At 60.4% G+C, this 56,360-nt stretch carries 55 protein-coding genes, 2 tRNA genes and 1 pseudogene (2 of these 58 cut by a window edge); 22 read left to right on the top strand and 36 right to left on the bottom strand.

Features of this window, described 5'->3' with window-relative positions; all coding sequences use genetic code 11:
• Positions 1-637: the 3' portion of a PqiB family protein gene (locus HV782_RS24620; protein WP_186748010.1), read on the top strand. 1,667 nt of this gene lie to the left of the window's left edge; the window shows 637 of its 2,304 coding nt (coding positions 1,668-2,304); its start codon lies off the left edge, out of view; it ends in the stop codon at positions 635-637.
• A gap of 216 nt (positions 638-853) precedes the next feature.
• Here HV782_RS24620 and mksF read toward each other — a convergent pair whose 3' ends face one another.
• The 3 genes from mksF to mksB are packed head-to-tail and all read right to left on the bottom strand — an operon-like array spanning position 854 to position 5,662.
• On the bottom strand, positions 854-3,694 hold the full coding sequence (gene mksF / locus HV782_RS24615; RefSeq protein ID WP_128615891.1) for an Mks condensin complex protein MksF: 2,841 nt from the start codon (positions 3,692-3,694) through the stop codon (positions 854-856).
• Complete coding sequence (gene mksE / locus HV782_RS24610; RefSeq protein ID WP_095136783.1) at positions 3,691-4,392, bottom strand: Mks condensin complex protein MksE; 702 nt, start codon at positions 4,390-4,392, stop codon at positions 3,691-3,693. Before mksE ends, mksF begins: the two co-directional genes overlap by 4 nt.
• Positions 4,382-5,662: an Mks condensin complex protein MksB gene (mksB, locus tag HV782_RS24605; protein WP_185015768.1), complete on the bottom strand. Its 1,281-nt coding sequence runs from the start codon at positions 5,660-5,662 to the stop codon at positions 4,382-4,384. The genes mksE and mksB overlap by 11 nt, the downstream gene beginning before the upstream one ends.
• Before the next feature lie 232 nt (positions 5,663-5,894).
• On the opposite strand from mksB, the gene HV782_RS24600 reads away from it, so the two are divergent.
• Entirely contained in the window at positions 5,895-6,641 is a 747-nt protein-coding gene (locus HV782_RS24600) for an energy transducer TonB (protein ID WP_186748013.1), read from the top strand.
• Positions 6,634-7,086 (top strand): ribosomal protein S18-alanine N-acetyltransferase, encoded by a 453-nt coding sequence (gene rimI / locus HV782_RS24595; RefSeq protein ID WP_128614071.1) that lies wholly within the window; start codon positions 6,634-6,636, stop codon positions 7,084-7,086. The genes HV782_RS24600 and rimI overlap by 8 nt, the downstream gene beginning before the upstream one ends.
• 135 nt (positions 7,087-7,221) lie before the next feature.
• Here rimI and HV782_RS24590 read toward each other — a convergent pair whose 3' ends face one another.
• Positions 7,222-7,626, bottom strand: a complete 405-nt coding sequence (locus HV782_RS24590; protein WP_128614070.1) for a serine kinase/phosphatase — start codon at positions 7,624-7,626, stop codon at positions 7,222-7,224.
• Positions 7,627-7,766: 140 nt separating this feature from the next.
• Between HV782_RS24590 and can the strand changes: the two genes are divergently transcribed.
• Positions 7,767-8,411 carry a carbonate dehydratase gene (gene can / locus HV782_RS24585; RefSeq protein ID WP_123376595.1) on the top strand — a complete coding sequence of 215 codons (645 nt, stop codon included), beginning with the start codon at positions 7,767-7,769 and terminating at the stop codon, positions 8,409-8,411.
• A gap of 7 nt (positions 8,412-8,418) precedes the next feature.
• On the opposite strand, the gene HV782_RS24580 is transcribed toward can, so the two are convergent.
• From HV782_RS24580 to HV782_RS24565, 4 genes are all read right to left on the bottom strand, one after another.
• Entirely contained in the window at positions 8,419-8,943 is a 525-nt protein-coding gene (locus HV782_RS24580; RefSeq protein WP_128614069.1) for an SET domain-containing protein-lysine N-methyltransferase, read from the bottom strand.
• A gap of 182 nt (positions 8,944-9,125) precedes the next feature.
• A complete protein-coding gene (locus HV782_RS24575) occupies positions 9,126-10,313 on the bottom strand; it encodes a hypothetical protein (RefSeq protein WP_186748009.1) in 1,188 nt (395 codons plus the stop codon).
• A 120-nt stretch (positions 10,314-10,433) separates the two neighbouring features.
• Positions 10,434-12,128, bottom strand: a complete 1,695-nt coding sequence (locus tag HV782_RS24570) for an acid phosphatase (RefSeq protein WP_186748008.1) — start codon at positions 12,126-12,128, stop codon at positions 10,434-10,436.
• A gap of 149 nt (positions 12,129-12,277) precedes the next feature.
• Positions 12,278-13,696 carry a short-chain fatty acid transporter gene (locus tag HV782_RS24565; protein ID WP_123463002.1) on the bottom strand — a complete coding sequence of 473 codons (1,419 nt, stop codon included), beginning with the start codon at positions 13,694-13,696 and terminating at the stop codon, positions 12,278-12,280.
• A gap of 259 nt (positions 13,697-13,955) precedes the next feature.
• On the opposite strand from HV782_RS24565, the gene HV782_RS24560 reads away from it, so the two are divergent.
• From HV782_RS24560 to HV782_RS24550, 4 genes and pseudogenes are all read left to right on the top strand, one after another.
• Positions 13,956-15,269 carry an MFS transporter gene (locus tag HV782_RS24560; RefSeq protein ID WP_123463004.1) on the top strand — a complete coding sequence of 438 codons (1,314 nt, stop codon included), beginning with the start codon at positions 13,956-13,958 and terminating at the stop codon, positions 15,267-15,269.
• A 115-nt stretch (positions 15,270-15,384) separates the two neighbouring features.
• Positions 15,385-16,113, top strand: a pseudogene (locus HV782_RS29095) (PAS domain-containing protein); the annotation flags it as partial.
• Positions 16,093-16,701, top strand: coding sequence for a methyl-accepting chemotaxis protein (locus HV782_RS29090; protein WP_437180225.1), 609 nt, complete (start codon positions 16,093-16,095; stop codon positions 16,699-16,701). The pseudogene HV782_RS29095 and the gene HV782_RS29090, both read left to right, overlap by 21 nt.
• A 174-nt stretch (positions 16,702-16,875) precedes the next feature.
• Positions 16,876-17,475: a flavin reductase family protein gene (locus HV782_RS24550; protein WP_186748007.1), complete on the top strand. Its 600-nt coding sequence runs from the start codon at positions 16,876-16,878 to the stop codon at positions 17,473-17,475.
• Between the two features lie 92 nt (positions 17,476-17,567).
• On the opposite strand, the gene HV782_RS24545 is transcribed toward HV782_RS24550, so the two are convergent.
• Positions 17,568-17,936 (bottom strand): DUF6124 family protein, encoded by a 369-nt coding sequence (locus tag HV782_RS24545; RefSeq protein ID WP_186748006.1) that lies wholly within the window; start codon positions 17,934-17,936, stop codon positions 17,568-17,570.
• A gap of 394 nt (positions 17,937-18,330) precedes the next feature.
• On the bottom strand, positions 18,331-20,163 hold the full coding sequence (gene ggt, locus HV782_RS24540; RefSeq protein WP_186748012.1) for a gamma-glutamyltransferase: 1,833 nt from the start codon (positions 20,161-20,163) through the stop codon (positions 18,331-18,333).
• Between the two features lie 263 nt (positions 20,164-20,426).
• Between ggt and HV782_RS24535 the strand changes: the two genes are divergently transcribed.
• A complete protein-coding gene (locus HV782_RS24535) occupies positions 20,427-21,539 on the top strand; it encodes a DUF2817 domain-containing protein (RefSeq protein WP_186748005.1) in 1,113 nt (370 codons plus the stop codon).
• A 77-nt stretch (positions 21,540-21,616) separates the two neighbouring features.
• On the opposite strand, the gene HV782_RS24530 is transcribed toward HV782_RS24535, so the two are convergent.
• On the bottom strand, positions 21,617-21,889 hold the full coding sequence (locus HV782_RS24530) for a bacteriocin immunity protein (protein ID WP_128616316.1): 273 nt from the start codon (positions 21,887-21,889) through the stop codon (positions 21,617-21,619).
• 7 nt (positions 21,890-21,896) lie between these two features.
• Positions 21,897-23,144, bottom strand: coding sequence for an S-type pyocin domain-containing protein (locus tag HV782_RS24525; RefSeq protein WP_186748004.1), 1,248 nt, complete (start codon positions 23,142-23,144; stop codon positions 21,897-21,899).
• A 373-nt stretch (positions 23,145-23,517) separates the two neighbouring features.
• Here HV782_RS24525 and HV782_RS24520 point away from each other — a divergent pair, with 373 nt between their 5' ends.
• A complete protein-coding gene (locus HV782_RS24520; RefSeq protein WP_225931035.1) occupies positions 23,518-23,916 on the top strand; it encodes a helix-turn-helix domain-containing protein in 399 nt (132 codons plus the stop codon).
• Between the two features lie 68 nt (positions 23,917-23,984).
• Here the strand turns inward: HV782_RS24520 and HV782_RS24515 are convergent.
• Together HV782_RS24515 and HV782_RS24510 are read right to left on the bottom strand one after the other, a co-directional pair.
• Positions 23,985-24,061 (bottom strand) — tRNA-Met (locus tag HV782_RS24515).
• Between the two features lie 115 nt (positions 24,062-24,176).
• Positions 24,177-26,234 carry a methyl-accepting chemotaxis protein gene (locus HV782_RS24510; RefSeq protein WP_186748003.1) on the bottom strand — a complete coding sequence of 686 codons (2,058 nt, stop codon included), beginning with the start codon at positions 26,232-26,234 and terminating at the stop codon, positions 24,177-24,179.
• A gap of 332 nt (positions 26,235-26,566) precedes the next feature.
• On the opposite strand from HV782_RS24510, the gene HV782_RS24505 reads away from it, so the two are divergent.
• Positions 26,567-27,784: an MFS transporter gene (locus tag HV782_RS24505; protein ID WP_186748002.1), complete on the top strand. Its 1,218-nt coding sequence runs from the start codon at positions 26,567-26,569 to the stop codon at positions 27,782-27,784.
• Between the two features lie 187 nt (positions 27,785-27,971).
• On the opposite strand, the gene ychF is transcribed toward HV782_RS24505, so the two are convergent.
• From ychF to HV782_RS24465, 8 genes are all read right to left on the bottom strand, one after another.
• Positions 27,972-29,072 carry a redox-regulated ATPase YchF gene (gene ychF / locus HV782_RS24500; protein WP_103306068.1) on the bottom strand — a complete coding sequence of 367 codons (1,101 nt, stop codon included), beginning with the start codon at positions 29,070-29,072 and terminating at the stop codon, positions 27,972-27,974.
• A 22-nt stretch (positions 29,073-29,094) separates the two neighbouring features.
• Complete coding sequence (pth, locus tag HV782_RS24495) at positions 29,095-29,679, bottom strand: aminoacyl-tRNA hydrolase (protein ID WP_003228164.1); 585 nt, start codon at positions 29,677-29,679, stop codon at positions 29,095-29,097.
• A 171-nt stretch (positions 29,680-29,850) separates the two neighbouring features.
• Positions 29,851-30,453 (bottom strand): 50S ribosomal protein L25/general stress protein Ctc, encoded by a 603-nt coding sequence (locus tag HV782_RS24490; protein ID WP_123463023.1) that lies wholly within the window; start codon positions 30,451-30,453, stop codon positions 29,851-29,853.
• 141 nt (positions 30,454-30,594) lie between these two features.
• On the bottom strand, positions 30,595-31,536 hold the full coding sequence (locus HV782_RS24485) for a ribose-phosphate pyrophosphokinase (RefSeq protein WP_003171603.1): 942 nt from the start codon (positions 31,534-31,536) through the stop codon (positions 30,595-30,597).
• Positions 31,537-31,581: 45 nt separating this feature from the next.
• Positions 31,582-31,656: transfer RNA gene (locus HV782_RS24480), tRNA-Gln, on the bottom strand.
• 36 nt (positions 31,657-31,692) lie between these two features.
• A complete protein-coding gene (gene ispE, locus HV782_RS24475; protein ID WP_123463025.1) occupies positions 31,693-32,544 on the bottom strand; it encodes a 4-(cytidine 5'-diphospho)-2-C-methyl-D-erythritol kinase in 852 nt (283 codons plus the stop codon).
• Between the two features lie 2 nt (positions 32,545-32,546).
• Complete coding sequence (gene lolB, locus HV782_RS24470) at positions 32,547-33,164, bottom strand: lipoprotein insertase outer membrane protein LolB (protein WP_128614697.1); 618 nt, start codon at positions 33,162-33,164, stop codon at positions 32,547-32,549.
• A 3-nt stretch (positions 33,165-33,167) separates the two neighbouring features.
• The gene (locus tag HV782_RS24465; protein WP_123463029.1) at positions 33,168-34,892 is read right to left on the bottom strand and encodes a tetratricopeptide repeat protein; all 1,725 of its coding nucleotides are present in this window, start codon (positions 34,890-34,892) and stop codon (positions 33,168-33,170) included.
• 260 nt (positions 34,893-35,152) lie between these two features.
• On the opposite strand from HV782_RS24465, the gene hemA reads away from it, so the two are divergent.
• The 6 genes from hemA (at position 35,153) to HV782_RS24435 (ending at position 40,513) form a co-directional block, all read left to right on the top strand.
• Positions 35,153-36,439, top strand: a complete 1,287-nt coding sequence (gene hemA / locus HV782_RS24460) for a glutamyl-tRNA reductase (protein WP_102356846.1) — start codon at positions 35,153-35,155, stop codon at positions 36,437-36,439.
• Positions 36,436-37,518 (top strand): peptide chain release factor 1, encoded by a 1,083-nt coding sequence (gene prfA / locus HV782_RS24455; RefSeq protein WP_123463031.1) that lies wholly within the window; start codon positions 36,436-36,438, stop codon positions 37,516-37,518. Before hemA ends, prfA begins: the two co-directional genes overlap by 4 nt.
• Positions 37,519-38,349, top strand: a complete 831-nt coding sequence (gene prmC, locus HV782_RS24450) for a peptide chain release factor N(5)-glutamine methyltransferase (RefSeq protein ID WP_186748001.1) — start codon at positions 37,519-37,521, stop codon at positions 38,347-38,349.
• Positions 38,343-39,098 (top strand): molybdopterin-synthase adenylyltransferase MoeB, encoded by a 756-nt coding sequence (locus HV782_RS24445; RefSeq protein ID WP_123463035.1) that lies wholly within the window; start codon positions 38,343-38,345, stop codon positions 39,096-39,098. Before prmC ends, HV782_RS24445 begins: the two co-directional genes overlap by 7 nt.
• The gene (gene murI / locus HV782_RS24440; protein ID WP_123463037.1) at positions 39,091-39,882 is read left to right on the top strand and encodes a glutamate racemase; all 792 of its coding nucleotides are present in this window, start codon (positions 39,091-39,093) and stop codon (positions 39,880-39,882) included. The genes HV782_RS24445 and murI overlap by 8 nt, the downstream gene beginning before the upstream one ends.
• Before the next feature lie 112 nt (positions 39,883-39,994).
• A complete protein-coding gene (locus HV782_RS24435; protein WP_128613851.1) occupies positions 39,995-40,513 on the top strand; it encodes an acyloxyacyl hydrolase in 519 nt (172 codons plus the stop codon).
• A gap of 88 nt (positions 40,514-40,601) precedes the next feature.
• Here HV782_RS24435 and HV782_RS24430 read toward each other — a convergent pair whose 3' ends face one another.
• The 12 genes from HV782_RS24430 to HV782_RS24375 form a co-directional block, all read right to left on the bottom strand.
• Positions 40,602-40,907 carry a YkgJ family cysteine cluster protein gene (locus tag HV782_RS24430; protein WP_123463041.1) on the bottom strand — a complete coding sequence of 102 codons (306 nt, stop codon included), beginning with the start codon at positions 40,905-40,907 and terminating at the stop codon, positions 40,602-40,604.
• Between the two features lie 52 nt (positions 40,908-40,959).
• A complete protein-coding gene (locus HV782_RS24425; RefSeq protein WP_123463043.1) occupies positions 40,960-41,451 on the bottom strand; it encodes a DUF2878 domain-containing protein in 492 nt (163 codons plus the stop codon).
• Positions 41,444-42,709, bottom strand: a complete 1,266-nt coding sequence (locus HV782_RS24420; protein ID WP_123463045.1) for an SAM-dependent methyltransferase — start codon at positions 42,707-42,709, stop codon at positions 41,444-41,446. Before HV782_RS24420 ends, HV782_RS24425 begins: the two co-directional genes overlap by 8 nt.
• Entirely contained in the window at positions 42,696-43,511 is an 816-nt protein-coding gene (locus HV782_RS24415; protein WP_128613852.1) for a DUF1365 domain-containing protein, read from the bottom strand. The genes HV782_RS24420 and HV782_RS24415 overlap by 14 nt, the downstream gene beginning before the upstream one ends.
• Positions 43,508-44,755, bottom strand: a complete 1,248-nt coding sequence (locus tag HV782_RS24410; RefSeq protein ID WP_128613853.1) for an NAD(P)/FAD-dependent oxidoreductase — start codon at positions 44,753-44,755, stop codon at positions 43,508-43,510. The genes HV782_RS24415 and HV782_RS24410 overlap by 4 nt, the downstream gene beginning before the upstream one ends.
• On the bottom strand, positions 44,752-45,534 hold the full coding sequence (locus tag HV782_RS24405; protein WP_123463051.1) for an SDR family NAD(P)-dependent oxidoreductase: 783 nt from the start codon (positions 45,532-45,534) through the stop codon (positions 44,752-44,754). Before HV782_RS24405 ends, HV782_RS24410 begins: the two co-directional genes overlap by 4 nt.
• Complete coding sequence (locus HV782_RS24400) at positions 45,531-45,953, bottom strand: nuclear transport factor 2 family protein (protein WP_123463053.1); 423 nt, start codon at positions 45,951-45,953, stop codon at positions 45,531-45,533. Before HV782_RS24400 ends, HV782_RS24405 begins: the two co-directional genes overlap by 4 nt.
• A complete protein-coding gene (gene phrB / locus HV782_RS24395; RefSeq protein WP_186748000.1) occupies positions 45,946-47,388 on the bottom strand; it encodes a deoxyribodipyrimidine photo-lyase in 1,443 nt (480 codons plus the stop codon). Before phrB ends, HV782_RS24400 begins: the two co-directional genes overlap by 8 nt.
• A gap of 19 nt (positions 47,389-47,407) precedes the next feature.
• The gene (locus tag HV782_RS24390; protein ID WP_186747999.1) at positions 47,408-48,349 is read right to left on the bottom strand and encodes a MerR family transcriptional regulator; all 942 of its coding nucleotides are present in this window, start codon (positions 48,347-48,349) and stop codon (positions 47,408-47,410) included.
• Positions 48,349-49,311 (bottom strand): YbgA family protein, encoded by a 963-nt coding sequence (locus tag HV782_RS24385; protein WP_186747998.1) that lies wholly within the window; start codon positions 49,309-49,311, stop codon positions 48,349-48,351. The genes HV782_RS24390 and HV782_RS24385 overlap by 1 nt, the downstream gene beginning before the upstream one ends.
• A gap of 178 nt (positions 49,312-49,489) precedes the next feature.
• A complete protein-coding gene (locus HV782_RS24380; protein ID WP_123463061.1) occupies positions 49,490-49,708 on the bottom strand; it encodes a TIGR02450 family Trp-rich protein in 219 nt (72 codons plus the stop codon).
• Positions 49,705-50,691 (bottom strand): NAD(P)/FAD-dependent oxidoreductase, encoded by a 987-nt coding sequence (locus tag HV782_RS24375; protein WP_123463063.1) that lies wholly within the window; start codon positions 50,689-50,691, stop codon positions 49,705-49,707. The genes HV782_RS24380 and HV782_RS24375 overlap by 4 nt, the downstream gene beginning before the upstream one ends.
• 197 nt (positions 50,692-50,888) lie before the next feature.
• On the opposite strand from HV782_RS24375, the gene HV782_RS24370 reads away from it, so the two are divergent.
• Positions 50,889-51,791, top strand: coding sequence for a TIGR01777 family oxidoreductase (locus HV782_RS24370; RefSeq protein ID WP_186747997.1), 903 nt, complete (start codon positions 50,889-50,891; stop codon positions 51,789-51,791).
• A gap of 13 nt (positions 51,792-51,804) precedes the next feature.
• Positions 51,805-52,830: a ferrochelatase gene (gene hemH, locus HV782_RS24365; RefSeq protein ID WP_186747996.1), complete on the top strand. Its 1,026-nt coding sequence runs from the start codon at positions 51,805-51,807 to the stop codon at positions 52,828-52,830.
• A gap of 101 nt (positions 52,831-52,931) precedes the next feature.
• Here hemH and HV782_RS24360 read toward each other — a convergent pair whose 3' ends face one another.
• Positions 52,932-54,206 (bottom strand): uracil-xanthine permease family protein, encoded by a 1,275-nt coding sequence (locus HV782_RS24360; RefSeq protein WP_186747995.1) that lies wholly within the window; start codon positions 54,204-54,206, stop codon positions 52,932-52,934.
• A gap of 2 nt (positions 54,207-54,208) precedes the next feature.
• Positions 54,209-54,847 carry a uracil phosphoribosyltransferase gene (gene upp / locus HV782_RS24355; protein WP_122599134.1) on the bottom strand — a complete coding sequence of 213 codons (639 nt, stop codon included), beginning with the start codon at positions 54,845-54,847 and terminating at the stop codon, positions 54,209-54,211.
• 175 nt (positions 54,848-55,022) lie between these two features.
• Here upp and HV782_RS24350 point away from each other — a divergent pair, with 175 nt between their 5' ends.
• The 3 genes from HV782_RS24350 to HV782_RS24340 form a co-directional block, all read left to right on the top strand.
• Positions 55,023-55,580, top strand: coding sequence for a hypoxanthine-guanine phosphoribosyltransferase (locus tag HV782_RS24350; protein WP_123463072.1), 558 nt, complete (start codon positions 55,023-55,025; stop codon positions 55,578-55,580).
• A 179-nt stretch (positions 55,581-55,759) separates the two neighbouring features.
• Positions 55,760-56,239, top strand: coding sequence for a hypothetical protein (locus HV782_RS24345; protein WP_128614482.1), 480 nt, complete (start codon positions 55,760-55,762; stop codon positions 56,237-56,239).
• A 63-nt stretch (positions 56,240-56,302) separates the two neighbouring features.
• Positions 56,303-56,360, top strand: the beginning of a protein-coding gene (locus tag HV782_RS24340; RefSeq protein WP_123463076.1) for a PA4642 family protein. Its footprint extends 230 nt past the window's final position; only the first 58 of its 288 coding nucleotides appear in the window; its start codon is at positions 56,303-56,305; the stop codon falls past the right edge of the window.

Below are 56,360 nucleotides of genomic sequence, written 5' to 3'. Positions count from 1 at the left end.
CCTGCAGTCGGTCATCCTCACCGCGCGCATCACTGAAGTGCCGGAGAAGATTGCCCGGGTGGGCAGTCAGTTCTGGGTGGTCAAACCGGAGTTGGGTCTGATCAAGACCCAGAATCTGGAAACCCTGGTCACTGGGCAATACATCGAAGTGCAGCCGGCGGCGAAGAACCTCGGCCCGCAGAAGAACTTTGTTGCCTTGGCCAATGCGCCGGAAGTGACCAAGCAAGAGGCGGGTCTGAGTCTGGTCTTGAGTGCGGCCCGTCGTGGTTCGCTGAAACCGGGGGTGCCGGTGACTTACCGTGAAATTACCGTGGGTAAAGTCACCGGTTATGAACTGGGGCAGACCGCTGATCGAGTGTTGGTGCATATTCTGATCGAGCCAAAATACGCGCCGTTGGTACGTAGCGGTAGCCGGTTCTGGAACTCCAGTGGTGTCGGTTTTGATATCGGCTTGTTCAACGGGCTGACGGTGCGAACGGAATCGCTGGAGACGGCGATTCAGGGTGGGATTGCTTTCGCTACGCCGGACGGTGAACGCATGGGCAATCCGGCGCGGGCTGAGCAGACGTTCCCGCTGTTCGACAAGTTCGAGGATGAGTGGCTGACGTGGGCGCCAAAGATTTCGCTCGGTAAGTAACCTCAAGCTCATCAGGCGTCTGGAAGTACGCCATCGCTGGCAAGCCAGCTTCCACAGTGGTCGGCGGTGTACTCACAATTTGTACATGACAAAAAACCTGTGGGAGCTGGCTTGCCAGCGATGAGGCCCTGAAAATCAGCACAAACCCCAGGCCATAAAAAAGGGCCGCGATCCGATGGGATCGCGGCCCTTTTTATTGCCGTCAGTTAACGCCGATCAAACCGCATCCAGCTCCGGTTCATCTGCTTCAACGTTCAGCGGCGCCTTCACCACATCATGACGACGGATATACTTCCAGTCCGCCTCGTCGATGTAGATGCCCGCCGGACCGCTGCCGCCTTCCAGGTCGATGGCGACACTGGCGCAAACCTGCGGTTTCACACTCGCCAGAATCGGCACGAAGCCCAGCTGCAGGCTGGTTTCCAGCAGGGCAGCCTGGTTCTTCTCGTCGATGTCCGCCGCCTCGTCGAGGTAGTACGGCAGACGCACGCGACCGGCGAGGTCACGGTCCATCAAGTGCAGCAACAAGTACATGTTGGTCAACGCCTTGATGGTCATGGTCGTACCGTTGGACGCCGCGCCGTCGATGTCGGTGTGGATCACCGGCTGACCGTTGACCTTGGTGATCTCGAACGCCAGTTCGAACAAGTCCTTGAGACCGAGCTGGTTGTGGTTCGCCGCCACCAGCCGCGCCAGGTATTCCTTGGCTTCTTCGTTCTTGTTGTCCTGCTCGGCGCTCTGGCTCAGGTCGAACACCGACAGGGTTTCGCCTTCTTCGTACTGGCCGGCGCTGTGGATGATCTGGTCGATGTGCTTGAGCGCTTCCTTGTTCGGCGCGAGGACGATGCGGAAGCTCTGCAGGTTGGACACCTGACGCTTGTTGATCTCGCGGTTGAACAGCGCCAGTTGATGCTCGAGGCTGTCGTAGTCGCTGCGGATGTTGCGCAGGGTCCGGGCGATGTCGGTGACCGCCGCGCGACGGGCCTTGCCCAGCGTCAGGGCTTCATCGGTACGGTGCGCGTAAGCGTTGATCAGCAGCGACAGACGGCGCTCCATGTCGTCTTCGCTGTCGAACTTGGCCACGCCTTTCAGGCGTACCTGCGCGTACAGCGCTTCGATCTGACCGTCGGCGCGCAGCAGGCCCTGCCAACTGTCCTGATAATCGTTGAGCAGCGGCAGCAGGTTGTCCATCGAGTCGTCGACCGGATCCATGAACGGCGTGCCGAACGGCAGATCTGCCGGCAGCAACTGACGACGGCGCAGCGCGTCGTCGAGGGTGCGCTGCTTGGCTTCCATGTCGGCGATCTGCCGGCCGACCAGTTGCAGCTTGGCCGACAGTTGCTGGACGCGCTCGGTGAACGCATCGCTGGAGCGCTTGAGTTCGTCCTGCGCGGCTTCCATCTGCGCCAGTTGCTCGAGTTTGTCGCCTTCTTCGGCGCTCAGGGTCTGGGTGCGACGGAAGTCTTCCAGGGCCTTCTGCGCGTCGAGCACTTGCTGGTACAGCGCTTCGGTCTGGGTCTTGCTCGCGGCGCGGTCGGAGGCTACAGCTTGTTGAGTCTTGAGTTGCTTGAGCTCTTTTTCCAGACGCTCTTTCTGGTCGCGCAGCGCGGCACGGTCGGCCAGTGCTTGCAGGGCCGGCGGCTCGATGTGCGAGATGTCGATCGACAGGCCCGGTACTTCGAAACGCTCGCCCTTGAAACCATCAAGAATCAGCTCAACCGATTTCACCCACTCGCCATCCTCGTCGAGAGTGATGCCGTGTTCGCCCAGCGGCAGGCTGAACAGCGCGCTGTTGAACAGGCGCATCAAGCGCTCGACGTCCTGCTGCGAGAACTCTTCGCGCAGGCGGGCGTAACTGTTGTTGTCGGCGTGATCGAGTTGCTGCTTCACCGACTTCAGGCGTTTTTCCAGATCGCGCAGACGCTCTTCCAGATCCTCGGCGCTGAACTGACGGGACTGCGCCAGCGCACCGGCCAGTTCGTCGTGAGCGTCCTTGGCCGCGAGCAATTGTTGCTCCAGGACTTTGACGTCATCGACCAGCGCGAAGCGGTTCTTCAGCACCGACAACTCGCCGAGCCAGCGCTGGATGCCGGAGATTTCCCGTTCCAGGCGCATCAGCTCCTGCGTGCCGCCACGTTGGTCGTTTTGCAGATCGTCCTGCTCGCGACGGTAGTGTTCGGCCTGAATCGTCAGCTCTTCCTTGCGCGCATTGGCGTAGTCCGACCAAGTGCCGAGCAACGAGTCGAGCAGCGGCGACAGGCGATGCAGTTTGCCGCGCAGCACGTCACGTTGTTTCACGCCGTTGGCCAAGGCTTCGACCAATGGGCCGGCGGCGACCAGCGAGTTGTAGTCCTGCTCCATGCGGCGCACATCGCGGAAGGCTTCTTCACACGCGGCAATGTAGTCGACGCTGCCGGAGCGCAGGCTGTGCTCGAAGGCATCGAGGAACAGCTGCTTCAACTTGGCTGCGGTGATTTCGCGCATGTGCAGCAGGTTGATGAACAGCGCTCGGAAGGTCTTCAGGCTCTGCTCGCTGGTGGAGCGCAGCGGGATCAGGGTCAGGTCCAGCGGGATCGAAGTATGCCCGCCAACCAGCAAGCGACGCAGTTCATCAGGCTTGAGTTCGTAGGCTTTCAGGCCTTCTTTCTCAAGGTTGCTGAACAGTTCTTTCTGGCGCAGGCAGGTGTCGTTCTTCTGGTAATGCGCCAGGTCGAGCTTGCCGGCGTAGGCAAAGAACTGGTGACCGAAGCCACCGCCCGGGCCGCGACCGACCACGCCGATCACGTGTGGGCCGTGCGGCAGGTTCACTTCGACGAGGATGTAGCTGGTGTCGGAGGCGAAGTAGAAACGCCGCGATTGTTCCAGGCTGTACTTGCCGAAACTCATGTCCGACATGCGCGCCAGAATCGGGAATTGCAGGGCGTTGATCGACGCCGATTTACCGAGGTTGTTCGCACCGTAGACCGACAGCGGTTCTTCCAGCGGGAACAGGCCGAGGCTGTAACCGGCGGTGTTCAAAAGGGCAAAGCGGCGGATGCCGTAGCGTTCCTGGCTCATGCGTCGGACTCCTGTTCTTCGGCAATGGCTCTAGCCAGTGCGTCTTCTTCGCTTTCTTCGTCAAATTCGGACAGATCCAGTGGATCGTCAGTCTCGAGGAATTTCGCTTCGGCGGCTTCGTCGATCAGCACCGGTGCCGGCAGCGGCAGAACGCTGTGCACGCTGGCCGCCAGATCGCGGTCTTGTTGCACCGACAGGCACACATCGAGGAAACGGTGCATCGGCGGCAGGAAACGGTACACGCCGTTTTCTTCGCCGGCGAAACCGAGCTGGGTCATGCGGCGCATGATTTTTTCTTCGAGCTCTTCGACGGTCTGCACTTCGGCCTGAATGAACAGGTCGCGGTATTTATCCAGCAGCGATGGCAGTTCTTCACGCCCGAGGCTGCCGCCGTCGAGCACGGCGATCGGGTCGCGGCCCTGATCGGCCAGGTGCTCGACGAGGATGAAGGTGAACAGCGCCAGACGCTGAGCCGTCTTGTTCACCGCCGCTGCCGCCATGTCCGGCACAAAGTAGTAGAAACCACGGGTGTCGCAGACCAGTTCAAAGCCCAGCGCTTTGAACAGCGTGCGGTACTGGTCCTGGAAGTTCGACAGTTGCGCGTACAGCTCCGGGTCGCGGCGGCTGACGTGGTAACCCTTGAACAGCTCGCGGAAGATCGGCGCGAGTTGCGACAGTTCGGAAAGATCAAGATGCATTGGATGTGCTCGCGGAATTCTCGGCGGCGGTGTCGCTGGCCGAGAGCAGGGCGAAGGAGCGCAGGCTGACCTGGTGCTCGTGAGTGTGATATTCGCGGCGTTCCAGACGCTCGCGCTTGAAGCGTTTTTCCCGCGACAGGCGCGAGAACCAGTAGAGCAATTCGTCGGTGGCACCGTCCGGTTCCTGCTCCAGCAGCCAGGTCATCAGATCCGGCATCGGCAGGGACTCTTCGCAACGCTCGACCATCTCGCGCACGGTGCGCGGTGCACGTGGGGCATCGCCGGCTTTCTGCGTCTTGTGTGCCTTGGGGAAGCGCGCCGGTTTCGGCTCGAAACGCGCCAGGGCGTAGACGTAGGCTTCGACCTGACTGGCACTGCCGAGGAAGGTGCTTTGCGGGCGGGTGAACAGCGGCATCGCCGCTTGCGGCACGGCGTCGATGCCTTTACGGCGGATCGCCGCCAGTGCCAGTGCCGCGCCACGGGTCACGGCGTTGTGCCGGCGCGCTTCTTCGCGCAGTGGCAGCAGCAGTTCACGGGCGTGGCGCAGGGTCAGCTGGGCGCTGGTCTGCATTTCGAGGATGCGCGCGTGGGTGCGCAGCAGCATGTCGTCATCGACCAGATGGCCGAGGCGCTGCTGTTCGCTGAGCATCTTCAGCAGCACGGTTTCGACTTTGCGCACACCTTGCTCGAAAGCGCCGTCGGCGTTCACCAGATCAATCATCGGCTCGACGTATTCGTCCCAGGTCGCCAGTACTTCGGCGTAACGCTGACGCAGCGGGATCTGCCGATCGCTGGTCTTGGCGCGTTCGGCCACGGCCACCAGCGCCTGCTCGTCGTTATCGAGCTTTTTCAGCACGTCACGCACGCGCATGTCGAGCAGGCGCAGCTGGCGGGCGAGGTCGTTGCCGTCGCGGACGTCGAACGCATCCTGAATGTAGCCGGCCAGACGTTCGAGGTGACGCAGGTAGGCTTCGATCTCCAGGCACAGGCCCAGCCGGTGTTCACGGCGCAGGTAGGCGAGGAAGTCGTGGATCTGCGCGTTAAGTTCGAAACGGTTCGGGCTTTTCGCCACGGGCACCAGAATGTCGAGGCGAATCCACACGTCGAGCAGGCTGGTGATGTCCTGCGGCGTGCTGTCCAGTTGTTGGGCGGCCAGTTGCGTGCGCAGTTCGTTGAGGCTCAGGGTGCCCTGGTCGAAGTGCTCGCACAGTGGCTCCAGAAGTGCCCAGTGTTCAGCGAGGGCGCGCAAGACGCGCTTGGGTTCGATCATCGGAATGGCCGGCTGGTTGGCGATTAAAAGCCGCGATTGTACTGCATCAGCGACGATGCGATTCACTCTCGGGACGGGCTGTCGAATTTTCAGGGTAGAGAGCTTTGCTCAAGGCTATCGATCAACAGCAAGCGATCTTGAGCGAAGGGCGGTAGAATCAGCGCACTTTCAGTTATCCACAAGTGGCCGACCTTTGCTTATCGAGTCCCGCCGCCGCGCCTATTTGAACGCCATGCAGGTGGTCAACTGGCTGCCGCGCACCGAATTGCCTTTCGCCGCCCCGTCGCGGCCCGAGCTGCTGGACATGCCCGAGCCTGAGCCGGAGGTCGTGGTGATGCCGGTTGTGCAGGCCGAAGCAGCGGTGCAACCGGCCGCCCGTCCGGTCGAGCGGCCGAAAATCGAAGTGCCGCGCCCCTCGCTCGCCAGTACGCGCAATGGCGCCAAACCGGTGGAAGAGGTCGACGACACGCCGGTGGTCGCCAAACAGGCACCCGTGCCCCCACCGCGCTTCGCCCTGCAATTACTGCGCGCCGGGCGCTGCCTGCTGCTGGTGGAGTTACCCACAGGCGAAGCCTTCCAAAGCCGCGATCCGGCCTATCTGCTGCTCAAAGACATGCTGCGCGCCGCCGGTCTGCCGGACGCGCCGCAGATCGTTGGCGAGCCGGTGCGTTGGCCGTGGTTGAACCGGGGCACGCTGGATCAGGGCCCGGAAGCGGCGCGCGACTTCGTTCAGGGCTTTCTGTCGGTGCAAATGGAAGCGGCGCCGTGCGCCTGCCTGTGGCTGATCGGCTTGCCGGCGGTAAGGTTTGCCGGTGAAGCGGATGCTGAAGCGTTCAATCGTGAATTGCAGATCGAAGGCCTGGGCTCGGCCTGGGCGATTCCCGGTCTGGAATTGTTAATGGAAGAGCCACAGCGCAAGGCCGCTGTGTGGCAAGCGATGCGTCGGCTGATGGCGCGCTGGAAAGAATCGAATGAGTGACGCTGTAACGTTCCGCCCGATGACCGAAGCGGATCTGGACGCCGTACTGAAGATTGAGTTCGCTGCCTACAGCCACCCGTGGACGCGGGGGATTTTTCTCGACGGGCTGGGCAAGTACCAGATCTGGCTGATGTTCGAAGGTCAGCAGCAGGTCGGTCATGGCGTGGTGCAGATCATTCTGGATGAGGCGCATCTGCTTAACATCACGGTCAAACCGGAGAATCAGGGGCGTGGGCTGGGGCTGACGCTGCTCGAGCATCTGATGTCGCGGGCATATGCTGCAGAGGCACGCGAGTGCTTCCTGGAAGTGCGCGACAGCAACACCGCAGCTTTCAAGCTGTATGAGCGGTATGGCTTCAACGAGATTGGCCGGCGGCGCGATTATTATCCGGCGGTGGGGGGGCGTGAAGACGCGGTGGTCATGGCCTGCACCCTGGTTGACTGATTCAGCTTAAAAGCATCGCCAGCAGGCTGGCTCCCACACTGGATCGGTTCGTGCACACACACACACACAGTGTGACCAACCCAAAAAGCTGTGGGAACCGGTTTGCGGGCGTAGCGGTGTGACGGGCAACAAAAATCAGCGATTGCCATCCAATGGATCGCGCCGCGCCAGTTCCGCCTCATCCAGCCCATTACCACCGCCGATGTCATCTTCATCGACCAGGCTCAAATCCCAATCCGCCGGATTGCCTTCGCCAGCCTCTTCGGCATCTCGTGCACCGTCTTCACGAATCAGCTTTTCCGGGCTCAAATCATCGTCGGTTGGTTCATGGTCAGCGGTCGATGCGCCGGTGAGCCCGGCTTCACGCACCCGCTCGTCGGGCATCAGGTGCTCGCGTTCACGCTCAGGAATCTCGTCACCGATCTTCGCACTGGGTTCGTCCTCATCGAAATCCAGCTCGTGCACCGAGCCCATGCGGTCTTCGTTATCATCGATGGGCTCCGGTTGCACCGCATCGTAGGGGCGTCGTGAATCAGTCATGGCAAATCCTCATACTGTGGGCCTTACTAGGTGGACTCACCGCATCCACGAGAATTCCAACGAAAACACTTGCGATCTTCTCGTGACCCCGACGGGTGGGCGTCTGTCATACCTGCGCATCTTTCTTGAGGCCTTACAGCATGCACGACTTACAAGACCTGATTGATAACAACGAGCGTTGGGCTGACGCGATCACCAAGGAAGACCCGGATTTCTTCGCCAAGCTGGCGCGCCAGCAAACGCCGGAATACCTGTGGATCGGCTGTTCCGATGCGCGAGTGCCGGCCAACGAAATCGTCGGCATGCTGCCGGGCGATCTGTTCGTGCACCGTAACGTCGCCAACGTCGTGCTGCACACCGACCTCAACTGCCTGTCGGTGATCCAGTACGCGGTCGACGTACTTAAAGTCAAACACATCCTCGTCACCGGCCACTACGGTTGCGGCGGCGTGCGCGCCTCGATGCAGGACCGGCAGTTCGGCCTGATCGACGGCTGGCTGCGTTCGATCCGCGATCTGTACTACGAAAAACGCGAAGAGCTGGCCAAACTGCCGACCGAAGAAGAGCAGGTTGATCGCCTGTGCGAGCTTAACGTCATCCAGCAAGTCGCCAACGTTGCCCACACCAGCATCATCCAGAACGCCTGGCATCGCGGGCAAAGCCTGTCGATCCACGGTTGCATCTACGGCATCAAGGACGGTCGCTGGAAGAGCCTGAACACCACCATCAGCGGTTTCGAGCAGTTGCCGCCGCAGTATCGCCTGCGTCCGGTCGGCGCGTTGTAAGCGCTGGTCAGCGCGCGCACTGGCGCCGCCAGCACTGCAAAAAGTGCTGGCCCTCCAGGCTCGGTGGCTCGTTGTGTCCGGTGATCCAGCCACGGCAACGTGGCGAACCGCAACCGCAGGCAAACTGGCGCAGCAGTTTGTCTTCGGTGGCGGCGTAGTCGATGGTCAGCCGCTCGCCGCTGTGGATATCTTTCAGCGCCCATAGCCATAACTCGCTCATGTCGAGAAACACGTTGGGATCGCAGGCGTGTTCGAGCAATCCGCAGAAGCGTGGATCGTAGAGGTGGATACCGTTCAGCAACTGTCGGGTCTGTCGGCAGCGATAAGGCAACAGCTGTCCCGAAACCCGACACATCCGCCGGGTGTGCAGAAATTCGCGGCGCACCGCCACCGCCAAGGGTGCGCCGTACTCGTCGTGAATGATTTCGAAGTCGGCGCGAGAGGGAAATCCGAGGCGCACGGGCAGGCCGGCAAACGGATAAATGCCTTCGGTATCGCGTGGCGCGATGTGCGCCAGGGTACGGGTGTTCATAACGATCCTTGTCGCAAGGTGCTTGCGACTTCCTTGGGTTGACGTCCTGTCAGTGCTGCTGTGTTTCAATTTGGATCCAATCTTCGCGTAACAGGTATAACCGGTCTACTGTCAGATCTGACAGGCGATATAGACGCTTTCCCGCGTCAGCCAGGGCTGACACGGGAATCAAGCCTCTACGATTACAGGTGCGGTGCAGGTACCACGGCGTCGGGCAACGGCGCCTTCAGTTGCTGCAATTGCGCTTTGATTGGCGTGGAGGCGCACTTGGCGGCAGCGTCTTGCTGACTCAAGTTGCGAATCGAGGTGTAAAACAGTTCGCAGGTTTTGACTTTCTGCGTGACTTGCCAGGTTTGCGTGCAGCTGTTGAGCAGCGTCGAAGGATCCGTGCCCGGTTTGCTGCCCATGCCAGCCTGCCAGCAGGCCGCGCTCAAATCCTGGCCCATGACTTTCAGGCCTGCGGCGTCAGCCTTGGCTTGTGCATCGTCGCCGGTGTAGCTTTTCGGGTCGGCGGCGTACCAGATGTAACTCGGGTGGTTCGACCCCAGCACCGGGACTTTCACGCCAGCGCTCGGGCTGATGGTCGCCAGGCCCAGCACATTCACCGTCGGCCCATATTGCTGCTTGATCCAGTTACGCACCGGCGCGCCGAACGCGACCATCGGCAGCGTCGTGCCGTTGCCGGTCTGGCTGAACTGCTTGACCAGGGTGGTCTGGTAATCCTTGAAGTAGTCGTACACACCTTCCAGATCACTGCCCGCGTTCGATGGCGCGGCGATCGGGGCGATGTCGATGATGGTCTGATAGGCCGGCGTCTGCTCAGCCGGGATGCCGTTGACGGTCAGCAGCGTGGCCCAGCGATCGGTGGTGTTCGAGCGCAGATAATCCTGGGCCTGGGTCAGCGAGTAATCCGGCGGGAAGTGCAGCAGTTCGACGCTCTTGCGGTTTTCCAGGGCCATGCCCAGTGGCAGGAACAGATACCAGCTATACGCCCATTTGCCATCGGCATTGAGCTTGCTGGCGCCGGTATACGCCAGGTCGCCGGCATCGAGCAGCGCTGACAGCGGCTTGTCGTAGCCTTTGGGCACGCCGCTGATCTCGGCGTAAATCTGCCCGTTATCATTCTTCACCAGCACCTTGGCATTGGTGTAGCCGTCGCGTTGCACGCTTTGGCTCAGGTAATGCGCGACGGTCTGTTCCAGCGTCCAGTTGCGGAAGCAGATCACGTTGCAGTTGTTGGGAAAGGCAAAGAGGCGGGTGACGCGTTCGGTGCTGCCCAGCTTCAGATCGACATCGGCGTGGGCGGCTGCGCTCAGTGTGAACGCAGCCAGAGCCAGTGCGGCGGGGGTAAGTCCTGCGAGTTTGAACATGCTCAGATCCTTTTCAGCGTGGGTTCCCCCGCGAGTCGGGGGCGCTTCATATTGGATCAGCCGTGTTGCACAGAGAAGCCGTCATTCACGGATTTTTGCGTCAGCCCGCAGGACCGGGTTTCAGGCCGGAAAGTGCAGGGCGTTGGTCAAGTCGCCCATGGGTTGCTGGCCACGTGCGATCATTGCCTCGTCACGCTGCTTGAGACCGTCGAGGGTTTCGAGCTGGAACACCCGGGTAATCAGGCGCAGGATCGACGCCGTGTCGTAGACCGTATGATCCACCGTGCCCTTGCGGGCGAACGGCGACACCACCAGCGCCGGCACCCGCGACCCCGGCCCCCAACGATCGCCCTTGGGCGGCGCGACGTGATCCCACCAGCCGCCGTTTTCATCGACGGTGACGATCACCACCATGTTTTTCCACTGCGGGCTTTCGCGCAGCACCTTCAGGGCGCGAACGATGTGCCGATCCCCGGACGCCACGTCGGCGTAACCGGCGTGCATGTTCAGGTTGCCTTGAGGCTTATAGAACGTGACCGCCGGCAGCTTGCCGGCCTCGGCATCGGCGAAGAACTTGTTGGTACTCGACTCCTCCCCCAGACCGGCATCGCGCAGGCGTTTGTTGCGCTCCTGCGGGTTTTCCGGACCTTGTTGCTTGAAGTAGTTGAACGGCTGGTGGTGATACTGGAAGTTCGGGATTTTCGGAATGCCGCCGGAATCCTTGTACTGCTCCAGCGTCGCCTGCCAGGCCCCGGCATACCACGCCCAGTCGACGTTTTTCTTCGACAGCTTGTCGCCGATGTGCTCGTGGGTCTGTGGCACCAGCACGTTGGGCAGATCCGGTTTGGAATACGCCGGGCGCTCCGGGTCGCGAATCCACGTCGGCCAGTAGGGCGGAGCAAGGGTGTTGACGCCGAAGCCATCCGGGGTCAGCGCGCTCGGGCCGAATTGTGGCGGCCCGCTCATGGCGCTCGCCGGCGATTGCTCCAGCGGCTTGAGGCGCGGGTCGGCGGGATCGGCGCTTTGCAGCGTGGCAATCTGCGACTTGGCCACCGAATTGGCCGCGTCCGGATAGAACGGCGCGGTGGCGCTGATCAGGTACTGGTGATTGAGGAACGAGCCACCGAAGGCACCCTGGAAGAAGTTGTCGCACAGCACGAACTCCTGCGCGACATCCCACAGGCGCAGCGAGTAACGGCTCTGTGCATAGTGGCCCATGGTCAGGCCACCGGAATCGGCCCAGGCGACGAAACCGTCGTTCTTGCCACCGTTGATCTGCATCTGGTTCTGATAGAACACGTGCCACAGGTCGCGGGTGACCAGGCCGAATGGCAGGTCTTCGCCATTCGGGCCTTTGAGGGCAAACGGCGCGTTGGGCAGGTTTTCCTGGAACTGGGTAGCGCTGGGGTAGGTCACGCCATCGAGGGTTTGCGGGCCGATCTGCAGCACGCCGCCCCAGACGGGCGGCAAGGTTTGCAGCAGCGAGCCATCGCGATCACGTTGTTGATAGTCGGCAGGTTTGAGCGCCGACAGCGGCTTTTCAACACCGGGGAAGTCGCCGAACAGGTTATTGAAGCTACGGTTCTCGGCGTAAATCACCACCACGGTTTTCACCTGGTCGCGCAGGGCCTTGTCCAGCTCGGCCGGGGTCAGCGGGTGCTCCGCCGGTTTGCCGGGCTGATCGCTGGCGTTGCCGCATCCGGCGAGCGTCGCGCCCACCCCGAGTACCGCGACCCCGCCGAGGAAGCGGCGGCGGCTGGTGTCGGAGGGTTGGTCGGATTCAGGTGCGTCAGTGGCGTCTGTTTCGTCTTTCATCTGTCAGCCCGTTTTTACTTAATTGTTTCAGTATGTTTCGGGCGGACGCTAACAATTGAATGTGACGGTTGGGTGACGACTTGATGCCGCCACGGAACAAATGTGGGAGCCAACTGGCTGGCTCCCACCGGGTATGTGTTGCTTCTGACTTACGGCATCACCGGCGGCGTATACGCCAATGTCGTTCCCAGCGCCCACAGCAACAGCAACACCAGTGGCGTGTGCACCAGCAATTGCACAAACGAGAAGCCGATCAGATCCCGGGCCTTCAGCCCGAGTACACCCAGTAACGGCAGCATGTAGAACGGGTTGATCAGGTTCGGCAGCGCTTCGGCAGCGTTGTAGATCTGCACCGCCCAGCCGAGGTGGTATTGCAGATCATTGGCGACCTGCATCACGTACGGCGCCTCGATGATCCATTTGCCGCCGCCGGACGGAATGAAGAACCCGAGAATCGCCGAGTACACACCCATCAACAGCGCATAGGTGTCGTGGGAGGCGATGCTGACGAAGAATGTCGAAATGTGATGCGCCAGGGTTTGCGCGTCGGTGCCTTTGACCGTGGTCATCAATGCGGCAATCGAGCCGTACAGCGGGAACTGGATCAGCACGCCGGTGGTGGTCGGCACGGCGCGGGCCACGGCGTCGAGGAAACTGCGCGGACGCCAGTGCAGCAACGCACCGAGCATGATGAACAGGAAGTTGTAGGTGTTGAGGCCGGAAATCGCGGTAATCGCCGGTTTGGTCGAGAATTCGTGGAACAGCCACCCCGCCGCCAGCAGCACCAGCACGATGATCAGCAGCGGACTGTGCTCCAGCCATTCGCCAGGGCGCGTGCGCGGTTGCAGCGGTGGCAGGTTGAAGGCCGGGTCGATGCCGCAGGCCTTGGCGTCTCGTGCCGAATGGGGGCCGGGTGCGGTGGCGTAGGCGATGATGATCGAGACCACGATCAGGGCCAGCAGCATCACGCCGGACTGCCAGAGGAAAATGGTTTCGGTGAACGGGATCACCCCGGTGATCGACAGGATCGACGGCGGCAGGCTGGCCGGGTTGGCCTGTAACTGTGCGGCCGACGATGACAGACCCAAGGCCCACACGGCGCCAAGGCCCAGATAGGCAGCGGCGCCAGCGGCACGGTAATCCATGTTCAGATCGGTACGGCGGGCGAGGGCGCGTACCAGCAAGCCGCCGAACACCAGCGACAGACCCCAGTTGAGCAGGGACGCGACCATCGAGATCAACGCGACCCAGGCCACCGCGGAGCGCCCGTTTTTCGGGATCCGCGCCAGACGATCAATCAGTTTCACTGCGGGCGGGGAACTGGCGACCACATAGCCGCCGATCACCACGAAGGCCATTTGCATGGTGAACGGAATCAGGCTCCAGAACCCGTCACCGAACGCCATCGCGGCATCGGTGGGTTTGGCGCCCATGGCCAGGGTGGCGAGCGCAACGATGATCACCGCCAATGCGGCGAATACCCAGGAGTCGGGAAACCAGCGTTCGGCAAAGCTTGAACAGCGCAAGGCAAAGCGCGCAGAGCGGCTATCTTCGATATCAACGGCCACAGGAAGTACCTCGGATTTTTATGGTTATTGTGGTCTTGCGGACGAAACACATATCCCCTGTAGGCGTGAGCCTGCAAGGATCTCGGCATGACTTGCCGATGGTGGTTCACCTGGCAGGACAGGCGATAACAGTAATTCAACTGCCAAGGCTTTGTGAGCAGGTTTTGCAAAACCGGGACTATGGTCTAACGGGTTGTCCATCCGTGCTTTTGCGTAGACCATGAGCGCCTTGGTTTTTTGCCTGCCAGAGTGCTTTGCCATGACTGTCCAATCCACAGCCCGACCGGCACCGTTCAGCCGTTCCGACTACAAGACCCTCGGCCTTGCGGCCCTTGGCGGGGCGCTGGAGATCTACGATTTCATCATTTTCGTGTTCTTCGCCCTGACCCTCAGCCAGTTGTTCTTCCCGCCCGAAATGCCCGAGTGGCTGCGGTTGCTGCAAAGCTTCGGGATTTTCGTCACCGGTTATCTGGCGCGGCCGCTGGGCGGGATTCTGATGGCGCATTTCGCCGACAAACTCGGGCGCAAGAAAGTCTTCAGCCTGAGCATCCTGATGATGGCGCTGCCGTGTCTGCTGATCGGCATCATGCCGACCTATGCGCAGATCGGTTATTTCGCGCCGTTGCTGTTGCTGGCGCTGCGCATTCTGCAAGGCGCGGCGGTGGGCGGAGAGGTGCCGAGTGCCTGGGTGTTTGTCGCCGAACACGCGCCTGCCGGCCATCGCGGTTATGCCTTGGGCTTTTTGCAGGCCGGGCTGACGTTCGGTTACTTGATTGGCGCGTTGACCGCGACCTTCCTTGCCCAAGTGTTCACCCCGGCGGAAATCCTCGATTACGCCTGGCGTTATCCGTTCCTGCTCGGTGGCGTGTTCGGCGTGATTGGCGTGTACCTGCGCCGCTGGTTGAGCGAAACCCCGGTGTTCATGGCCATGGAAGCGCAGCGCGAAGCGCGGGTCGAACTGCCGTTGCGCACCGTGCTGCGCGAGCATCGTCTGGCGATGTTGCCGGCCATGTTGCTGACCTGCGTGTTGACCTCGGCAGTGGTGGTGTTCGTGGTCATTACGCCGACCATGATGCAGAAAACCTTCGGCATGACCGCCAGCCATACGTTTGCCCTCAGCGCGTTGGGCATCGTGTTCCTCAATATCGGCTGTGTAATCGCCGGGCTGCTGGTCGACCGTCTGGGCGCCTGGCGCACGGTGATGCTCTATAGCCTGCTGCTGCCGCTGGGCATTGGCGTGCTTTACGGCTGCCTGATCATGGGCGGCAATTGGGTCGGTCTGGCTTACGCCGTGGCCGGTCTTGCCTGCGGCGTAGTCGGTGCGGTGCCTTCGGTGATGGTGGGGCTGTTCCCGGCGCGTATTCGCGTGTCGGGCATTTCCTTCACCTACAACATTGCCTACGCCGCGTGGGCGAGCATCACCCCGCTATTGCTGATCGGGCTGATGCCGTGGAGTCCGTGGATCTGTGTGATGTTCTGTGCGGTGATGGGCGTGGTTGGCGTTGTCAGCGCGGCTTATTTCGGTTCGCGGATGCCGCGCACGGGCCCGTGTCAGGTGGCGGGAACTGCCTGACTGTAAACGCCATGACTTTTTTCGACTGACGGGTCGCAATCGCTCTTCAGAAAACTTTTCCAAGGCCGATGGTTAGGCTGCATCCCGCTTTCTACCCAGCCATCGGTACTTTCCCATGTTCAACAAACGCCTGAAGCAAGAGCTGGCCGCTCTTCGTGAAGAACTGTCCAGCCTCCTTCAAGTCAAGGACAGCCTGGAAAGCGAGATGCTGGTGCTGACTCTGGAGCCCGACGGACGCGTGCAGTCGGTCAACCAGAACTTCCTCAACGAGATGCTCTACAAAAGCCACGACCTGATTGGCCGTGCGATTGAGGACATTGTCCCGGCGCATGTGAAGGCCGATGAGTTCCATCATCGTTTCAAGGCTGCGCTGACCCGTGGTGAACATTTCGCCGGGGCCGTGCGCCTGATGCGCGGTAATGGCGAGGAGGCGTGGCTGCGTTCGATTGTGCAGCCGGTGCGTTCCTCGGACGGGCGGATCAGGCATTTCTCGATCTTCTCCAGCGACCTGACCCGCACCATCGAAGCTTCCCGCGAACATGAAAACCTGATCGGTGCGCTGGTGCGCTCCACGGCGGTGATCGAGTTCGACCTCAACGGCAACGTGCTCAACGCCAACGAACGCTTCCTCAGCGGCATGGGTTACAGCCTGGCGCAGATCAAGGGCAAGCATCACCGGATGTTCTGTCTGCCTGAGGAGTACAACAGCGCCGAGTACCAGAACTTCTGGCGTCGTCTGAACAACGGTGAGTTCGTCGCCGAGCGCTTCAAGCGGGTCGACAGCCATGGTCGTACGGTGTGGCTGGAGGCGTCCTACAACCCGGTGCTCGATGCCAACAACAAACTGTACAAAGTGGTGAAGTTCGCCACGGTGATCACCGATCAGGTCAATCGCGAACAAGCGGTTGCCGACGCGGCGAGCATTGCCTACAGCACCTCGCAGCAAACCGACAGCACCGCGCAACGTGGTACCACCGTGGTCACTGAAGCGGTGAACGTGATGCGTGATCTGTCGCGACACATGCAAGCTGCCGGTGAGGGCATCGAAGCGTTGAACGAGCAGTCGCAGGTGATCGGCACCATCGTCAAGACCATCAGCGGTATTGCCGAGCAAACCAACCTGCTGGCGCTCAACGCCGCCATCGAAGCGGCCCGCGCCGGTGAACAGGGTCGCGGCTTTGCGGTGGTGGCCGACGAAGTGCGGCAACTGGCGTCGCGCACCAGTCAGGCGACTGAAGAGATCGTCGGTGTGGTGCGGCAGAACCAGGAAATGGCGCGCAACGCCGTGGCCCTGATGACCGATGGCAAGCTGCAGGCCGAACAAGGCCTGGCGCTGGCGGCAGAGGCGGGGGCGGTGATTGTCGAGATTCAGGACGGCGCGCAGAAAGTGGTGGATGCCGTCGGCCAGTTCGCCAATCAACTGACTCACTGACCTGTACTGATCCCTTGTGGGAGCGAGCTTGCTCGCGAAAGCGGTGTGTCATTCAACATTGATGTGACTGACCTTTCGCCTTCGCGAGCAAGCTCGCTCCCACAGGTTTTTCGCCCGCCTTCTTTCTGTGGTCTGGCGCTACAATCGGCTCCTTTTCCCCCGGAGCTGATCCCCATGAGCGATTCCCACCGCCGCCCGGTGCCCCTGAACAAAGCCTACCGTTTGCTCAACCACGGGCCGACCGTGCTGGTCAGCGCCGCCCATGATGGCAAGCGCAACATCATGGCCGCCGCCTGGGCGATGCCGCTGGATTTCGAACCGCCGAAAGTCGCGGTCGTTCTCGATAAGTCCACCTGGACCCGCCAGTTGCTCGAAGCGTCCGGCACCTTTGTGCTCAACGTCCCGTGCGCCAATCAGGCCGACATCGTGCAAACCGTCGGCAATACGTCGGGCCTGGAAATCAGCCAGACCCAAGGGCAAGACAAGTTTCAGGCTTACGGCTTGCAGACCTTTGCCGGTGAACAAGTCGAAGCGCCGCTGCTTGAGGGCTGCGTCGCCTGGCTCGAATGCCGTTTGCTGCCAGAACCGCGCAACCACGAGCAATACGACCTGTTCCTCGCCGAAGTCATCGCCGCCCACGCCGACGAGCGAGTGTTCAGTGAGGGGCGTTGGCATTTCGAGGGGCATGATGGTTTGCGTACTTTGCACCACGTGGCGGGCGGGCATTTCCTGAAGATTGGTGATGCGGTGGATGGCAAGACGCTAGCGGTTTGAATAATAACTTTGTGTTCATGTTTGACCTTTGGCCCAATCAAAAAGAATCCGATGCCTGTACGGGCATCGGATTTTTTTATGCGCGGCAGTTATTACGCCCCCGGCTGAACATTATCCAGCGCCTGATTCACCGCCAGCTCACTCAGCATGACGATTTGCGCAATACCCAGCGCGGTCTTGCGGTGCGAGGTGTCCAGCACGGCGGCGAAATTGTTGAGCATCTCGGTGACCGAACCCAGGGTTTCACTAGCATTGGCCAGCAGGGATTCGGTGTCGTACACCGGGTTGGCGAGGTACATGGGTTCAGCTACGCGGGTGGACGCCATGATGTGAATGGTCGGTTTGAGGTAGTGGTCGAGGGCGCGGTCGGCCGCTTCGTTGAGTTTTTTGCTGTCGATGGTTGCGTACGGGGATGTTGGGTCGGTGTCTGTTTCGGGGGGATTGGGTGTTGGTTTTTTCATGGTGTTCTCCGATCAGGATTGGAGCTGGCCGATTCGGTTTCCGAACGAATAGGTGGCAGCTGTGCGCAGGTTGGAAACCCGGGGAACGGAGAACCCGGTTGACCCGAAGGTCTCCCACGCACAGCCGCCATAACGGAGTGCACACCATGAAGGTGCGCAAGGATACGTTATGAAAGGAGCTTGTGCGCTCGGTTCTACTCAGGGTTTCCAATCCCGGTCACTGAATTGGCAGCGACGAGTACAGGCTAGAGAGCTGACGTCCGACGGACAACCTGAAAACCTTGTGGGACGGTTCTCTGTTTGCCTCGCAGCTTTTAAACATCCTGATTTGAAATACGCAGTGTGCTAAGCAAAAGGCCTACCTCGCGGTAAGCCTTCTGCTTGGTGTCTAAGCTCAATCCCCCAACGCTTCGCCTTCCCGCCGCGGATCCGCGCCACCTTCCAGCGACGCTTTCCCCTGCGCATCCTTGACCCGCACGATGGCCTGGGTGCCGCTGGTCATGTCGATTTCATTCACCGCATGCCCTTTGTCTTTCAGCGCCTGGATCAGTACCGGGCTGAACTGGCCTTGTTCCAGTTCGGTCGGGCCGTTGCGGCTGCCGAAGTTGGGTAGGCTGATGGCGCTTTGCGGGTCGAGGTTCCAGTCGAGCAGGCCGACAGCAGTTTTCGCCACGTATTCGATGATTTGCGAACCGCCCGGCGAGCCGACCGTGGCGACGAATTCACCGCTGTTGCGATCGAAGATCAGAGTTGGCGCCATCGACGAGCGCGGGCGTTTTAAGGGCTCGACGCGGTTGGCGACTTTCTGCCCGTTCTCTTCGGGGATGAACGAGAAGTCGGTCATCTGGTTGTTCAGCAGAAAACCCTGAACCATCAGGTGCGAGCCGAACGCGGCTTCGATGGTGGTGGTCATCGACACCGCGCCGCCGAGGTCATCTACCGCGACGACTTGTGAGGTGGAGATGCGCAGCGGCGAGCGGTCCGGGGCGTAGGCCACTTGCACGCCCGGTGGGGTGCCCGGTTTGGCGCTGCCCATGCTGCGTTCACCGATCAGGCTGGCGCGGCTGGCGAGATAGCCCGGGTCGACCAGGCCTTTGACCGGCACCGGGACGAAGTCGGTATCGGCAACGTATTGCGCACGGTCGGCATAGGCCAGACGCTCGGCTTCAGCGATCAGGTGCACGGCTTGCGGATCCGGTTCAATGCCGGCCGGTTTATTGGTTTTCAGCGGTTTGAGCGGTGCCAGGGACAAGCGCGGATCGCGGGTTTCCAGCGCCTGCAACGTACCGAGAATCTGCGCCACCGCGATCCCGCCCGACGACGGTGGCGGCATGCCGCACACCTGCCAGCGTTTGTAGTCGGTGCACAGTGGTGCGCGCTCTTTGGCCTGGTAGCCTTGCAAATCATTCAGCGACAGGCTGCCGGGGTTGGCGTGGCCTTGCACCTTGGCGACGATCTCTTCGGCGATCGGGCCTTTGTACAACGCGTCCGGGCCTTCGTTGGCGATGCGTTTGAGCACGGCGGCCAGCGCCGGGTTTTGCAGGCGCGTGCCTACGGCTTTGACACTGCCGTCGCGGTTGAGGAAATACGCGGCCATGTCCGGCGAATGGCGGATCATCGGGTCGGACGCCAGCAGCGAATGCAGGCGCGGTGAAATCGCAAAACCTTGCTCGGCGAGTTTGATCGCCGGCTCGAACAGCGTGGCCCAAGGCAGGCGACCATGTTGTTTGTGCGCCATTTCCAGCGCACGCAGCACACCCGGTGTCCCGACCGAGCGCCCGCCGATCTGCGCCTGCTGGAACGCCATCGGTTTGCCGTCGGCCTGCAGGAACAGCTTCTCGGTGGCGCCGGCCGGTGCGGTTTCGCGACCGTCGTAGGTGCGCACCTGTTTGCCGTCCCACAGCACGATCATCGCACCGCCGCCGATCCCTGAGGATTGCGGTTCGACCAGCGTCAGCACCGCTTGCATGGCAATCGCCGCGTCGATGGCCGAACCACCCTTGCGCAATATCTCGCGCCCGGCCTCGGCGGCCAGCGGATTGGCGGCAGCGGCCATGTGTTTGCTGGCGTGACGGGTTTGCAGATCGGTGCGGTAACCGGAAGCGGCTTCCGGGGCCAGCGGCAGGGTCGAAGAGGGCGGGGCGTTGCACGCCGTGAGGGTCAGGGCGCTGACGAGCAGCGTCAGGGCTGGCAGGCGAAAGCGGCGCAGGGGCAGGGCTGGAAACACGTGGTGCTCTCCGTCCGTGGGGTGAAAGGTCTGACGGACTTTATCGACCGGTCGGTCGCGACGCAAACCGGTGGGCATTTTTGTCTTTCTTTTCGGGGTGGATGTTCGCTAGGGTCAACCGCAAATCCGTTGAGCTGCACTGAGCACCTGTGGGAGCGAGCTTGCCCGCGAATGCGCAGTGTCAGTCGGCAGAAATGTTGAATGTACAACCGCTTTCGCGAGCAAGCTCGCTCCCACAATTACAAGATCAACAAGAGACCGATATGCACAGCGAGTTCCCCACCGAATCCAGTTACCGCAATCAACGCGAACAGTTTATGGCTGCTGCCACCTCCGCAGGGGCTGCGCTCACTACCTATGCGCATCCGCGTTGTGGCCCCTTTGGCGAGCCCCTGAGCACCGACGTCGCCGTGCTCGGCGATCCGCAGGCCAAACGTCGGCTGGTAGCGCTCAGCGGCACGCACGGGGTCGAGGGCTATTACGGCTCGGATTGTCAGATCGAATGGTTGAAGGCCTTCGTGTCGGGCTCGCTGCCCAAGGATGTCGCGGTGGTCATGGTGCACTTGATCAACCCGTGGGGCACCGCGTGGCTGCGGCGGGTCAACGAAGACAACATCGACCTCAACCGTAATCACCTCGATTTCACCGGGCCTCTTCCAGATAACCGCGCTTACGCCGCTCTGCATGAAATCTACGCCTGTACCGATTTGAATGGCCCCGAGCGCCAACGCGCCGATGCCATGCTCGATGCGCAGATCAAAGAACACGGCTGGCCGGCGGTGATGTCGATTGTCGAGGGCGGTCAGCACAGCCATCCCGATGGCCTGTTCTACGGCGGCCGCGCGCCGAGCTGGTCGAATCGCACGTTGCACCAAATCATCGAAACGCATCTGGCGGGTGCGGAAACCGTGATGTGTTTCGACCTGCACACCGGCGCCGGTGAGTACGGTCATCCGATGTTGCTGACCATCACCCAGGCGCCGTACCCGGCACTCGCGCAAGCCCAGTCGATCTACGGTCCATGGCTTTACACCCTGCACACCGGCGCCGACACCTTGAGCGAAACCGGCGTCGCAGCGACGGCTACCGGGTACACCTCGCAGGCGTTGCTTAATGCTTTACCGGACGTGCAGTTGATGCCGTTCGTGATCGAGTGCGGGACGTATCCGGGGCCGGATGTGCATCGGCATCTGCGCGATGACCATTGGCTGCATTTGCATGGTGATCCGCTGGATGCGACGGGGAGGGGGATCAAGTTGAATCTGCTCGAGCAGTTTTATCCGGCGGATCCGGATTGGCGCGCAATGGTCGGTTTGCGCACTCGGCAGATCTGGGTGAAGGGTTTGGCAGCCCTTTCGGCAGAGAAGCCTGAGTAGATCAGGCATAGCCTTGTGGTGGGGAGGTTTATCCCCTTGCCACAAGTTCGGTGTGGTCTCGAGATATTTAAAAGCACTTACTGCTTGAAGCCCGGCAAACCCTGCGCTGCTCGCCATTCTTTTACAATTTTCGTTACGCCCTGAGGGGAGCTATCCGCACCAGGCTTCGGGTAATAGATCAGATCCGACCCAGCTGGGTGTTCGCTGATTTTCTCGAAGTGCAACAGCAGCAAGTCAGCGCGATCATCGCTTTCGGCTTCTTCATCTTCTTTAGCGAGTTCTTCCAGCAGCGCGATGAACTCGGCCTCGGTGTACTCCGAAATGCTGTTTTTCAATAACTTGTCTGTCATGGCTAACCTATTCGTTCCGGTGGATATCGATGTGGTTTCGCGGCGTGTTCACTCGCAGATTATCTACGTCGTAAACGCCGCCGCCCTCTGATATTTTTTCGAGGTGATGAAGTTCGTAAGATCTTCTACCTCCGACGCTATCGGCTTTGCGCACACGTGGTGCTTTGCCTTTACGCATACGGCCAGCGTTCTGTTTGATGAACTGATCCACCACGGCTGACTCCGAAACGGCTTTCCAAAGGGCTGCTCTGAACGAGTCGAAGCTTTTGAAGTCTCGTCCACGCAGTGAGTCTGCCACGTCCGTCGGAATTGAAACTCCTACCCCAGAGCTTGCTTCGATGAGCCATATCCCCGAAACATCCTCGCCAACCCCCGTCACTGTACCCGGCGTCAGTCTGGCCGGCCTCGAAAACACCACATACAGTGACTTCAAACCAGTGTCCGCCGGGAACACCAGAATACAATCCTCGGCAGTAATGTCCTCGCCGGGCAGGCCTTCTATCTGGGTATCAGTGTTCTCGGGAATCGGATGAACAAGGATCGTGTTCAGTTGCTCGCCGTGTTCTGGATAAACCAGCGGCGGCATTGAACCGAGTGGCCCGCGTTGCGGCGTCCACAAAATCGTGATGCCGTTGAGCTTGGCCTCCATCGCAGTCTTGTCGCTGTTCCACTCGACTTTTACGGTACGCACCGAGTCATCGCCCGAAGCGCCGGAGTGGATGCCGTAAACCTGCATGACCCCTTCGGCATCACGCCGAAACTGGAAGCGCACACGAGTGGCGGCGCGGCTCATGCGGCGCAGTTGTTCATCGGTATGCAGCGTGCCGTCACCCATGCGGGTCGGCAGCATCCCGAGGACGAACACGCTGGCCGGCCCACCGGCGCCGCGAATTGCCCAGTTGAGGCGCTGTTGCAGAATCCCGCCGCCCGCCAAACGCCCCAAGGCCAGATCGGCGCCTATCGCTGTCGCGACAGCGGTGCTGGCAGAGGGCAATAGCATGGCGCCGGCGACCATGACCTTGCCGAAGTTGCTGGCGGGTTCGGGTGCCGTACCGGCGTCCGTTCGGCACCAGTTATCCACAGTGCAGGACTTGGCGAATACCTGATCTTCGCGGGGCTTGGGCGTTGGCCATTCATCCTTTTCGACGTACACCGGCTCCGGAGGGGGAGGCGGATTCCAAGCGGCCCACGAGCCGTTCCATCTCGGACGTTCCCAAGGCCAATCTTCATCGAAGAGAGATTTGAATAGAGCCATGCCAACTCCCTGTATGGCTTTGAATCGAGCCAGGGAAGCTTGTCGGTCAATGGGGAATTCGGGCAAACCGATGGGGTAAGTTTCAGGCGCTTGGTTTTACGAAAAATCCAATTCGTACCTGAATCGGACCTGTTTCCTACAGCGCTCTCTCGGCCTGTTGATTGGCGATTGATTCAGATGAACCAGCGGTGTTTCGCGCTTGTAGTCTTTCGCTTTGGATGGAGGGCGCGTCTGAATTTTTCCTACAGATTTTTCAGGTCGACAACTTACGCGCCTTTACCTGAGGATATTTTCTGTTGTTTTTCCAGGATGGATTTCAGATGAAAAGGATGAGTCCGTTGCCATTCAACTCTATTTTCAGTCGGCCATTGTCATGAGTATTTCCAACGAGGATCGCGATTTTCTGGTGGCGATGGGCAGTCGCATTGCTCACTTACGCAGAGTGCACGAGATAACACAGACGCGGTTTGCAAGGGCTTTAGGTCTTTCCCGGCAGACCTTTCAGGGTTACGAGGAGGGCACGCGCAGCATGCCGGTCACGACACTGGTGAAGGTGGCGTTTGCGCTTCGCGTGCCTGTTGATGACTTGCTCGCGGTTCCCTCGTACACGGAGACGCCCAGGCGCAGCTTGACCTCGACGTGGTATCGACGGTTGCAGTCCATCAATGAGCTTTCGAAGGTCCAGCAGAAGGTCATTGCGCAGATGCTCGACGCCTTGATCGCACAGGCAGGGACCAAAATGAGCGACGAACAGAAGGGTATTTTGACGTAACCGATTACCGAGACTTTTCTCGAGGCATAAAAAAACGGCCTACCTTTCGGTAAGCCGTTTTTAGTACTTGGTGGCTACACAGGGACTTGAACCCCGGACCCCAGCATTATGAATGCTATGCTCTAACCAACTGAGCTATGTAGCCAAGTGGCGCGCATTATTCCCCTGAAATGGAAAAGCGTCAAGCGTAAATTTAAAATATTTCTTCTTATTTTCAACCGCTTATCCTCCGGCCCGCGAAATCCGGGCCGGGCGGGGCATCAACGCAGCTGAAATCTTGCGGTATTCGCGCTCAAGGCATCGCTGCCCTGACTCAAGGTGTCTGCTGCCAGATTCACCGCCCGCGCACCTTCGAGCAATCGCACAGCGGCTTGATCGACCTGCTGGATATTGGCGCTGACCTCGTCGGCGGTGCTCGCCTGTTCCTCAACCGCCGTAGCGATCTGCGCCAGGGTATCGGTGACGCTCTGCACAGCGCTGGCAATTTCGCCCAAACGTTCACCCAGACCGGTGACCGATTCGGCATCGGTTTGCGCTTGCCCGCACGCGGCTTCCATCAGACTCACCGCTTCATTGACCGTGGCGCGCAAGCTGTCAACGGTACCGGCGATCTGTGCGGTGGACGACTGCGTGCGTTGCGACAAACTGCGCACTTCGTCGGCGACCACGGCAAACCCGCGACCCTGTTCACCGGCACGCGCGGCTTCGATGGCGGCGTTGAGCGCGAGCAGATTGGTCTGCTCGGCAACACCGCGAATGGTGTCGACCACCAGTTGAATCTGCTGACCTTGCTCGCTAACCCGGCCCAGCGCCGCGGCAGTGTCGTTCAAGCGTTGATTGAGTTGCTGAATGCTTGCCGTGGTGCGCTGGCTGTCACGGCTGCTGTCGGTGGCAATGCGCCGGGTGTGCTGAGCGCTGCCGGAGGCCTGTTCGCAACTTTGCGCCACGCCTTGCGAGGTGGCGGCCAATTGCGTCGCAGCGGCGGCGATCTGGCTGATCTGCAATTGCTGCGCTTCGACTTCGCTGAGGGCGCCGCTGGAGTGTTCGTTGAGGCTGCGCACCGCGTTGCTCAGTTGCGAGGTCTCGTGATCGACACCGAGCATGCTGCTGCGCAACTGCACCACGGCCACGTTGAGCGCAGTGCTGATCGCCGCCAGCTCATCGCGACCGACCACGGGCACTTGCAGGCTCAGGTTGCCGTCGCGCAGGGCTTCGGCGAGCAGGGTGATGCCGCTGGCGCTGCGGCGGATCGAGGCTTGCAGGCAGATAAACAGGTACAACGCTGCGAGCAGCAGGCAGCCAAAGATCACCGCGACCATGATGAATTGGCGAATCGCCGAGCTGTGGTAGGCGTCAAGCCGTTGATCCAGCGCCACCAGTGATTGCTGGCGCAGGGCGGCGAGGTCGCTCAGCAAGGCGTCGAGGCTGCGTTCGAAGTCGTCCGGCTTGAGGTTGATGCTGCCGCCGAACACGCCGTCATCAAGGACCTTCAAGCCGCTGTCGAGGTGTTTCAGGCTGTCGTGGTATTGGCTGGCCCAGCGTTGCTGATCTTTCGGCAGGCGCGCTTCGAGCAACGTGGCGGTTTTGACCAGTTGCTCGCGGGCATCGCCGATGCGGCTGCGCAAGTCACGCAATTGCAAACGGCTTTGCAGGGTGAACTGGCCGGAGACTACCGAGGCCTGGCCGACCGCTGCCAGACGTCCGACGCGCTCGATCAGATCCGGCGCGTGCTGCGTGGAGACCTGCGTCAGCAGATAGGTTTCCAGCCACGGCGCGAGGGTCAGGCGGTTATCCATGACAATCTGCTCGCGTAATGCTTGCAGCGCGCTGAGGGCGTTGGTAAATCGGTCGTAGCCGTCCGGCCACCAACCGACACCGCTGAGGCTTTTCGAATCCAACCCGTTCAGTGCGGTTTGCAGCGCCTGATAGCGGGTGAGTGTTTCGCCCTCGGCACCTTCATTTTTCAGTGCAGTGCCCAAATCGGTGGTGGCTTGCAGGACGGCCGGTTGTACCGCATCGAACGCGCCCATGGCGGCGAGGGTGGCCGGCGTCGGTTGGCGATTGGTTTCCGTGGCGCGCCAGCGGGCGGCGCGGTCACGTTGGGCCGCGAGCAGGTTGTCCAGCGCATCGAGCGCGAGCAACTGGCGCACGCCGGCGCGTTCGCCGGAAATCAGATTGAGCTTGTCGCGATAGTCCTGGCCGATCATCAACAGGCTGCCGGCCAACGGCAGAATGAACAGCAGAAACAACAACTGGAATTTACCTGCGAAGCCAAACCGCCCCAGCAATTTGATCCCCGGTGAAAGGAAAGCCTGCATGCCTCATGACTCCTCTGGACACCACGCACCATCGGCGTGCATCGCGGTCGTGCGACGTTGATGGGGTGCCCTGCTAAAAGGCCTCGAAAGTTCACTCTCGCCCGCTCTGTGGGCCGGCTCTGTAGCGAAACTTCCCATTGTCGGTGCCCTTTGTAAGGGCGCCGCGTTCAAGGGGAGAAGCAAGGCAAGATTCAGACCATGGCGTTGCGCTATCACCTTGCAGTCGACGATCAGTCAGTTAGTTAGCTGGCTAAGGGGATGGCGTTCACGCACCGAAAAATGGCACATTGACGCACTTGCCTGCGTGCACCCATCTGCTGTCCGGAATTCCCATGGCTATCAGCAACGTTCAGACCGCCGCTGCCTCAGCGTCCGCTCCTCCCCAAAGCAGCCCGTTAGTGATGCGCATCATCGGCGCGGTCGCGCTGGCGCATTTGATCAATGACCTGATTCAGTCGGTGTTGCCGTCGATCTATCCGATGCTCAAGGCCAATTACGGTCTGAGCTTCACTCAGGTCGGCCTGATTACCTTGACCTTTCAACTGACCGCGTCGCTGTTGCAGCCGTGGGTCGGTTATCACACCGATCGGCATCCCAAGCCGTGGCTGTTGCCGGCAGGTTCGATCTGCACGCTGATCGGCATCGTGATGATGTCGGTGGTCGGCAGTTTCCCGTTGATTCTGCTGGCGGCGGCGCTGATCGGAATCGGTTCCTCGACCTTCCACCCCGAGGCCTCGCGGATTGCGCGACTGGCTTCGGGTGGGCGCTTTGGTCTGGCGCAATCGACTTTCCAGGTGGGCGGTAATGCCGGTTCCGCTTTCGGCCCGTTGCTGGCGGCGGCGATCATCATTCCGTTCGGTCAGGGCAACGTCGCGTGGTTCGGTCTGTTCGCGGTATTTGCGCTGTTCGTGCTGTACCGCATCAGTCGCTGGTACGCCCATCACCTGAACCTGTTCAAACTCAAGGCCGGCCAGGCGGCGACTCATGGGCTGTCGAAGGGCAGGGTGACCAGTGCGTTGGTCGTGCTGGGGCTGTTGGTGTTCTCCAAGTATTTCTACATGGCCAGCCTGACCAGTTACTTCACGTTTTACCTGATCGAAAAGTTCGACCTGTCGGTGGCCAGTTCGCAGTTGCACCTGTTCCTGTTTCTTGGTGCGGTGGCGGCGGGTACGTTCTTCGGCGGGCCGATCGGCGACAGGATCGGGCGGAAGGCGGTGATCTGGTTCTCGATCCTCGGCGTGGCACCGTTCACGCTGCTGATGCCTCACGTCGATCTGTTCTGGACCACCATTCTCAGCGTGATTATCGGCTTCATCCTCGCCTCGGCGTTCTCGGCGATCGTTGTGTACGCGCAGGAGTTGGTGCCAGGTAATGTCGGGATGATCGCCGGGATCTTTTTTGGTTTGATGTTCGGGTTTGGCGGGATTGGTGCGGCGTTGCTGGGGCACCTGGCGGATGTGCACGGGATTGAGTACGTGTATTTCCTGTGCTCGTTCTTACCGTTGTTTGGCGTACTGGCAATCTTCCTGCCGCGCACCAAAAAGACCTGATCCCACAAACATCCCCTGTGGGAGCGAGCTTGCTCGCGAAGGCGTCGTGTCAGTCGACGAATGCTTTGCTGACACTCCGCTTTCGCGAGCAAGCTCGCTCCCACAAATTGTCAGGTGGTGCGGCGGAGAATATTTCAGGCACAAAAAAGCCGCGTATCAAACGCGGCTTTTTCTTGAACGGTGTTGCTTAGACGTTGAAGCGGAAGTGCATCACGTCACCGTCTTTAACGATGTAATCCTTGCCTTCCAGACGCCATTTACCGGCTTCTTTGGTACCGGCTTCGCCCTTGTACTGGATGAAGTCGTTGTAGGCGATCACTTCGGCGCGGATGAAGCCTTTCTCGAAGTCGGTGTGGATCACGCCAGCAGCCTGAGGTGCGGTGGCACCGACTTTGACGGTCCAGGCGCGGACTTCTTCGACACCGGCGGTGAAGTAGGTCTGCAGGTGCAGCATTTCGTAGCCGGCGCGGATCACGCGGTTCAGGCCAGGCTCTTCCAGGCCCAGGGCCTCGAGGAACATGTCCTTCTCTTCGCCGTCGTCGAGCTCGGCGATTTCCGCTTCGATCTTGTTGCAGACCGGAACCACCATCGCGCCTTCTTCCTCGGCAATGGCCTTGACCACGTCCAGGTGCGGGTTGTTCTCGAAACCGTCTTCAGCGACGTTGGCGATGTACATGACCGGCTTGGTGGTCAGCAGGTGGAAGCCTTTGATCACGGCCTTTTCGTCAGCGCTCATGTTCTTCATCAGGCTGCGCGCCGGCTTGGCTTCGGTGAAGTGTGCGATCAGTTGCTCCAGCAGAGCCTTCTGAACCACGGCGTCCTTGTCACCGCCCTTGGCGTTGCGCGCGACTTTCTGCAGTTGCTTCTCGCAGCTGTCGAGGTCGGCGAAGATCAGTTCCAGGTCGATGATTTCGATGTCGCGCTTCGGGTCGACGCTGTTCGACACGTGGATCACGTTGTCATCTTCGAAGCAGCGCACCACGTGAGCGATGGCGTCGGTTTCGCGGATGTTGGCCAGGAACTTGTTGCCCAGGCCTTCACCTTTCGACGCGCCGGCCACCAGGCCTGCGATGTCGACGAATTCCATGGTGGTCGGCAGGATGCGCTTCGGATTGACGATGGCCGCCAGGGCTTCCAGACGAGGATCGGGCATCGGCACGATGCCGCTGTTCGGCTCGATGGTGCAGAAGGGGAAGTTCTCGGCCGCGATACCGGATTTGGTCAGGGCGTTGAACAGGGTGGACTTGCCGACGTTAGGCAGGCCGACGATGCCGCAATTGAATCCCATGGTGTTTCCCCTCGGATTAGAGTCAGGCCTTCTGGCTGTGCAGGTTTTTCATCGCGCGGTTCCATTCCCCGGCGAGGATATCCGGCAGCACGCCGAGGGCAAAGTCGATGCTGGCATCGAGTTTTTCCTGTTCGGCGCGTGGCGCACGACCCAGGACGAAATTTGAAACCATACTGGCAACGCCCGGGTGGCCGATGCCAAGCCGCAGGCGGTAGAACGTATTCTGATTACCCAGTTGCGCGATGATGTCGCGCAACCCGTTGTGACCGCCATGGCCGCCGCCCTGTTTGAGCTTGGCGACGCCCGGAGGCAAGTCGAGTTCGTCATGCGCCACCAGGATTTCTTCAGGCTTGATGCGGAAGAAACCGGCGAGTGCCGCCACGGCCTGGCCGCTGCGGTTCATGTAGGTGGTGGGAATCAGCAGACGAACATCCTGACCCTGATGCGAATAGCGCCCGGTCAGGCCGAAATACTTGCGATCGGCCACAAGGTTCACACCTTGCGCGGCAGCGATGCGCTCAACAAAAAGGGCCCCTGCGTTATGCCGGGTCTGTTCGTATTCGGCGCCTGGATTTCCCAGGCCAACGATCAGTTTGATGGCAGTCACGATAGGGGCCCTTCCTTGGAGTGGTGGATAACATCGCCGCAATCGGAGGCTGCGGCGAAAGTGGACGAAAATTGCTCATTTACCATGAATGTAAACTCCGCGTTCTCGCCCGCTTTCTCGCTACGTTCCAGTCCGCGATGTTACTTGCTCACTCCGGCGTAACAGAGTGAATTACTCTGCTGCGCCTTCTTCGGTAGCTTCTGGAGCAACACGTGGAGCGTGGACGTTGGCAACAGCCTTGTCATCGCCGTGTGCCAGAGCAACGAACTCAACGCCTTTAGGAGCTTTGAGGTCCGACAGGTGAATGATCGAACCGATTTCAGCGTCAGCCAGGTCGACTTCGATGAACTCAGGCAGATCTTTCGGCAGGCAGGTCACTTCGATTTCAGCAACAACGTGCGAAATCTCGCCGCCTTTCTTCACTGGAGCAGCTTCGTTGATGAAGTGCACAGGAACGATAGCGGTCAGTTTCTGGCCAGCGACAACGCGTACGAAGTCAGCGTGCATCACGTGGCCTTTGGCCGGGTGACGCTGCAGAGCTTTGATGATTACGTTTTGCTTGGTGCCACCAACGTTCAGCTCAATGATGTGGCTGTAAGCCGCTTCGTTTTCGAGCAGTTTGGCAACTTCTTTGGCCAGCATGCTGATGGATTCAGGGGCTTTTTCGCCACCGTAAACAACAGCTGGAACCAGAGCGGCGAGACGACGCAGGCGGCGGCTCGCACCTTTCCCCAGGTCGGAACGCACTTCAGCATTCAGAGTAAATTCGTTCATTTTGTATCTCCAAAATAGCCATGACCGAGTGGCGTTTGCGACCAGCGCCAAACACGGTATGGGCAAAAAAGCCCCGCCCCGGCAGGAATGCCGGGGCGGGGCGCTTTTCGTCAACGAGACATTTCGAGAAGGGCAGGGCCCTTAACGGAACATCGCGCTGATCGATTCTTCATTGCTGATGCGGCGAACCGCTTCGGCAACAACCGGTGCGATATCCAGTTGACGGATACGTGCACAGGCTTGTGCTGCAGCGGACAGCGGGATGGTGTTAGTCACCACCAGCTCGTCCAGCACGGAATTTTCGATATTCTCGATGGCCCGACCCGACAGCACAGGGTGTGTGCAGTAGGCAAAGACCTTGGCTGCGCCATGCTCTTTCAGGGCCTTGGCCGCGTGGCACAGGGTGCCGGCGGTATCGACCATGTCATCGACCAGAATGCAGGTACGCCCTTCGACATCACCGATGATATGCATCACTTCAGAGTGATTGGCTTTCTCACGACGTTTGTCGATGATCCCGAGATCCACGCCCAGGGATTTGGCAACGGCACGTGCACGCACGACGCCACCAATGTCCGGGGACACGATCATCAGGTTTTCGAAGCGCTGATCTTCAATGTCATCCACCAGAACCGGGGAGCCGTAGATGTTATCTACCGGAATATCGAAGAAGCCCTGAATCTGGTCAGCATGCAGATCAACCGTGAGAACACGGTCGATGCCGACTACGGTAAGCATGTCAGCGACGACTTTCGCGCTGATAGCCACACGAGCGGAACGCGGACGGCGATCCTGACGGGCATAACCAAAATAAGGAATAACAGCAGTGATACGAGTAGCTGAGGAGCGGCGGAAGGCATCAGCCATCACTACCAGTTCCATCAGGTTATCGTTGGTCGGGGCGCAAGTCGGCTGAATAATGAAAACGTCTTTACCGCGAACGTTTTCATTGATCTCGGCAGTAATTTCGCCGTCGGAAAACTTACCGACAGAGATGTCACCGAGAGGGATATGCAGCTGACGTACAACACGCCGAGCCAGATCGGGGTTAGCATTCCCCGTAAAGACCATCATCTTGGACACGCGCAGTACCTAGAGGCTGAGGGTAACCTGGATGAGTATAGAAAATGGCAGGGGCGGCTGGATTCGAACCAACGCATGGCAGGATCAAAACCTGCTGCCTTACCGCTTGGCGACGCCCCTGTATCTGTTGCATCAAGTGCCGAGCACTTGGTTCCTTTAGAGCAGACTTTGCAGCTTGCGGTGCAACATTGAAATGTTGCTGCCTTTTGCTACAAACCCTGTAAGGGTCTCTGTCAGAAGGGCCGAGACTTTATCAGCTTCAGCTTTGCTTGGGAAGCCCCCAAACACACAACTTCCAGTTCCGGTGAGCTTTGCTTCGGTAAATTTACCTAACAAATCCAACGCGTTACGCACTTCTGGATAACGCCTTGCAACCACCGGCAAGCAGTCATTTCGACTGTTTCCCTCGGGAACGGGGCGCACTTTAATGGGCGGCGTGTTACGTGTCAACAAAGGATCGGAAAAAATTTCTGCCGTACTTACAGAGACTTGCGGCACGAGCACCAGATACCACGGTTCTTCGGGATCGACCGCGGTCAGTTTCTCGCCCACACCCTCGGCAAACGCTGCATGGCCACGGACGAAAACCGGCACGTCGGCACCCAGCGACAGGCCCAGTGCGGCCAGTCGATCTTCATCCCAGCCCAACTGCCAGAGATGGTTGAGCCCCAGCAGAGTGGTCGCCGCATTTGAACTGCCGCCACCAATGCCGCCGCCCATGGGCAGAACCTTGTCGATCCAGATATCAATGCCGAGTGTGCAACCGGATTGCTGCTGCAACATTTTTGCCGCGCGCACGATCAGGTTGCTGTCGTGGGGCACGCCGGCGAATTCGGTGTGCAGCTGAATTACACCGTCATCGCGCACGGCGAAGGTGATTTCATCGCCGTAATCGACAAATTGAAACAGCGTCTGCAATTCGTGGTAGCCATCTGCGCGACGACCAAGAATGTGCAGCATCAGATTGAGCTTGGCCGGCGACGGCAGGGTCAGGCGTGCTGCGGTCATGCTTATTGCCCCAGCTTGCGTGGCTGCCAGGTCTTGATCACCAGCGTCACGTCCAGGTCAGTGCCGTGCAGTTTGATGCGCTCGGGCAACCAGTAACCGTTTTGTTCGGTGTAGGCGGTGTATTCGACTGTCCAGCCATCCTGTTCAAGATTGGCCAGGCGGCTGTTAGCGTCCAGATTGAGACGGCTTTTGCTGTTGGGCGCCGGCAGGCCGCGCACCCACCAGGCCAGATTCGAGACCGGCAGTTTCCAGCCCAGCTGTTCTTCGAGCAGCGCGTCCGGCGACTCGGAGTCATAACGCCCCTGATTGGCGACTTCCAGCGACACCTTGCCCGGACGCCCGGTCAGGCGGGCCGCGCCACGACCCAGCGGGCCGGACAGGCGAATGTCGTAGTAGTCCTGACGTTGCAGCCAGAACAGCGTGCCGCTGCCCGAGTCTTTCGGGGCGCGAATGCCGATCTTGCCGTCGATCTGCCAGCCGTCGAGGCCAGCCAACTGTTGTTTGTTCGCGGCCCATTGAGCCGGGCTGCCGTGGCCCTCGACCGATTCGCGAGCACCGAAACCCGCGCAACCGGCGAGCAGGGCGATGAAGCTGAAAACAATAACGTGGCGCAAAAACATGAGTTAGAGAGTCTCGGATCCGGTCAGGCGCTTGATGGTACTGCGCAGAATGGTGCTGTCGGGCTGATCCTTGAGGAACTTGCCCCAGATCTGTTTGGCTTCCCGTTGGTTGCCCTTGATCCACAGCACTTCGCCCAGGTGAGCGGCCACTTCGTGATCAGGGAAGCGCTCCAGCGCCTGACGCAGATATTTCTCGGCGTCGTCCAGGTTGCCCAGGCGGAAATTCACCCAGCCGAGGCTGTCGAGTACCGCCGGATCTTCCGGGTTGATCTGGTGCGCCTGCTCGATCAGCGCCTTGGCTTCGGCGTAGCGGGTCGTACGGTCAGACAGGGTGTAGCCCAAAGCGTTCAGCGCCATGGCGTTGTCCGGATCGCGCTTGATGATCAGGCGCAGGTCCTTTTCCATCTGTGCCAGGTCGTTGCGTTTTTCCGCGAGCATCGCCCGGGTGTACAGCAGATTCAGATCGTCCGGGTACTGCTGCAGGGCTTGCTGCAAGACTTTCCAGGCCTTGTCGTCCTGTTTGTTGGCCGACAGGGTTTCCGATTCGATCAGGTACAACTGAATCGCATAGTCAGGCTGGGCATCGCGTTCGGCGGCCAGTTTGCTCTGGGCTTCAGCGGTCTTGCCGTTGTTCATCAGGATGTCGGCCTGACGCAACTGCGCTGGCAGGTAATCGTTGCCCGGGCCGACCTGGGCGTACTCGATGAGCGCGCCTTGCGGGTCGTTGCGTTCTTCGGCGATGCGGCCGAGGTTCAGGTGCGCCGAATCGACGTGGCTCTCACGGGCGATCAGGTCTTCCAGATAACCCTTGGCTTCTTCCCAGGCCTTGGCTTCCAGGCAGACCAGTGCCAGCGAATAGCGCAGTTCGTCGTCTTCCGGGTATTGCTGAACCAGGCTGGAGAACTCGGCCTTGGCGTCGTCCATTCGATCCTGTTCGACCAGCATGCGCGCGTAAGTCAGGCGCAGGCGCTTGTCGTCCGGGTATTTCTTGATGCTTTTTTGCAGCAGCGGCAGGGCTTCGTCGCCACGGCTCAACAGCTGAAGCAGGCGCGCGCGCAGCAGAATCGGCGCGATTTCGCCGTCTTCCGGCGGGTGGTCTTCGAGCAGGGCCAGCGCCGCTTTGTTGTCGCCGTCCTGCTGCAGGAGCAGGGCCTTGCCGAAAATCAGCTGACTGTTGTTCGGGTGACGCTGCAACAAACGGTCGAAACTTTTCATCAGACCGTTGCGTGTTTCCTGATCGGTGTCGGCGGCCGACAGTGCGAGGAAGTCGAAATGGGTGTCGCCCTTGCCCTGCAGGACTTTCTCCATATAGACCATGGAGTCGTCATATCGCCCGGCGCGTGCCAGTTGCACGGCCGCGGCGCGTTGCGCTTCGAGGTCTTCCGGGGCGTTTTTTGCCCAAATGAGTGCGGTGTCCAGCGCCGGTTGATCCGCGCCGAGGTATTCGGCAATGCGGAAAGCGCGCTCGGAAACACCCGGATCCTGGGTATTGATCGCCTGGGTCACGTAGTTGTCCAGGGCAATGTCGAAACGATTGCGCTGGCCGGCGAGTTCGGCGCTCAACAGGCTGAAAACGGTTTCCTCGCTGAACGAGCTGTAAACCTTGGGCTTTTCAGGCGCGGGTGTGGTGCCTTCGACCGGCGGCGTGCCGTCCGGCGAAACGGGGGCCAAGGCCTGGCAGCCGCTGAGGAAGACAAAAGCGAGGAGCAACGCGGAAGATCTATTCATATAGGAAGAGGACGACTAACCTGCGGTCGGATCATCATGACACAAGCTTTCGGCCAAACATAACCGCTGAGGCAATTAAGACATCTGCGCATCTCTATGTAGGTGCAGGCTTCGGCAGCGCTGCCGGGTTGGTGTGTACATAAACGAGAATGGATCGCAGCAGGCGGTGGATACAATAAGGGTGATAGATATCCAATAGTTGTTCTGAATCTGACGAAGTAGGACAATTGCCGGCTTCACGTCACCATCAGCGACCTTGAATGGCCTTCCTTGCACTCGGTATTAACCACAAGACTGCGTCCGTAGACGTCCGCGAGCGCGTGGCCTTTACGCCTGAGCAGCTGGTTGAGGCCTTGCAGCAGCTCTGCCGACTCACCGACAGCCGCGAAGCTGCGATCCTCTCCACCTGCAATCGCAGTGAGCTTTATATAGAACAGGATCAGCTGTCGGCTGACATCGTGCTGCGCTGGCTGGCCGATTATCACCATTTGAGCCTCGACGAGCTGCGCGCGAGTGCTTATGTGCACGAAGATGATGCGGCAGTTCGTCACATGATGCGCGTCGCCTCCGGGCTCGATTCGCTGGTGTTGGGCGAACCGCAGATTCTCGGTCAGATGAAGTCGGCCTACGCCGTGGCCCGTGAGGCCGGCACCATCGGCCCGTTGCTCGGGCGCCTGTTCCAGGCGACGTTCAACGCCGCCAAGCAAGTGCGTACCGATACGGCGATCGGCGAGAACCCGGTGTCCGTGGCGTTTGCGGCGGTCAGCCTGGCCAAACAGATTTTCAGCGACTTGCAACGCAGCCAGGCGCTGCTGATCGGCGCCGGCGAGACCATCACCCTGGTCGCCCGCCACTTGCATGAGCTGGGGGTCAAGCGCATCGTCGTCGCCAACCGTACGCTGGAGCGTGCGAGCCTGCTGGCCGAGCAGTTTGGCGCGCATGCGGTGTTGCTCTCGGACATCCCGGCGGAACTGGTGCGCAGTGACATCGTCATCAGTTCGACCGCCAGTCAGTTGCCGATCCTCGGCAAGGGCGCCGTCGAAAGCGCGCTGAAGCAGCGCAAGCACAAGCCGATCTTCATGGTCGACATTGCCGTGCCTCGGGATATCGAACCGGAAGTCGGCGAGCTCGACGACGTTTACCTCTATAGCGTCGACGATCTTCACGAAGTCGTCGCCGAAAACCTCAAGAGTCGCCAGGGCGCAGCGCAAGCGGCCGAAGAAATGGTCTCGGTCGGCGCCGACGACTTCATGGTGCGCCTGCGCGAATTGGCGGCGGTCGACGTGCTCAAGGCCTATCGTCAACAGAGCGAAAGGCTGCGCGACGAGGAGCTGCAAAAAGCCCTGCGTCTGCTGGCCAACGGCGGTAACGCCGAAGACGTGCTGGGGCAACTGGCCCGTGGCCTGACCAATAAATTGTTGCACGCGCCCAGCGTGCAACTGAAAAAGCTTTCTGCCGAAGGCCGCCTCGATGCGCTGGCCATGGCCCAGGAACTCTTTGCCCTCGAGGGCTCACCGGATAGCTTTTCGGATAAAAAACCGCAATGAAAGCGTCACTGCTCAATAAGCTGGACATCCTCCAGGACCGTTTCGAGGAACTGACCGCACTGCTCGGCGACGGCGAGGTCATTGCCGATCAGGCCAGGTTTCGCGCCTACTCCAAGGAATACGCCGAACTCGAACCGGTCGTTCACGCCTATAAAAAGCTGCTCAGCGTGCAGGGCGATCTTGAAGGCGCGCAGGCGCTGCTCAAGGATAGCGACCCGGACATGCGTGAAATGGCCGTGGAAGAAGTCCGCGAAGCCAAAGAATTGCTGATCACCCTGGAATCCGATCTGCAGCGAATGTTGCTGCCCAAGGATCCCAACGACGGTCGCAACGTCTTCCTCGAAATTCGCGCCGGTACCGGTGGCGACGAGGCGGCGATTTTCTCCGGCGACCTGTTCCGCATGTACTCGCGTTACGCCGAACGTCGTGGCTGGCGGGTGGAGATCCTTTCGGAAAACGAAGGCGAACACGGTGGCTATAAAGAAGTCATCGCCCGCATTGAAGGCGACAACGTTTACGGCAAGCTGAAATTCGAATCCGGCGCGCACCGCGTACAGCGTGTGCCGGCCACCGAATCCCAGGGCCGTATCCACACCTCGGCCTGCACCGTGGCGGTGTTGCCCGAGCCGGACGAGCGCGAAGCCATCGAGATCAACCCGGCGGACTTGCGCGTCGACACTTACCGTTCTTCCGGGGCTGGTGGGCAGCACGTCAACACGACCGATTCGGCGATCCGCATCACGCACATACCGACCGGCACCGTCGTTGAGTGTCAGGAAGAACGTTCCCAGCACAAGAACCGTGCCCGCGCTATGGCGTGGTTGTCGGCCAAGCTCAACGATCAACAAACCGCTGCGGCGGCCAATGCGATCGCCAGCGAGCGTAAATTGCTGGTGGGCTCGGGCGACCGTTCGGAGCGCATCCGCACCTACAACTTTGCCCAAGGCCGGGTCACCGACCATCGCGTCAACCTGACCCTGTATTCCCTGGATGAAATTCTCGCCGGTGGCGTGGAAGCGGTGATCGAGCCTTTGCTGGCCGAATACCAGGCTGACCAACTCGCAGCGATAGGTGAATAAATGACCATCATTGCCAGCCTGTTGCGCGCCGCCGAATTACCGGACTCACCGACTGCGCGCCTCGACGCCGAACTGCTCCTCGCTGCTGCGCTGGGCAAGTCGCGCAGCTTTCTGCACACCTGGCCCGAGCGCATCGTGCCGACAGAGGCCGCGCTGACGTTCGCCGAATACCTGCAACGGCGGCGTGGCGGCGAGCCGGTGGCCTATATTCTGGGGCAGCAAGGTTTCTGGAAACTCGATCTGGAAGTGGCGCCGCACACGCTGATCCCGCGTCCGGACACTGAGTTGCTGGTGGAAGCCGCGCTGGAGTTGCTCCCCGCGACCCCGGCCAAAGTCCTCGACCTTGGCACTGGCAGCGGCGCGATTGCTTTGGCTCTGGCCAGTGAGCGTCCGGCGTGGCGTGTCACGGCGGTCGATCGGGTGCTGGAAGCCGTTGCCCTGGCCGAGCGCAATCGCCAGCGTCTGCACCTGGACAACGCCACGGTGTTGAGCAGTCACTGGTTCAGCGCACTGGCAGGCCAGCGGTTTCAATTGATCATCAGCAACCCGCCCTATATTGCGGCGGCAGACCCGCACCTTGTCGAAGGCGATGTGCGCTTCGAACCGGCCAGCGCTCTGGTCGCCGGCGTGGACGGGCTCGACGATCTGCGCCTGATCGTCGCCCAGGCGCCGGAGCATCTGGAGGCGGGTGGCTGGCTGATGCTCGAGCACGGCTATGATCAAGCCGAAGCCGTGCGCGATTTGCTGCTGACCCGCGGTTTCGAAGAAGTCCACAGCCGCACCGATCTGGGCGGCCATCAACGGATCAGCCTGGGGCGCCTGCCGTGCTGAATGATCAGGAATTGCTGCGTTACAGTCGGCAGATTCTCCTGCAACACATCGACATCGACGGCCAACTGAAGCTCAAAGACAGCCGCGTGTTGATCGTCGGCCTCGGCGGGCTCGGTGCACCGGTTGCGTTGTATCTGGCGGCGGCGGGGGTCGGTGAGTTGCATCTCGCGGACTTCGATACGGTCGACCTGACCAACCTGCAACGCCAGATCATCCATGACACCGACAGTGTCGGCATGAGCAAGGTCGACTCGGCGCTCAAGCGACTGGGCGCGATCAACCCCGAGATTCGGCTGATCGCCCATCGTCAGGCGCTGGACGAGGACTCCCTCGCCGCGGCAGTGGCGGCGGTGGATCTGGTGCTCGATTGTTCCGATAATTTTTCGACGCGCGAGGCGGTCAACGCTGCGTGTGTGGCTGCGGGCAAACCGCTGGTCAGCGGCGCGGCGATTCGTCTTGAAGGGCAGCTGTCGGTGTTCGACCCGCGACGTCCCGAGAGCCCTTGCTACCACTGTTTATACGGGCACGGCAGCGAAGCCGAACTGACCTGCAGCGAAGCCGGCGTGGTCGGGCCGCTCGTGGGACTGGTCGGCAGCCTGCAAGCGCTGGAAGCCTTGAAGGTACTGGTCGGTTTCGGTGAACCGCTGGTGGGCAGGCTGTTGTTGATCGATGCGTTGGGTTCGCGTTTCCGTGAACTGCGGGTCAAGCGCGATCCGGGATGCAGTGTCTGTGGATCGGCTCATGCGTGACGCACCGATCGCGGTGTTCGACTCCGGTGTCGGCGGCCTGTCGGTGCTGGCGGAAATCCAGCACTTGCTGCCCAATGAATCGCTGTTGTACTTCGCCGATTGCGGACACATCCCCTACGGTGAGAAAACCCCGGAGTTCATTCGCCAGCGTTGCAGCGTGATGGCCGGGTTTTTCCGTGAGCAGGGCGCCAAGGCCCTGGTGATCGCCTGCAACACCGCCACGGTGGCGGCGGTTGCCGAATTGCGCCGCGACTTCCCCGACTGGCCGATGGTCGGCATGGAGCCTGCGGTCAAGCCGGCAGCGGCGGCCACCCGCAGCGGCGTGGTCGGCGTACTCGCCACCACCGGCACCTTGCAGAGCGCAAAATTCGCCGCTTTGCTTGATCGTTTCGCCACGGATGTGCGCGTCATTACCCAGCCATGCCCCGGTCTGGTCGAGCTGATCGAAAGCGGCGACCTGCACAGCGCCGAGTTGCGGCAGATGTTGCAAGGCTACGTCGAACCGCTGCTGGCCAATGGTTGTGACACGATCATTCTCGGCTGCACCCACTATCCTTTTCTCAAGCCGATGCTCAAGTCGATGATTCCGCCGGACATCAGCCTGATCGACACCGGCGCGGCAGTGGCGCGACAACTTCGGCGGTTATTGGCCGAGCGCGATCTGCTTGCCGAGGGCCCGAACCGGGCGGTCAGATTTTGGACCAGTGCCGATCCGCAGTACTTCAAAAGTATTTTGCCGCTATTGGGGCAAACAGCCGGCGATGTGCAAAACTTCAGCTTGTAAAAATAGTGTGAAATAACTAAAAAAACAGCTGAACTTCTGCGTAGACCCTGGCTTCTATAGCGGTGATGCAACTAGAAAACCAAACGATCGTTCCGGAAAAGGAAGTTTCAAAGTGAAGCGACTATTCTGCTTGGCCGCGATTGCGGCCGCACTGATGGGGCAAAGCATTACCGCACAGGCTGCTGGCGTCGAGTTCGCCGTCGGTGCAACAAGCGATTCGACCATGACTTATCGCCTGGGGATGAATTTCGACTGGGACAAGAGCTGGCTGCAGAGTGACGTCGGTCGCCTGACCGGTTACTGGAGCGGCGCCTACACCTACTGGGAAGGTGACAAGACCTCCAGCAACAACAGCCTGTCGTTCTCGCCGGTGTTCGTTTACGAGTTTGCCGGCCAGTCGGTCAAACCGTATGTCGAGGCGGGTATTGGCGTGGCGGCGTTTTCCAACACTAAATACGAATCCAACAATATCGGCGGCTCTTTCCAGTTCGAAGACCGTTTCGGTTTTGGTCTGCGTTTCAATGGCGGGCATGAAGTCGGGATTCGTGCAACGCACTATTCCAACGCCGGCCTTTCCAGCAACAACGATGGGGTAGAAAGTTACTCGCTGCATTACACGATGCCGCTGTAACGGCAACATCTAATCCCTGTAGGAGTGAGTAGCGCAGTGTCAGTCAGACGCTACTCACTCCTACATTTGTTTTGGGATGGTTTCGACGTTAGCGATACACCGTGGCAATACCTTTGCGCTCTTCGATGCATTCAGGCGCGCCCATTTCGAACTCGCGACAGATCAGCGGGCGCTTCTCGTAGATCGTGCACATCATGGTGTTGCGATCCAGCGCTGCACACCAGCCGTCGTCCAGACGCAGCATCACTTCACCGCCCCAGTCATCGGTATCAATAAAGCGCTCGGGCACGCCAGTGTCGGTGATCAGCATCACTTCCAGCTGACAGCAGCAGGCCGCGCAGGTCGAGCACGTGACCGCAGGTTCGACGATTTGCCGGTGGGGAATGGTTTTCATGGCGGCAGTGTAAGGCAGTGACCGATGCGTGTGTGAACGCTCTGACAGACGCTCAGTGGCTCAACCGTCGGGCCATCGCATGCAGCAACGGAAACAGCAGCGCCCAGAGCAGGCCGATGCCGATCAGGGTCGGTATCTCGCCATAGGGGAATTGCACGCCGGCCAGCCTTCCGCCGGCGTAATACGACAAGCCGCCGCCGACGGCGCCGAGCATGCTCGCCAGCCACCAGGGCCGTGCGCTCCATGCAAGGCAATGGCGCAGGGTGGTGGCCAGCAGGGCCCAGAGCAGCATCAGCCACAGTGGAATCAGCGGTGAAAGATCCTGAAACTCGAATACGTTCAAACCGCGCAACACGCTGTCCACCGCCGTGCCGACAATCACCACGCTCAGAATCAGCCGGCCTTCCTCCACCCAACTGCTGATCCAGCGCAGATGAATCACCAGCACGGCCAGCGCCAGCAGCAACCACAAACTGTTGCCGCCGAGCACGCAGGCCAGCCAGCCGATCTGGAACAGCAGCGCATTAGCCAGCCGCTCAAGCATCGAAGCGACCGAGCAGTGGCATCGGCATCGCCGCCGGTTTGGCCAGCAACAATTGCGCGGTGCCGATGGTGCGCTCGAGGAAGCCGCCCTCGCAGTAACACAGGTAGAACTCCCACAACCGCAGGAAGTAATCGTCGTAGCCCAACTCGCTCAGGCGCCCGTGGGCGTGGCGAAAGTTTTCGTGCCACATACGCAGGGTGCGCGCGTAGTGCAGGCCGAAATCTTCCATGTGCAGCAGGTTCATGTCGGTGTCGCGGCTGACCACTTCGAGCATTTTCTGCACACAGGGCAGGGCGCCGCCCGGGAAGATGTAACGCTGGATGAAATCGACTCCGCGTTTGGCCTGTTCATAGCGCTGATCGCGGATGGTGATCGCCTGCAACAGCATCAGGCCGTTGCTTTTAAGCAGCTGTGCGCACTGCTTGAAGTAGGTCGGCAAAAAGCGATGGCCGACGGCTTCGATCATCTCGATCGACACCAGTTTGTCGTACTCGCCGGTGAGGTCGCGATAGTCCTTGAGCAACAGGGTGACGCGTTCCTGCAAGCCGAGCTGTTCGATGCGTCGTGCGGTAAACGCGTACTGCTCTTTGGACAGCGTGGTGGTGGTTACGCGGCAGCCATAATGCTGCGCCGCGTAGAGCGCCATGCTGCCCCAACCGGTGCCGATCTCCAGCAGATGGTCAGTGGGTTTGAGCGCGAGTTTCTGGCAGATCCGCTCCAGTTTGTTCAGTTGTGCCTGTTCCAGGCTGTCTTCGGGCGAGAGGAATTGTGCGGCCGAGTACATCATGGTCGGATCAAGAAACTGCTCGAACAGCTCGTTGCCCAGGTCGTAGTGCGCGGCAATATTTCGCTGCGAGCCCTTGCGCGTGTTGCGATTGAGCCAGTGCAGCCCCTGCACCAGCGGACGGCCGAGGCGCGCCAGGCCACCCTCCATCGCGTCGAGCACATCAAGGTTGCTGACGAACACCCGTACCACTGCCGTCAGGTCTGGCGAACTCCAGTAGCCGTGGATAAACGCCTCGCCGGCACCGATTGAACCATTGCCGGCCACCATGCCCCACACGGCCGGATCGTTGACGTGGATTTCCCCGAGCACCGGACTGCCCGGCGTCCCGAACGTCAGGTGCTCGCCTTCCTCGATGACCCGCAGTTGCCCGTGTTTGAGCTGGGCCAGTTGGCGCAACACGCCACGGCGCAATAGCGATCCGGTCAGGCTGTGGGGGCTGAACCGGCTGACCGACAGGCTAGAGGATTTCATGGTGATGTTTCCTGGGAGGGACAGTGGCGGTTTGAAAGCTGCCGTCGGCAGCCTGATGAGCGAAAAGGGGCGCGCGTTTGCACAGCAGGCGCAGTGCTTGCCAATAAATCGCCAGGGCCGTTTTCGCGGTCATCCACGGAAAACGCCGCAGGTAACGGTGCAGGCTGCGGCGGTCGAGAGGCTCGCGTTGCAGGTTGAGGGTGGCGTCGAACAGTTTGTGTTCGCCCTGCCAGTCAGCCATGTGCACACCAAGGGTTTGTGCGGCGGGGCTGAAACTCATGCGGTATTCGAGGTCGCGCGGCAGAAACGGCGACACATGAAACGCCTTGGCCACGGCGAAGTGTTGGTGAAAGTCCAGCAGGTCGACCGGTGCGCGGGCCGGCAATACATAGTGATAGCGTTCACGCCACGGGGTGTTGGTGACTTCACAGACAATCGCCGCCAGTTGTCCGTCAGCCTCATGGCAATAAAAGAAACTCACCGGATTGAACGACAAGCCCCAACTGCGGGGTTGCGTCAGCAGGCAGACCGACCCTTGCGGGGCATGGCCGATGGCAGCGGCGACCTGCTGACGCACCGCGTCGATCAACCGCACACCGCGCTGGGTGAAGGTTTTGAGGTAATCGGTTTCGCGGAAGGAAAAGGGCGCAAACCTGCTCCGTCCCGCCAGTGGCGACAGCGCAAATACTTCGTCCTGTTCGCTCAGGTCGAGGTAGAGCAAACCGATCTTGTAGCGGAACTCATGCCGGCGCGGCGCGAAGCGCCGATGGCCGATCCAGCCGCTGTAAAGGGCACTGTTCATAAGGTTTCCCCGAACGCCGCAGCCACGCGCAATGCGCTGACCACGCCGTCTTCATGGAAGCCGTTGGCCCAATAGGCGCCGCAATAATGGGTGTGCGCGACCCCGTCCAGTTCGCTCCAGCGTTGTTGTGCCGCCACGGCGGCGAGGCTGTATTGCGGGTGGGCGTAGGTGAAGCGCGCCAGGATTTTGTCCGGGGAGATGCCGGCGCTCTGATTCAGGCTGACGCAGAACGTGGTGTCGCTCTGAATGCCTTGCAGGATGTTCATGTCGTAGGTCACGGCGGCCTGGGTGTGACCGGCACCGCCGAGGCGATAGTTCCAGCTCGCCCAGGCCAGTTTGCGCGTGGGCAGCAGGCCGGTGTCGGTGTGCAGCACCACTTCATTGTCGGCATAGGGCAGGGCGCCGAGGATCGACCGTTCGGCAGCGCTCGGGCTGGCGAGCAGTTGCAGGGCCTGATCGCTGTGACAGGCGAATACGACTTTGTCGAAGTGTTCGATGCCTGCCGGGCTGTGGATAAACACACCGTGTTCGTCGCGCTCGACGCGGGTCACCCCACAGTTCAGGCGAATGTTGTCTTTGAACGATTCCGTCAACGGCGCGATGTACGCGCTGGAACCCCCTTCGATGACCCGCCATTGCGGACGATTGCTGACCGACAGCAGACCGTGGTTCTTGAAGAACCGTACGAAGAATTGCAGCGGAAACTTGAGCATCTCGGCCATCGGCATCGACCAGATCGCCGCGCCCATCGGCACGATGTAATGCAGGATGAAGCGCTCGCCATACCCGCCGGCCTTGAGGTAGTCGTCGAGCGTCATGTCGCTGGCGATGCGCCGTTCGGCGAGGTCGCGCTGGGCCTCTTTATTGAAGCGCAGTATGTCGCGCAACATGCCCCAGAACCCCGGTGACCAGAGATTGCTGCGCTGGGCGAACAGACTGTTGAGGTTGTTGCCGTTGTATTCCAGGCCAGTGTCCGGATCGCTCACCGAGAAACTCATCTCGGTCGCTTTGCTCGCCACGCCGAGCTGGTCGAGCAGGCGAATGAAATTCGGATACGTCCAGTCATTGAACACGATGAACCCGGTATCCACCGCGTACTGGCGTCCGTCGACCGTGACCGGCACCGTGTGCGTGTGACCACCGACCCAGTCGCTGGCCTCGAACACCGTGACGTCATGTCGACGATCGAGCAGGTACGCGCAGGTGAGCCCGGCGATCCCGCTGCCGACGATAGCGATCTTCATGTTGGATCCGTCAGCGGAGGCGACTTGCGCACCATGCGCTTGCCAATCGCCAACTGCACACGGGCCGGCAGTTTCGACAACGGCCACAAGGCCGCCATGAACAGCGCCGGAAAAGCGATTTCCAGCGGCCGGTCCTTGAGCCTGGCGAAGATGTGACGTGCGGCTTTATCCACAGGCCAGCTGAGGGGCATCGGGAAATCGTTTTTGGCGGTCAGCGGGGTCTCGACGAAACCGGGGCTGACCACGGTGACTTCAATGCCTTCATCCGCCAGATCAATGCGCAGCGATTCGAACAGGTAACGCAGCCCGGCTTTCGATGCGCCGTAGGCTTCGGCTCTGGGCAACGGTAGATACGTCACCGAACTTGCGACCCCGACCAGATGCGGTGCGGTGCCTTTGCGCAACAGTGGCAGGGCGGCTTCGATGCAGTAACTGCTGGCGAGCAGATTGGTACGCACCACGTGCTCGACGATGGAGGCGTCGAACTGCTTTGCATCGACATATTCACAGGTGCCGGCGTTGAGAATCACGGTGTCCAGTGAGCCCCATTCGGCGCTGATCTGTTCGCCGATCTCGCGCACTACCTGACTGTTGGTCAAATCGCCCGCGACCACCAGCACTTGCCCTGGATAACGCTGCGCCAACACTTTCAGTGGCGCCACCTGACGCGCACTGACGGCCAGATGCGCACCGGTCTTCAGGATCTCTTCGGCGAGTGCTGCGCCGATGCCACTGCTGGCACCGGTCAGCCAATAACGCCGGGCAAGGGTACGACTCATCCCATTCTCCTTTTTAGCCACCTGATCAGCTGGCCCAATACGGGTAAATGTTCATACAGCAGCGCACCGGCATCGAAATAATCCCGGTGGCGATAAACCTTGTCGTGCCAGAGCAGATGCGAACAGCCGCTGACACGAATCACCTGGCCCCCCGCCAGTCGCGGATGGCGATAACTCATGACCCAACGCAAGTAGCCTTCGCCGTCGCCGATCGGGTCGAAACCATGAAAGTCGAACCGCAGCTCGCTGACATTGCTGTACAGCTCGCGAAAGTAATCTCGCAATTGCACCAGTCCCTGTACTTCGTGCAACGGGTCGGTGAAGTGAATGTCATCGCTGTACAGCTCGCCCAGGCGGTGCAGGTTGTCTTTATTCAACTGCGCGAATTGCCGGGCAAAACCGTGCAGGAATTCACTCATCACCTGCTCCTGTCGAGCGCGAAGGCAGGCTCTTGAACGCGGCCAATGCGCGATCGCGGGAGGCGCTGAGGTTGACGATGGGCGAAGGGTAGTCCGCCACGCCGAACAGCCCGCCGAGATTGGCCGGATTATGTATTTCCTTTTTATTCAACCGGGCCAGTTCAGGCAGCCAGTGCTTGATGAACAGGCCTTCGCTGTCGAATTTTTCCGACTGGCTCAACGGGTTGAAAATGCGGAAATACGGCGCCGAATCGGTACCGGTCGAAGCACTCCATTGCCAGCCACCGTTGTTCGCTGCCAGATCGCCATCGATCAGATGACGCATGAAAAAACGTTCGCCTTCGCGCCAGTCGATCAGCAGGTTTTTGGTCAGGAACATCGCCACCACCATGCGCAGGCGATTGTGCATCCAGCCGGTTTCGAGCAGCTGGCGCATGGCGGCATCAATGATCGGCAGGCCGGTGCGCGCTTGTTGCCAGGCGGCGAGTTCGTCCGGTGCATGGCGCCATGCGAGGGCCTCGGTTTCCGGGCGGAAGGCACGATGGCGCGACACCCGTGGATAGCCGACCAGGATGTGTTTGTAGAACTCGCGCCACAGCAGCTCGTTGATCCAGGTGACGGCACCGACCTTGCCGCTGTCGAACTCGCCCTGATTGCTTTGCAGGGCGGCGTGCAGGCATTGACGCGGCGAAATCACTCCGGCAGCGAGGTACGCGGAAAGTTGACTGGTGCCGGGTTTTGCCGGGAAGTCGCGTTCGCTTTGGTAGTAATCGATTTGTGCGTCAGCGAAGGTGTCGAGGCGCCGCCGGGCTTCTTGTTCGCCGGCGGGCCACAGGGCGATCAAGGCCGCGCTCGGTGTTTCGAAACCTTTTATGGCGGCCGGCACCGGATCGCTGTCGATTGCCTGCGCGGCCTGTTTGCCGGGTGTCTTGACCAGCGCCGGCACCGAGCGGTGCAACCGTTCATAGCAGACCTTGCGGAACTGGCTGAACACCTGAAAGTAGGTGCCGGTGCGGGTCAGGACCGTGCCCGGCTGGAACAGCAACTGGTCGAGGTAACTGTGAAATTCGATTCCTTCGGCCTTCAGCACTTCGGCCACGGCGGCATCGCGACGGCTTTCGTGGATGCCGTATTCCTCGTTGACGTGCACCGCCTCGACCTTGAGTTCCCGGCAGAGCTTGAGCAACTGCGCCGGGGCCTGATGCCAATGCCCGGCCGTACGGATCAGCAAGGGAATATTCAGTTTGCCGAGGCTGTCGCTCAGTTCGCTCAGGTTGCGCAGCCAGAAGTCGACCTTGCACGGCGCGTCGTCATGTTCCTGCCACTGCTGTGGGCTCAACAGGTAAACGGCCACCGTCGGGCCGCGGGCTGCGGCGGCCGCGAGGGCGGTATTGTCATGTTGGCGCAAATCGCTGCGCAGCCAGATCAGTTGCATGATGTTTCTCGCAAACGCATTAAATCAGCCCACGCTGAAGCAGTGCCTGGTGTGCCGATAACGGATCTTCGGCCAGGTACAAATCAGCGATCTCGGTGGTTCTTACGGACAACTCGGCGTGGTGGATGCATACCGTTGGTCCGGCGATCATTGTTGTGCAATTAATGCCATTCAACAGCTTTGGCAACTGCGCCAGGTTCATCGCTTTGCTGGAGTACAGCAGCACGCCACGGGCCTGCAGGTGCTCGACAGTCAAGGCCAGTTCGCCGGGCGGCAGCGGCCAGTCAAATACTTGCACCGGGCAATCGGTACTGCTGATCAGCCACGCGCATAGCCACAGATGAGGTTCCATGTGCAGGTCTGATTGGTTGATCAAGAGCAACGGTGCGGAATGCAACTGACGGTTGTTATGGTAGATGCGTGCGCCGAATTTGCTGCGTAACCAGGAATAAAAGAATGTGCGCTCCATCTGCGCACCGAACTGTCCCTGCCAGCGTTGTTCGAGTTCGGCCAGCAGTGGCATCAGCAATTGCTCGCACAGGGTGCGCGGCGGATACAGCGCCATCGCCTGATTGACGCTGTCATCGAGGGTACGTTCGTTAAGGCGGGTGACGGCGTTCAGCAGGGTCTGGCGCAGCAGGTGCCAATCGTTTTCCACGACTTCGCCGGACGCTGGCGCGGCGTCGAGCAGCGGCTTGACCTGGCTGACGGCGACGCCACGGTTAAGCCAGGTGAGGATGGTCAGAATCCGTTGCACATGCTCGGCGCTGTACAGTCGATGGCCTTTGGGCGTGCGCTGCGGCACGACCAGCCCGTAACGGCGCTCCCATGCTCGCAGGGTGATCGCGTTGACGCCGGTCTGCCGCGCCACTTCGCGAATCGGCAACCAGCCCTCATCAAGGGCTTTCTTGAAGTCGGCGCCGAGGTCTTCCTGGGCGCTGGTGTCGGGTTTATCGTTCATTAAATGGCGTTTCGCAGGCTGAGGTTTTCCGGATGCGGTTGCAGGTAAACCTGCTGCGCAATGTACGGATCCGGATGGAGGCGGAAGTGATGCTTGAGCAGCGTCAGCGGGACCACCAGCGGCACGATGCCGAGGCGGTACTGGCCGATGACATGTTGCACTTCCTGTTTTTCATCGGCACTGATTGCCTGTTTCAGGTAACCGCTGATGTGCAGCAGAACGTTGCTGTGGGTGCCGCGTGTGGCGCATTTTTTCAACGCCTGCATCAGCTCGCTGAAGTAGCGCGGACCGAGTTCGGCAGGGTCGTTGTTCGCCATATTGCCCAACAGTTTGCCGAGCGCTTTGTATTGCACCGGGTTGTGGGCCATCAGCAGGTATTTGTAGCGCGAATGAAACTCGGTGAGGGCGCGCCGGCTCAGACCCTGTTCGAGCAGGTGCTGCCACGCGCTGTAGGCGAAGACGCGGGTAATGAAGTTCTCGCGCAGCACCGGGTCGTTCAGGCGTCCGGCTTCTTCCACCGGCAGGTCCGGGTGTTTGGCGCAGAATGCCTGGGCATAGATGCCACGGCCGCCGCCGTTCACCGGTGCGCCGTTGGCTTGATAGACCTTGACCCGCTCCAGGCCACACGAGGGTGACTGCTGCATGAAGATATAGCCGCAGATGTCATTGAGTTCGCCGGCCATTTTCTGACCGTACGCGGCGAGGGGTTCGGTGACGTTGATCGACGGGTTGACCGTGCCGATCGCCTCGGGCTGATCGGGATTGCCCACCAGCCGAATCGGCTCGCGAGGAATGCCCAGGCCGATGGCCACTTCCGGGCAGACCGGGATGAAGTCGAAATATTCCGTGAGGGTCCGGCTGCACAAGCGCGATTCCTTGTGTCCGCCGTTGTAACGCACTTCAGCACCCATCAGGCAGGCACTGATCGCGATTTTTGGCCGGGATGAGGAAAGATCGGACATGAACACCTCGAAGCTAAACCTGTACAGTGGACTTTATCTGTACAACATGTGCTTAGCATAGATTCAAAGGTGTACAAGTCAAACTATTTGTATAAGTTTTTGTGGGAGGCGCTGTAGATTCCGATCTTATGGTCAATCTCCAGGATTACGATCAGAGGATTGCAGCCTCTGGCAGCGCCTAGAGTTGCCAGCCGAATTTCCAGTGGGCGGGGTTTTGCAGGGCCTGCCAGTCGAGTCGTTCGGTGCGCTTGGTCAGCACCGCCTGCAGTTCGACGGCCAGTACTGTGCCTTCCTCGTCGCGGAACAACTCGGTGACCAGAAAATGTTTTTCACGATTTTGCGGGTGAGCTGCTGTCCATTTCGACAGCAGCAGCTTCTGCGGATTGATTCGATTCATTGCAGATGTTCGTGCAAGCGTCTTGCAGCCTCCTGACCACTGAGCCAGGCACCTTCCACGCGGCCGGACAGGCACCAGTCACCACAGGCGTACAAGCCCAGATCGGCATCGGCCAGCGTACCCCATTCATGGCTGGTGGCCGGACGGGCATAGAGCCAGCGGTGGGCGAGGCTGAACGTGGGCGCGGGCATCGCGCTGTGCAACAGTTCGGCAAAGGCACCGTGCAATTGCTCGATCACCGCTTCCTTGGACAGGTCGATGTGTTGCCGGCTCCAGGCGCTGGTGGCGTGCAGCACCCAGGTGTCGAGGGTGTTGTCGCGTCCGGGTTTACTGCGGTTGCGCGCCAGCCAGTCGAGTGGGCTGTCCTGGACGAAGCAGCCCTCGATGGGCGTATCCAGCGGGGTTTCGAAGGCAAGGGCGACAGCCCAGGTCGGGTCCATTTTCACCCCGGCGGCGGCACCGGCGAGTTTCGGCGCAGCGGCCAGCAAGGCCGTGGCTTGCGGTGCCGGCGTGGCGATCACGACATGGCTGAAGGGGCCGTGAGTGAATCCCTCGGCATCCTGCAGGTGCCAGTGTTGTTCGCCGCGATAGACCTCGGTGATCCGACAGGCGAAATGCACTTCCAGCCCTTCGAGCAGGCCGCGGGTGATGGCGCTCATGCGTGGCGAACCGACCCAGCGCGTCTGCTCATCCGGCGACAGATTCAGTTGCCCGCCATGGAAGGTATAGAGCTGCGGTGTCCACTCGGCTACCCAGCCCTGGCTTTGCCAGCGCTGCACCTCGGTGACGAAGCGCCGGTCGCGGGCGGTGAAATATTGCGCGCCCATGTCCAGCGAACCGGCGTCGCTGCGTTTGCTCGACATGCGTCCGCCGCTGCCGCGACTTTTATCGAACAACTGGACGGTGTGCCCGGTCTCTGTCAGAGCTTGGGCCGCCGAAAGTCCGGCGATGCCGGTGCCGATGATTGCGATAGGTACAGTCATAGGGGCCTCGTTTACCTTTCTGTACAGACTACGCCGTGATTGAAACCTGTACAATTTTGTTTTTTGGTATAACTTCTAGCGTTCTCGTTCTGGCAGCTTGGCCTATGGTTAAACAATAGAGCCTGCCCGTACGAAAAGATCCCTGCTTATAAAAATAGACTAGTGATCCGGGTAAAACGCCACGCGAGGAAGATGTCATGCACATATTGCTGACCGGCGGTACTGGTTTGATAGGACGTCAGCTCTGCCGGCATTGGTCGCAGCAGGGGCATCGCCTGACCGTGTGGAGCCGTCGCCCGGAAAAAGTCGCGCAACGTTGCGGCGCGCAGGTGCGTGGCATCGCGCGTCTGGAGGACCTGGGCGAGGAGCTTGTGGATGTCATCGTCAATCTCGCCGGTGCGCCGATTGCTGATCGACTCTGGACCCATCGGCGCAAGGCGCTGTTGTGGAGCAGTCGGATCACGCTCACGGAAACCTTGCTGGCCTGGCTTGAAGCGCGAGCGCAGAAACCTGCGCTGCTGATTTCGGGCTCGGCGATAGGCTGGTACGGCGATGGCGGCGAGCGCGAGTTGACTGAAGAGTCGCCACCGGTGATCGACGATTTCGCCAGCCAGCTGTGCATCGCCTGGGAGGAAACCGCGCAACGTGCCGAAGCGTTTGGCGTGCGCGTGGTGCTGGTACGAACCGGTCTGGTGCTGTCGGCCGAGGGCGGCTTTTTGTCGCGGCTGCTGCTGCCGTTCAAGCTTGGACTGGGCGGGCCTTTGGGCAATGGCCGGCAGTGGATGCCGTGGATTCATATCGAGGATCAAATCGCCTTGATTGATTTTCTTCTGCACCGCGATCAGGCCCGTGGTCCTTATAATGCGTGCGCGCCGAAACCGGTGCGCAATCGCGAATTTGCCAAGACGCTGGGCAGCGTGTTGCACCGCCCGGCGTTCATGCCGATGCCGACCCTGGCCTTGAAGGTCGGTCTGGGCGAAATGTCTTTGCTGTTGCTGGGCGGCCAACGGGCGATGCCGGCACGCTTCCTGGAAGCGGGCTTCACTTTCCGGTTCACGGATTTACGCGCGGCTCTGGATGATCTCTCCAGCCGCCTCTGAAATAGGACGTTGCATGACCGATCACGCTTTGCTTCTGGTCAACCTGGGTTCTCCGGCCTCCACCTCGGTGGCCGATGTGCGCAGCTACCTCAATCAATTCCTGATGGACCCGTACGTGATCGACCTGCCGTGGCCGGTGCGGCGTCTGTTGGTGTCGCTGATCCTGATCAAGCGCCCCGAGCAGTCGGCCCATGCCTATGCCTCGATCTGGTGGGAGGAAGGCTCGCCACTGGTGGTGCTCAGTCGCCGTCTGCAACAGCAGATGACAACGCAATGGAGCCACGGGCCTGTGGAGCTGGCGATGCGTTACGGCGAGCCGTCGATTGAAACACGGTTGCTGCAACTGGTTGCGGCAGGGCATAAGCGCATCACCCTGGCGCCGCTTTATCCACAGTTCGCCGACAGCACGACGACCACCGTGATCGAAGAAGCCCGGCGCGTGATTCGCCAGAAGAACCTCGACGTGCAGCTGTCGGTGCTGCAACCGTTTTACGATCAGCCGGAATACATCGAGGCCTTGGCCGCCAGCGCCAGAACGCACTTGCAGCAGGATTACGATCACCTGTTGCTGAGCTTCCATGGCTTGCCGGAGCGGCATCTGACCAAGCTCGATCCGACCGGCAATCATTGCTTCAAGAATCAAGACTGCTGCAAGAACGCATCACCGGCAGTGCTGGCGACCTGTTATCGCGCGCAATGCCTGCGTACAGCGGCATTGTTCGCCGAGCGCATGGGCTTGCCGGATGGCAAGTGGTCGGTGTCGTTTCAGTCGCGTCTGGGGCGAGCGAAATGGATCGAACCCTACACTGAAGCGCGTCTGGACGAACTGGCGAAAAGTGGCGTGAAGAAAATTCTGGTGATGTGCCCGGCGTTTGTCGCCGACTGCATCGAGACGCTGGAAGAGATTGGCGATCGCGGCCAGGAACAGTTCCGCGAAGCGGGGGGCGAGGAGTTGGTGCTGGTGCCGTGCCTGAACGACGACCCGCAATGGGCGAAGGCGTTGGCCACCCTGTGTGAACGAGCGCCGCTGGCCCTCTGAAAGTATCGTCAGCAGGCTCACTCCTACAGGTAGTGCGTTGACCTTGTAGGAGTGAGCCTGCTCGCGATAGCTATCTGTCAGGCAATAAAAATCTTCAGGCCTTAAATCAGCGGCTCATCCGCCTTCTTGTGCTTCCAGCTGTCATTGCCCGGCAGGATCAGGTTCAGCGCAATCGCCACCACCGCGCACAGCGCGATGCCTTTGAGGCCGAAGTCGTCCGGGCCAGTCCCGGTGCCGACCAGCACACCGCCAATCCCGAATACCAGGGTCACCGAGACGATCACCAGATTACGTGCTTCGCCCAGGTCGATCTTGTGACGGATCAGGGTGTTCATCCCCACCGCCGCGATCGAGCCGAACAACAGGCACAGAATCCCGCCCATCACCGGCACCGGAATGCTCTGCAGCAGCGCGCCGAACTTGCCGATGAACGCCAGGCTGATGGCGAAGATCGCCGCCCAGGTCATGATTTTCGGGTTGTAGTTCTTGGTCAGCATCACGGCGCCAGTCACTTCGGCGTAAGTGGTGTTTGGCGGGCCGCCAAACAGACCGGCGGCGGTGGTGGCAATGCCGTCACCGAGCAAGGTGCGATGCAGGCCCGGCTTCTTCAGGTAATCGCGACCGGTCACGCTGCCGACTGCAATCACGCCGCCGATGTGCTCAATGGCCGGAGCCAGTGCCACCGGAACGATGAACAGAATCGCCTGCCAGTTGAACTCCGGCGCGGTGAAGTGCGGGATCGCAAACCATGGCGCGGCAGCAATCTTCGCGGTGTCGACTACGCCGAAATAGAACGCCATGGCAAAACCGACCAGTACACCGGAAATGATCGGCACCAGGCGGAAGATGCCTTTACCGAACACCGCCACGATCAACGTGGTCAGCAGCGCTGGCATCGAGATCATCATCGCGGTCTGGTAGTGGATCAGTTCAGCACCATCGCCAGCCTTGCCCATTGCCATGTTCGCGGCAATCGGCGCCATGGCCAGGCCGATGGAAATGATCACCGGACCAATCACCACCGGCGGCAGCAAACGGTCGATAAAACCGGTGCCTTTGATCTTCACGGCAAGGCCGAGGAAGGTGTAGACGAAACCGGCCGCCATCACGCCGCCCATGGTCGCGGCGAGGCCGAACTGGCCCTTGGCGAGAATGATCGGGGTGATGAACGCGAAGCTCGACGCCAGAAACACTGGCACCTGACGCCCGGTGACGATCTGGAACAGAATCGTCCCCAGACCCGCGGTGAACAGTGCCACGTTCGGGTCAAGGCCGGTGATCAGCGGCATCAGCACCAGGGCGCCGAAAGCCACGAACAGCATCTGGGCGCCGGAGAGCACCGTGCGCCAGAGCGGATCGTTGAACTCTTGCTGCATGGTTACGCGTCCTTCTGCTTGGTGCCGAAGATCTTGTCACCGGCGTCGCCAAGTCCAGGAATGATGTAACCGTGCTCGTTCAAGCGTTCATCAATGGACGCGGTGTAGATGGTCACGTCCGGGTGAGCCTTTTCGACGGCAGCAATACCTTCCGGCGCGGCGACCAGCACCATTGCGCGGATGTCCTTGCAACCGGCTTTCTTCAGCAGGTCGATGGTCGCGACCATCGAGCTGCCGGTGGCGAGCATCGGGTCGATGATCATTGCCAGGCGTTCGTCGATTTCCGGAACCAGTTTTTCCAGATAGGTGTGCGCTTGCAGGGTTTCTTCGTTGCGGGCCACGCCCACAGCGGAAACCTTGGCGCCCGGGATCAGGCTCAGCACGCCTTCGAGCATGCCGATGCCGGCGCGCAGGATCGGCACGACGGTGATCTTCTTGCCGGCGATTTTCTCGACCGACACGGTGCCGCACCAACCCGGGATATCGTAGGATTCGAGCGGCAAATCTTTTGTAGCTTCATAGGTCAACAGTGCGCCGACTTCCTGAGCGAGCTCGCGGAAATTCTTGGTGCTGATATCGGCACGGCGCATCAGGCCGAGTTTATGACGGATCAGCGGATGGCGGATCTCGAGGATGGGCATGGAAAAACTCCGGCGGCGGGCAAAAAAACCGGCCTAGATTAATCTATCCGAGGGTGATGTCCTATAGGACATACAGTACGTTAGTCCATAAAGGCTTGATTCGGCCGTGCGAGATGCGTACCTTTGCCCGCTTTTCGCGGCTATACCCCCCGCCAACCACCCCCCGGAGAGCGCCATGTCCGCTGATCTCGAGCATATCCGTCAAGTCATGCGAGAGGCTGACTGCCTGTACACCGAAGCTGAAGTCGAGGCTGCCATTGCCCGCGTCGGTGCACACATCAACGAACAACTGGCCGAGAGCAACCCTGTGGTGTTCTGCGTGATGAACGGTGGCCTGATCTTCTCCGGCAAACTGCTGACTCATCTGCAGTTCCCGCTGGAAGCGTCCTACCTGCACGCGACCCGCTATCGCAATGAAACCAGCGGTGGCGACCTGTTCTGGAAAGCCAAGCCGGAAGTCTCGTTCATCGACCGCGACGTGCTGATCATCGACGACATCCTCGATGAAGGTCACACCTTGGGCGCGATCATCGACTTCTGCAAACACGCCGGCGCGCGCAAAGTGCACACCGCCGTGCTGATCGACAAGGATCACGACCGCAAGGCGCGTCCTGACCTGAAAGCCGATTTCGTCGGCCTGCCATGCGTTGACCGTTACATCTTCGGTTACGGCATGGACTACAAAGGCTACTGGCGCAACGCCAACGGGATCTTCGCCGTTAAAGGCATGTAATCCGCGCCTCGATCTAAATGTGGGAGCGAGCTTGCTCGCGAAAGCGGTGTATCAGTCGACATCTGTTTTGAATGTCAGTCCGCCTTCGCGAGCAAGCTCACTCCTACAGTTGTTTTGTGTGTGCTGATCCATCCGCGACACCCATGCTAGAGTGCTCGGCCCCGCCCCCGGAGCCTGTCATGCGCCTCTTGATCCGCAGCCTTGCCGCCCTGTTATTGACCCTCAGCCTGCCGCTGTCCGCCGCGCCGATGCACAGTCAGTTCCTGCCGCCGGACGACTTGACCCTGCGCGATGCCGAGCCCGAGCAGCAACAACTGTTGCAAGTCACCGATTATTCCGTGGTCGTGGGCGCGCAACGTCAGTCCAATCAGCAACCCATACCGGTGACCTCGTCGCTGATGATCCGCCTTAAAGGCAAATCGCTGAACAAAGGCGCGACTGTCAATCAAGTGCTCGTCAGTTTCGACGGTGAAAGCAAAAGCCTGAAAAAACCGGTGTATGACGATAAAAGCAAAACCCTGACGCTGTTTTACCCATTGGCGCAGTACCGCGTGGTGATTGATCTGTTGCGCAACGATACCGTGTATGTGCAATTCCTCAGCTACGCCAACGGCCATATCTGGGCCGATTTGCACACTGGCAGCGTGCGCGCGCGTTGAGCCCGGTGGCAGGGCAGGGGTAAACTGCCCGCCCCGTGTAATGTCTGCGAGCTGGAGTCGGCAATGCGTAAAGATAAGAAACAGGTGATTGGTGACGAGATCGGCGATGAGCAGATCAAGC

It is taken from the genome of Pseudomonas monsensis, assembly GCF_014268495.2.
GTDB classification, from domain to species: domain Bacteria; phylum Pseudomonadota; class Gammaproteobacteria; order Pseudomonadales; family Pseudomonadaceae; genus Aquipseudomonas; species Aquipseudomonas monsensis.
This window is presented reverse-complemented; position numbering and strand designations above follow the sequence as displayed.

Coding starts and splice junctions, on each gene's coding strand:
- mksF (WP_128615891.1), bottom strand. CDS start 3,694: ATGAGCCAGGAACGCTACGGCATCCGCCGCTTTGCCCTTTTGAACACC.
- mksE (WP_095136783.1), bottom strand. CDS start 4,392: ATGCATCTTGATCTTTCCGAACTGTCGCAACTCGCGCCGATCTTCCGC.
- mksB (WP_185015768.1), bottom strand. CDS start 5,662: ATGATCGAACCCAAGCGCGTCTTGCGCGCCCTCGCTGAACACTGGGCA.
- HV782_RS24600 (WP_186748013.1), top strand. CDS start 5,895: ATGCAGGTGGTCAACTGGCTGCCGCGCACCGAATTGCCTTTCGCCGCC.
- rimI (WP_128614071.1), top strand. CDS start 6,634: ATGAGTGACGCTGTAACGTTCCGCCCGATGACCGAAGCGGATCTGGAC.
- HV782_RS24590 (WP_128614070.1), bottom strand. CDS start 7,626: ATGACTGATTCACGACGCCCCTACGATGCGGTGCAACCGGAGCCCATC.
- can (WP_123376595.1), top strand. CDS start 7,767: ATGCACGACTTACAAGACCTGATTGATAACAACGAGCGTTGGGCTGAC.
- HV782_RS24580 (WP_128614069.1), bottom strand. CDS start 8,943: ATGAACACCCGTACCCTGGCGCACATCGCGCCACGCGATACCGAAGGC.
- HV782_RS24575 (WP_186748009.1), bottom strand. CDS start 10,313: ATGTTCAAACTCGCAGGACTTACCCCCGCCGCACTGGCTCTGGCTGCG.
- HV782_RS24570 (WP_186748008.1), bottom strand. CDS start 12,128: ATGAAAGACGAAACAGACGCCACTGACGCACCTGAATCCGACCAACCC.
- HV782_RS24560 (WP_123463004.1), top strand. CDS start 13,956: ATGACTGTCCAATCCACAGCCCGACCGGCACCGTTCAGCCGTTCCGAC.
- HV782_RS24550 (WP_186748007.1), top strand. CDS start 16,876: ATGAGCGATTCCCACCGCCGCCCGGTGCCCCTGAACAAAGCCTACCGT.
- HV782_RS24545 (WP_186748006.1), bottom strand. CDS start 17,936: ATGAAAAAACCAACACCCAATCCCCCCGAAACAGACACCGACCCAACA.
- HV782_RS24535 (WP_186748005.1), top strand. CDS start 20,427: ATGCACAGCGAGTTCCCCACCGAATCCAGTTACCGCAATCAACGCGAA.
- HV782_RS24530 (WP_128616316.1), bottom strand. CDS start 21,889: ATGACAGACAAGTTATTGAAAAACAGCATTTCGGAGTACACCGAGGCC.
- HV782_RS24525 (WP_186748004.1), bottom strand. CDS start 23,144: ATGGCTCTATTCAAATCTCTCTTCGATGAAGATTGGCCTTGGGAACGT.
- HV782_RS24520 (WP_225931035.1), top strand. CDS start 23,518: ATGAGTATTTCCAACGAGGATCGCGATTTTCTGGTGGCGATGGGCAGT.
- HV782_RS24510 (WP_186748003.1), bottom strand. CDS start 26,234: ATGCAGGCTTTCCTTTCACCGGGGATCAAATTGCTGGGGCGGTTTGGC.
- HV782_RS24505 (WP_186748002.1), top strand. CDS start 26,567: ATGGCTATCAGCAACGTTCAGACCGCCGCTGCCTCAGCGTCCGCTCCT.
- ychF (WP_103306068.1), bottom strand. CDS start 29,072: ATGGGATTCAATTGCGGCATCGTCGGCCTGCCTAACGTCGGCAAGTCC.
- HV782_RS24490 (WP_123463023.1), bottom strand. CDS start 30,453: ATGAACGAATTTACTCTGAATGCTGAAGTGCGTTCCGACCTGGGGAAA.
- ispE (WP_123463025.1), bottom strand. CDS start 32,544: ATGACCGCAGCACGCCTGACCCTGCCGTCGCCGGCCAAGCTCAATCTG.
- lolB (WP_128614697.1), bottom strand. CDS start 33,164: ATGTTTTTGCGCCACGTTATTGTTTTCAGCTTCATCGCCCTGCTCGCC.
- HV782_RS24465 (WP_123463029.1), bottom strand. CDS start 34,892: ATGAATAGATCTTCCGCGTTGCTCCTCGCTTTTGTCTTCCTCAGCGGC.
- hemA (WP_102356846.1), top strand. CDS start 35,153: ATGGCCTTCCTTGCACTCGGTATTAACCACAAGACTGCGTCCGTAGAC.
- prfA (WP_123463031.1), top strand. CDS start 36,436: ATGAAAGCGTCACTGCTCAATAAGCTGGACATCCTCCAGGACCGTTTC.
- prmC (WP_186748001.1), top strand. CDS start 37,519: ATGACCATCATTGCCAGCCTGTTGCGCGCCGCCGAATTACCGGACTCA.
- murI (WP_123463037.1), top strand. CDS start 39,091: ATGCGTGACGCACCGATCGCGGTGTTCGACTCCGGTGTCGGCGGCCTG.
- HV782_RS24430 (WP_123463041.1), bottom strand. CDS start 40,907: ATGAAAACCATTCCCCACCGGCAAATCGTCGAACCTGCGGTCACGTGC.
- HV782_RS24425 (WP_123463043.1), bottom strand. CDS start 41,451: ATGCTTGAGCGGCTGGCTAATGCGCTGCTGTTCCAGATCGGCTGGCTG.
- HV782_RS24420 (WP_123463045.1), bottom strand. CDS start 42,709: ATGAAATCCTCTAGCCTGTCGGTCAGCCGGTTCAGCCCCCACAGCCTG.
- HV782_RS24415 (WP_128613852.1), bottom strand. CDS start 43,511: ATGAACAGTGCCCTTTACAGCGGCTGGATCGGCCATCGGCGCTTCGCG.
- HV782_RS24410 (WP_128613853.1), bottom strand. CDS start 44,755: ATGAAGATCGCTATCGTCGGCAGCGGGATCGCCGGGCTCACCTGCGCG.
- HV782_RS24405 (WP_123463051.1), bottom strand. CDS start 45,534: ATGAGTCGTACCCTTGCCCGGCGTTATTGGCTGACCGGTGCCAGCAGT.
- HV782_RS24400 (WP_123463053.1), bottom strand. CDS start 45,953: ATGAGTGAATTCCTGCACGGTTTTGCCCGGCAATTCGCGCAGTTGAAT.
- phrB (WP_186748000.1), bottom strand. CDS start 47,388: ATGCAACTGATCTGGCTGCGCAGCGATTTGCGCCAACATGACAATACC.
- HV782_RS24390 (WP_186747999.1), bottom strand. CDS start 48,349: ATGAACGATAAACCCGACACCAGCGCCCAGGAAGACCTCGGCGCCGAC.
- HV782_RS24385 (WP_186747998.1), bottom strand. CDS start 49,311: ATGTCCGATCTTTCCTCATCCCGGCCAAAAATCGCGATCAGTGCCTGC.
- HV782_RS24380 (WP_123463061.1), bottom strand. CDS start 49,708: ATGAATCGAATCAATCCGCAGAAGCTGCTGCTGTCGAAATGGACAGCA.
- HV782_RS24375 (WP_123463063.1), bottom strand. CDS start 50,691: ATGACTGTACCTATCGCAATCATCGGCACCGGCATCGCCGGACTTTCG.
- HV782_RS24370 (WP_186747997.1), top strand. CDS start 50,889: ATGCACATATTGCTGACCGGCGGTACTGGTTTGATAGGACGTCAGCTC.
- hemH (WP_186747996.1), top strand. CDS start 51,805: ATGACCGATCACGCTTTGCTTCTGGTCAACCTGGGTTCTCCGGCCTCC.
- HV782_RS24360 (WP_186747995.1), bottom strand. CDS start 54,206: ATGCAGCAAGAGTTCAACGATCCGCTCTGGCGCACGGTGCTCTCCGGC.
- upp (WP_122599134.1), bottom strand. CDS start 54,847: ATGCCCATCCTCGAGATCCGCCATCCGCTGATCCGTCATAAACTCGGC.
- HV782_RS24350 (WP_123463072.1), top strand. CDS start 55,023: ATGTCCGCTGATCTCGAGCATATCCGTCAAGTCATGCGAGAGGCTGAC.
- HV782_RS24345 (WP_128614482.1), top strand. CDS start 55,760: ATGCGCCTCTTGATCCGCAGCCTTGCCGCCCTGTTATTGACCCTCAGC.